45 protein-coding genes (1 of these 45 running past the window's edge) are annotated in these 57,671 nt (G+C 67.2%); 13 read left to right on the forward strand and 32 right to left on the reverse strand.

Features of this window, described 5'->3' with window-relative positions:
- Positions 1-427, reverse strand: partial view of an alkaline phosphatase gene (locus tag BZF59_RS02135; protein WP_086606587.1) — the beginning only. It extends 1,022 nt beyond the left edge of the window; the window shows 427 of its 1,449 coding nt (coding positions 1-427); it begins with the start codon at positions 425-427; the stop codon falls past the left edge of the window.
- Between the two features lie 107 nt (positions 428-534).
- Here BZF59_RS02135 and BZF59_RS02140 point away from each other — a divergent pair, with 107 nt between their 5' ends.
- Together BZF59_RS02140 and ribA are read left to right on the forward strand one after the other, a co-directional pair.
- Positions 535-1,335, forward strand: a complete 801-nt coding sequence (locus BZF59_RS02140) for an exodeoxyribonuclease III (protein WP_086606588.1) — start codon at positions 535-537, stop codon at positions 1,333-1,335.
- 35 nt (positions 1,336-1,370) lie between these two features.
- Positions 1,371-2,399: a GTP cyclohydrolase II gene (gene ribA, locus BZF59_RS02145; RefSeq protein WP_086606589.1), complete on the forward strand. Its 1,029-nt coding sequence runs from the start codon at positions 1,371-1,373 to the stop codon at positions 2,397-2,399.
- On the opposite strand, the gene BZF59_RS02150 is transcribed toward ribA, so the two are convergent.
- Complete coding sequence (locus BZF59_RS02150; RefSeq protein WP_086606590.1) at positions 2,396-3,640, reverse strand: hypothetical protein; 1,245 nt, start codon at positions 3,638-3,640, stop codon at positions 2,396-2,398. The two genes, ribA and BZF59_RS02150, sit on opposite strands and share 4 nt — an antisense overlap.
- A 38-nt stretch (positions 3,641-3,678) precedes the next feature.
- Complete coding sequence (locus tag BZF59_RS02155; protein ID WP_245805977.1) at positions 3,679-4,590, reverse strand: right-handed parallel beta-helix repeat-containing protein; 912 nt, start codon at positions 4,588-4,590, stop codon at positions 3,679-3,681.
- A 213-nt stretch (positions 4,591-4,803) separates the two neighbouring features.
- Here BZF59_RS02155 and BZF59_RS02160 point away from each other — a divergent pair, with 213 nt between their 5' ends.
- The 6 genes from BZF59_RS02160 to BZF59_RS02185 all read left to right on the forward strand — a co-directional run bounded on the left by BZF59_RS02160 (position 4,804) and on the right by BZF59_RS02185 (position 9,988).
- Positions 4,804-5,094 carry a hypothetical protein gene (locus BZF59_RS02160; protein WP_086606591.1) on the forward strand — a complete coding sequence of 97 codons (291 nt, stop codon included), beginning with the start codon at positions 4,804-4,806 and terminating at the stop codon, positions 5,092-5,094.
- Positions 5,095-5,106: 12 nt separating this feature from the next.
- Positions 5,107-5,358 carry a hypothetical protein gene (locus BZF59_RS02165; RefSeq protein WP_211277337.1) on the forward strand — a complete coding sequence of 84 codons (252 nt, stop codon included), beginning with the start codon at positions 5,107-5,109 and terminating at the stop codon, positions 5,356-5,358.
- Positions 5,359-5,389: 31 nt separating this feature from the next.
- On the forward strand, positions 5,390-6,592 hold the full coding sequence (locus tag BZF59_RS02170; protein WP_086606749.1) for an acyl-CoA dehydrogenase family protein: 1,203 nt from the start codon (positions 5,390-5,392) through the stop codon (positions 6,590-6,592).
- The gene (locus BZF59_RS02175) at positions 6,585-7,814 is read left to right on the forward strand and encodes a CoA transferase (RefSeq protein WP_086606592.1); all 1,230 of its coding nucleotides are present in this window, start codon (positions 6,585-6,587) and stop codon (positions 7,812-7,814) included. The genes BZF59_RS02170 and BZF59_RS02175 overlap by 8 nt, the downstream gene beginning before the upstream one ends.
- 93 nt (positions 7,815-7,907) lie before the next feature.
- Positions 7,908-9,134, forward strand: coding sequence for an acetyl-CoA C-acetyltransferase (locus BZF59_RS02180; RefSeq protein WP_086606593.1), 1,227 nt, complete (start codon positions 7,908-7,910; stop codon positions 9,132-9,134).
- On the forward strand, positions 9,131-9,988 hold the full coding sequence (locus BZF59_RS02185) for an HTD2 family dehydratase (protein WP_086606594.1): 858 nt from the start codon (positions 9,131-9,133) through the stop codon (positions 9,986-9,988). Before BZF59_RS02180 ends, BZF59_RS02185 begins: the two co-directional genes overlap by 4 nt.
- Here BZF59_RS02185 and ppk2 read toward each other — a convergent pair.
- On the reverse strand, positions 9,985-10,764 hold the full coding sequence (gene ppk2, locus BZF59_RS02190) for a polyphosphate kinase 2 (protein WP_425429543.1): 780 nt from the start codon (positions 10,762-10,764) through the stop codon (positions 9,985-9,987). The genes BZF59_RS02185 and ppk2 overlap by 4 nt on opposite strands.
- Before the next feature lie 103 nt (positions 10,765-10,867).
- Between ppk2 and phhA the strand changes: the two genes are divergently transcribed.
- Entirely contained in the window at positions 10,868-11,758 is an 891-nt protein-coding gene (gene phhA / locus BZF59_RS02195) for a phenylalanine 4-monooxygenase (protein ID WP_086606596.1), read from the forward strand.
- A gap of 79 nt (positions 11,759-11,837) precedes the next feature.
- Here the strand turns inward: phhA and BZF59_RS02200 are convergent, their stop codons facing one another.
- The 5 genes from BZF59_RS02200 to BZF59_RS02220 form a co-directional block, all read right to left on the reverse strand.
- A complete protein-coding gene (locus tag BZF59_RS02200) occupies positions 11,838-12,101 on the reverse strand; it encodes a hypothetical protein (protein WP_086606750.1) in 264 nt (87 codons plus the stop codon).
- 91 nt (positions 12,102-12,192) lie between these two features.
- A complete protein-coding gene (locus tag BZF59_RS02205; protein ID WP_086606597.1) occupies positions 12,193-12,456 on the reverse strand; it encodes a hypothetical protein in 264 nt (87 codons plus the stop codon).
- Between the two features lie 97 nt (positions 12,457-12,553).
- Positions 12,554-13,357, reverse strand: coding sequence for an undecaprenyl-diphosphate phosphatase (locus BZF59_RS02210; protein WP_086606598.1), 804 nt, complete (start codon positions 13,355-13,357; stop codon positions 12,554-12,556).
- A 204-nt stretch (positions 13,358-13,561) separates the two neighbouring features.
- Positions 13,562-15,730 (reverse strand): M13 family metallopeptidase, encoded by a 2,169-nt coding sequence (locus BZF59_RS02215; protein WP_086606599.1) that lies wholly within the window; start codon positions 15,728-15,730, stop codon positions 13,562-13,564.
- A gap of 110 nt (positions 15,731-15,840) precedes the next feature.
- Positions 15,841-17,715, reverse strand: a complete 1,875-nt coding sequence (locus BZF59_RS02220) for an ABC transporter transmembrane domain-containing protein (RefSeq protein WP_086606600.1) — start codon at positions 17,713-17,715, stop codon at positions 15,841-15,843.
- Between the two features lie 181 nt (positions 17,716-17,896).
- On the opposite strand from BZF59_RS02220, the gene BZF59_RS02225 reads away from it, so the two are divergent.
- Complete coding sequence (locus BZF59_RS02225) at positions 17,897-19,135, forward strand: polyhydroxyalkanoate depolymerase (RefSeq protein WP_086606601.1); 1,239 nt, start codon at positions 17,897-17,899, stop codon at positions 19,133-19,135.
- Positions 19,136-19,470: 335 nt separating this feature from the next.
- On the opposite strand, the gene BZF59_RS02230 is transcribed toward BZF59_RS02225, so the two are convergent.
- The 20 genes from BZF59_RS02230 to BZF59_RS02325 form a co-directional block, all read right to left on the reverse strand.
- Positions 19,471-22,380, reverse strand: a complete 2,910-nt coding sequence (locus BZF59_RS02230) for a DUF6519 domain-containing protein (RefSeq protein ID WP_086606602.1) — start codon at positions 22,378-22,380, stop codon at positions 19,471-19,473.
- A 10-nt stretch (positions 22,381-22,390) separates the two neighbouring features.
- Positions 22,391-24,472: a hypothetical protein gene (locus tag BZF59_RS02235; protein ID WP_086606603.1), complete on the reverse strand. Its 2,082-nt coding sequence runs from the start codon at positions 24,470-24,472 to the stop codon at positions 22,391-22,393.
- Entirely contained in the window at positions 24,469-27,036 is a 2,568-nt protein-coding gene (locus BZF59_RS02240) for a putative baseplate assembly protein (protein WP_086606604.1), read from the reverse strand. The genes BZF59_RS02235 and BZF59_RS02240 overlap by 4 nt, the downstream gene beginning before the upstream one ends.
- Positions 27,033-29,555, reverse strand: a complete 2,523-nt coding sequence (locus BZF59_RS02245) for a baseplate J/gp47 family protein (RefSeq protein ID WP_086606605.1) — start codon at positions 29,553-29,555, stop codon at positions 27,033-27,035. Before BZF59_RS02245 ends, BZF59_RS02240 begins: the two co-directional genes overlap by 4 nt.
- Entirely contained in the window at positions 29,552-29,911 is a 360-nt protein-coding gene (locus BZF59_RS02250; RefSeq protein ID WP_086606606.1) for a GPW/gp25 family protein, read from the reverse strand. Before BZF59_RS02250 ends, BZF59_RS02245 begins: the two co-directional genes overlap by 4 nt.
- Positions 29,908-30,216 (reverse strand): hypothetical protein, encoded by a 309-nt coding sequence (locus BZF59_RS02255; protein ID WP_143738067.1) that lies wholly within the window; start codon positions 30,214-30,216, stop codon positions 29,908-29,910. The genes BZF59_RS02250 and BZF59_RS02255 overlap by 4 nt, the downstream gene beginning before the upstream one ends.
- The gene (locus BZF59_RS16165; RefSeq protein ID WP_086606608.1) at positions 30,216-30,707 is read right to left on the reverse strand and encodes a phage baseplate assembly protein V; all 492 of its coding nucleotides are present in this window, start codon (positions 30,705-30,707) and stop codon (positions 30,216-30,218) included. Before BZF59_RS16165 ends, BZF59_RS02255 begins: the two co-directional genes overlap by 1 nt.
- The gene (locus BZF59_RS02265; protein ID WP_086606609.1) at positions 30,704-31,846 is read right to left on the reverse strand and encodes a hypothetical protein; all 1,143 of its coding nucleotides are present in this window, start codon (positions 31,844-31,846) and stop codon (positions 30,704-30,706) included. The genes BZF59_RS16165 and BZF59_RS02265 overlap by 4 nt, the downstream gene beginning before the upstream one ends.
- Positions 31,843-32,145, reverse strand: coding sequence for a hypothetical protein (locus BZF59_RS02270; RefSeq protein WP_086606610.1), 303 nt, complete (start codon positions 32,143-32,145; stop codon positions 31,843-31,845). Before BZF59_RS02270 ends, BZF59_RS02265 begins: the two co-directional genes overlap by 4 nt.
- 16 nt (positions 32,146-32,161) lie before the next feature.
- On the reverse strand, positions 32,162-32,812 hold the full coding sequence (locus tag BZF59_RS02275) for a hypothetical protein (RefSeq protein WP_086606611.1): 651 nt from the start codon (positions 32,810-32,812) through the stop codon (positions 32,162-32,164).
- Positions 32,809-37,611 carry an eCIS core domain-containing protein gene (locus BZF59_RS02280; protein ID WP_086606612.1) on the reverse strand — a complete coding sequence of 1,601 codons (4,803 nt, stop codon included), beginning with the start codon at positions 37,609-37,611 and terminating at the stop codon, positions 32,809-32,811. Before BZF59_RS02280 ends, BZF59_RS02275 begins: the two co-directional genes overlap by 4 nt.
- Positions 37,608-37,868, reverse strand: a complete 261-nt coding sequence (locus BZF59_RS02285) for a hypothetical protein (RefSeq protein ID WP_086606613.1) — start codon at positions 37,866-37,868, stop codon at positions 37,608-37,610. Before BZF59_RS02285 ends, BZF59_RS02280 begins: the two co-directional genes overlap by 4 nt.
- The gene (locus BZF59_RS02290; protein WP_086606614.1) at positions 37,865-39,757 is read right to left on the reverse strand and encodes an ATP-binding protein; all 1,893 of its coding nucleotides are present in this window, start codon (positions 39,755-39,757) and stop codon (positions 37,865-37,867) included. Before BZF59_RS02290 ends, BZF59_RS02285 begins: the two co-directional genes overlap by 4 nt.
- Positions 39,754-41,079, reverse strand: coding sequence for a Pvc16 family protein (locus BZF59_RS02295; protein WP_086606615.1), 1,326 nt, complete (start codon positions 41,077-41,079; stop codon positions 39,754-39,756). The genes BZF59_RS02290 and BZF59_RS02295 overlap by 4 nt, the downstream gene beginning before the upstream one ends.
- A 3-nt stretch (positions 41,080-41,082) precedes the next feature.
- Positions 41,083-41,841 (reverse strand): flagellar biosynthesis protein FlhF, encoded by a 759-nt coding sequence (locus BZF59_RS02300; protein WP_086606616.1) that lies wholly within the window; start codon positions 41,839-41,841, stop codon positions 41,083-41,085.
- On the reverse strand, positions 41,838-42,524 hold the full coding sequence (locus BZF59_RS02305) for a hypothetical protein (protein ID WP_086606617.1): 687 nt from the start codon (positions 42,522-42,524) through the stop codon (positions 41,838-41,840). The genes BZF59_RS02300 and BZF59_RS02305 overlap by 4 nt, the downstream gene beginning before the upstream one ends.
- 10 nt (positions 42,525-42,534) lie before the next feature.
- Positions 42,535-43,050 carry a phage tail protein gene (locus tag BZF59_RS02310; RefSeq protein WP_086606618.1) on the reverse strand — a complete coding sequence of 172 codons (516 nt, stop codon included), beginning with the start codon at positions 43,048-43,050 and terminating at the stop codon, positions 42,535-42,537.
- Positions 43,051-43,068: 18 nt separating this feature from the next.
- Positions 43,069-45,255, reverse strand: a complete 2,187-nt coding sequence (locus BZF59_RS02315) for a phage tail sheath family protein (protein WP_158094255.1) — start codon at positions 45,253-45,255, stop codon at positions 43,069-43,071.
- Between the two features lie 306 nt (positions 45,256-45,561).
- Positions 45,562-46,863, reverse strand: a complete 1,302-nt coding sequence (locus tag BZF59_RS02320) for a spinster family MFS transporter (RefSeq protein WP_086606620.1) — start codon at positions 46,861-46,863, stop codon at positions 45,562-45,564.
- Positions 46,835-47,614 (reverse strand): SDR family NAD(P)-dependent oxidoreductase, encoded by a 780-nt coding sequence (locus tag BZF59_RS02325; protein ID WP_086606621.1) that lies wholly within the window; start codon positions 47,612-47,614, stop codon positions 46,835-46,837. Before BZF59_RS02325 ends, BZF59_RS02320 begins: the two co-directional genes overlap by 29 nt.
- Before the next feature lie 289 nt (positions 47,615-47,903).
- On the opposite strand from BZF59_RS02325, the gene BZF59_RS02330 reads away from it, so the two are divergent.
- From BZF59_RS02330 to BZF59_RS02340, 3 genes are all read left to right on the forward strand, one after another.
- Positions 47,904-50,366 (forward strand): TonB-dependent receptor, encoded by a 2,463-nt coding sequence (locus tag BZF59_RS02330; RefSeq protein WP_086606622.1) that lies wholly within the window; start codon positions 47,904-47,906, stop codon positions 50,364-50,366.
- 159 nt (positions 50,367-50,525) lie between these two features.
- Positions 50,526-51,755, forward strand: coding sequence for an aromatic ring-hydroxylating oxygenase subunit alpha (locus tag BZF59_RS02335; RefSeq protein ID WP_158094256.1), 1,230 nt, complete (start codon positions 50,526-50,528; stop codon positions 51,753-51,755).
- 112 nt (positions 51,756-51,867) lie between these two features.
- A complete protein-coding gene (locus BZF59_RS02340; protein WP_086606624.1) occupies positions 51,868-52,650 on the forward strand; it encodes a polysaccharide lyase family 7 protein in 783 nt (260 codons plus the stop codon).
- A gap of 86 nt (positions 52,651-52,736) precedes the next feature.
- Here the strand turns inward: BZF59_RS02340 and BZF59_RS02345 are convergent, their stop codons facing one another.
- From BZF59_RS02345 to BZF59_RS02355, 3 genes are all read right to left on the reverse strand, one after another.
- A complete protein-coding gene (locus BZF59_RS02345) occupies positions 52,737-55,367 on the reverse strand; it encodes a TonB-dependent receptor (protein ID WP_158094257.1) in 2,631 nt (876 codons plus the stop codon).
- Positions 55,368-55,469: 102 nt separating this feature from the next.
- Positions 55,470-56,777 carry an MFS transporter gene (locus BZF59_RS02350; protein WP_086606626.1) on the reverse strand — a complete coding sequence of 436 codons (1,308 nt, stop codon included), beginning with the start codon at positions 56,775-56,777 and terminating at the stop codon, positions 55,470-55,472.
- The gene (locus BZF59_RS02355; protein WP_086606627.1) at positions 56,774-57,571 is read right to left on the reverse strand and encodes a 2-keto-4-pentenoate hydratase; all 798 of its coding nucleotides are present in this window, start codon (positions 57,569-57,571) and stop codon (positions 56,774-56,776) included. Before BZF59_RS02355 ends, BZF59_RS02350 begins: the two co-directional genes overlap by 4 nt.
- Between the last annotated feature and the right edge of the window lie 100 nt (positions 57,572-57,671).

Below are 57,671 nucleotides of genomic sequence, written 5' to 3' on the forward strand. Positions count from 1 at the left end.
GCAGGCTGTGTGCGAGCGCCTCGGAGCACACCCCGCGCGTCGCTTCCGGACCGATGCCGAGCACGCCGATGCGCGTCTTCACGCCCGTGTTCATCGCCGACGCCGTCCCCGCGCTGTCGGGCACCTGCGCGTTGGTGTTGTAGGTCTTGACCAGCGCCACATGCTCGAATTTCTCGAAACTGAGCTGGTTTTCCTCTCCCGTCTCCCCGCGCTTTTGCGCTTCGTAGATGCGCGCGGCGGTGATGGTGGAGATGCCCATGCCGTCACCGATGAACAGGATCACGTTCTTCGCCTGCTTCGGCGCGGGCGCTGAGGCGACCGGCGCGGCGCCGTATCCCGTCGCCCCGTTGGTTTTGGTGGTGGTCACACAGCCACCCAGCGGCAGGGCAGCCAAAGCGAGCGCAATCAGGGCACGGGTCGAGGTCATGGCGGGTCTCCTTGGCCGGTGCGCTATCGGCCTCGCGTGACGGCGTAAAGGCATGATCGGCACCCTCCGCGCTGGATTTTGGTGTCGCCCATGCCTAAGTCCGCCTCATGCTGACCCAAAAGCTCTCGGTTGCCACCTGGAACATCAATTCGGCCCGCCTGCGCGTGGGCCTCATCGAAAAGCTGCTCACCGAAGCCGCGCCCGACATCCTGTGCCTGCAGGAGATCAAGTGCGAGAGCCACCTGTTCCCGGCCGAGGCGCTCGCGGCGCTGGGCTACACCCATCAGGCGGTGAGCGGTCAGAAGGGCTACCACGGGGTCGCGACGGTGAGCCGCGTGCCGATCCGCGAGGTTACCCGCCACGACTGGCAGGACAATGGCGAGGCACGGCACATCGGGGTCGAGGTGCTGGGCCGCGATCTGCTGATCGAGAACGTCTATGTCCCCGCCGGCGGTGATGTGCCGGACCGCGAGGTGAACCCCAAGTTCGGCCAGAAGCTCGATTTTCTCGGGCGGATGACGCGCTGGGCGGACGCGCTCGACCGGCCCACGCTGATCGTCGGCGATTTCAACATCGCGCCGCTGGAAAGCGACGTGTGGAGCCACAAGCAGCTCTTGAAGGTCGTCAGCCACACGGCCGTAGAGGTCGAGACGCTTGGGCGTTTTCAGGACGCGCATGGCTGGGTCGATCTGGGCCGCCAGCATATCCCCGCGCCCGAGCGCTATTACTCGTGGTGGAGCTACCGCAATCCGGGCTGGAAGGAGAACGACAAGGGGCGGCGGCTCGACCATATGTGGGCCTCGCCCGAGGTGGCCAGGCAGGCCCGCGCGCACCGGGTGATCGAGGAGGCGCGCGCGTGGACGCAGCCGTCCGATCACGTGCCGCTGGTAACGGAGTTCGACCTCTGAGCATCGCTTCGCCTGAACGCCGGGCAGCACAGGCCGTGGACGCGCTGCGCCACGGCTGGGCGCTGGCGTTCGAGGGCGGGCCGGTGCTGCTGCCGGTCGAGACTGCCATCGCGCAAACCGCCAGTGCGCCTCGAATGCTGATCTCCGCCGCGCGCGCCGCGACATTGAAACTCGCCAATCAGCGCGAGGCCGCCGTGCCGCACGCGCCGGTGCTGATCGCAGGCGGCGAGGATTTCACCTTGCGCGAAGCTCTACCGATTGCCGATCCGGCGCTCGATCTCGGCAACCCGCTCAAGGGCCCGTTCAAGGCCGTGACGCTCGACTGGGCCGCGACCGCCGCGGCCGCACTGGAACTGGCGCGGATTGCGGGGATCCTGCCTGCCTTTCTGGTCGATCCCGAGGGTGCAGGCGAAGCTATGCCGGTCGCCGCGAGCGACCTTGCCGCCTACGCCGATGCAGGGGCGCTACGTATCGTCACCCGCGCGCGCCTGCCGGTGTCGGCCTGCGAGGACGCGGAGATCGTCGCTTTCCGCTCCAATGCCGACCTGCGCGAGCACGTCGCGCTGATCATCGGCAAGCAGTCGGGCGACAGTCAGCCGCTGGTGCGCCTCCATTCCGAGTGTCTGACGGGCGACATCCTCGGCAGCCTAAAATGCGACTGCGGCCCGCAATTGGACGCCGCGCTCCACGCGATGGCGCATGAGGCGGCGGACAATGGCGGGTGGGGCGTGCTGCTCTACATGCGGCAGGAGGGGCGCGGGATCGGCCTCATCAACAAGCTGCGCGCCTATCGCTTGCAGGATCAGGGCTTCGACACGGTCGAGGCCAACCAGCGCCTGGGCCTCCCCGACGAAGCGCGCGATTTTCCCGTGGCGGCGCGGATGCTGGAACTGCTCGGCGCGCGCACCATCCGGCTGCTGACCAACAACCCGGCCAAGGTAACCGCGCTCGAAGCCGCCGGGATCACCGTCAGCCAGCGCGTGCCGCACCAGCTCCCCGAAAACCCTCACAATGCGCGCTATCTGGCAACCAAGCGCGACCGCTCGGGGCATTTGCTGATCTAGTCGACCCCGAAATCAGCTTCGAGCGATTGCTGCCATGCCGCCATCGCCGCATCGTGTTCGGGCGTACCGGGGATACGTTCGGGGCGCTGAGGAATGGCGACGGCGGGGTCGAGCCATACGGCTCTGCCGCCCGTCGGGGCGAGCAAACGGGCGATGGCGGCAAACTGGGTCTCGGGCGCGGCGATGTAATAGGTCGCATTCTTCGCTGACCCCGGCTTCACTCGCTTCACGGCTTTGGCAAAGGCCTCGACCAGCCCGTCCGGATCACACGGCGAGGCAAATGCGGCATTGGTGGGCAAATCCCAGACGTCCGCCACCTCCTCGCGCAGCCACTTCACCGATTCCCGATGGCGGGGATGATCGCGCGGGAAGAGCACGGTTGTCGCTGTCGAAAGCTCGAACGGTGGCTCGTTACTGATTCGCGCATGAGCCTCGCGGAGATAGTCGTGCCACTCCCCCTCCACGCACCCCTGCGGTGGCATGAGCGGGGCCTTGCGTTCGGCGAGCCACCTTGCGTCCGCCTCGACCATCGCGGCCCGGACCCGCGCCGTGGCCGCCAGCGCCGCTTCCCACTGCGCCGCCGGGGGGAGGGTCACCGCGCCGTCCGCCAACGCGATGGAGAAGGGAACGGTTTCGACATCATCGCCCAGCCCGCCGCCATGTGGCACCACCACGGGGATGACTAGGCTGGCGCCGTCCTCCGAAAAGCTCTCGTCCTTGCTCCAATAGATCGAACTCACCGAGCGCGGCAGGGCCTCGATATATTCTTCCGGCACCAGATCGGTCAGGCCAAGCGAGCGCACCAGTGAGCCATCGGGGCCATAGATCACGATGACGTGTTCCCCGTGACCAACGCTGTGCCAGTTGTCGAAAGTGACGACGTGCCGCCCGTCGTCTGCCACCAGCACAGTGACCGGCGCGACCGGGTTGACGAGCGGCCCAGCCCATACGGGCGCCCATTTGCCATCGGTGCCGCGCCGTTCGAGCATGCCGAGCGGGGCCGGACGCTCCACCGGCTCGCCGCTTTTTTCGGCTGCCACTTCCTCGCGGAAATAATCGAGCTGACTGCCGATTTCGCTCGGCGTGACGGTGAAACGGAACTGGCCGTTCGCCGACGGTGTGGTCTGTGTTTCCGGTAACGCCCAGCTATCGGCGCGGGCCGGGCCGGCCAGCCACAGCGCCAGCACCGCCAGGCACAGCGCGGCGAGCGACAAGAGGTTGATCGGGCGCGGCTTCGTCATGCGCCGGAGCTTACGCCGCCCCGGGCAAAGCGCAAGCCTCAGCGCTGCTCGTAAGGCTTGATCCCCGCCGCGATCCGGTTGCCGCGCATGGCCACCTGCGATGCCGTCCAGTCGGCGAGGAACACGGAGTTGCGTGACAGGCCGGGGACGAAGCGCGCTTCGTTGCCTTCGACTGCGAGGCCATCGGAGGAATGCAGCAGATCCTCCGCCCCCAGCGCGATGAAGGCTGAGTAATTCTCCTTGTCGCGGCCCTGCACGAACCAGTTGTCCGCGATCCGCCCGATGCTGCCGGCGGGCAGATCAATCATGTAGTTGGTGCCCTTGCCGTTCGCGTCGTCGAAGCTGTTGTTCTCGATGACGACTTCGGCGCTGCGGGCCTTGACGTAGTGGCCGCCCATCCCGCGCTCGAACCGGCTTTCGCGCACGGTCAGCGAGCCATAATTGCCGATATAGATCGAATGCGCGCAGCCCGCCGAGTTCTCGCAGGTGCCCAGCCCGCTGAAGGTCGAGCGGGTGATGTAGATGCGGCTCTGCGGATCGTCGGCGGTGAGGATGCCCTGCTCGCTGTTCTGGAAGCGCGCATGGGCGACGTTCAATGCGCCCTTCTCGAGCCGGATCGCGGCGCCGTTGCCATCGGGCACCTTGATGTTGCTGAAGGTGATGCCGCGGACTTCTGCCCCGATGCCGCGCAGCACGAACGCCGCCTTGCCCTCGCAGGCGCGGGCCATGAAGGTGACACTGCCGGGCTCGGGCGCTTCGTAGACGACGACGCCGCCTTCCTGCACGGCGCATTGCCGGTAGGTGCCCGGCTGGATGCGAATAGTGCCGCGCCCGTTGCCGATCGCGTTTACTGCGTCCTGCAGATTGGCGAAGCGCTGGCCGCTTTCCACGACGGTGAAGGCGTCGGGCACCGGCTGGGCGCTGGCGGCGAACAGGGGCAGCGCGCTCACCGCGAGGAGGGCGGGTGCGCGCAGGGGCGATGCAAGGGCAATCTGGGTCATGGGGGAGACAATATCACCTGCCGCGCCCGGCTCGCTACCGCTCACGCAAGGGGTGTGCCCATTTGGCACTTGGCGTTTACGGCCAGGCTTGGCTAAACCCTCGTCAACCGGGCGGCGCGAAACGCGCTCTGCCCGCCCCATTCGAGAGGAGAGACCCTAACCATGCGCAAGCTTCTTGCCCCCGCCGTCCTTACCGCCGCCACGCTGGCGCTCACCGCCTGTGGCAGCGCCGACGATGCCTCGACCGAGGCGAGTGCCGATACGGTCGAAATGCCCGCCGACACCGCGCTCGCGCCGGTGAGCGACGAGCCGGTCGCCGATCCCACTGCCACCGCCACCGACGCGCCCGATGCGATGCCGAGCGCCGATGCGACCGCGGCAGGCAATGCCGGGGCCGCCGTCGCCGCCGAAGCGGCCGCCGCTGCCGAGGGCGACACCGCCCCCGGCGAGTAAGGCCCGCTGGCCGTGCCGCGCCTGCCGATCATCGCCGCGCCGCTGCTCCTGCTGGCGCTCGCCGCCTGCGGGGGCGAGCGGGCGAGCGCGCCCGGCGGGGTCAGTCCGGGCGAGGCCAAGGCGCTGGAGGATGCCGCATCGATGCTCGACGCGCGCCAGCTGCCGCCCGAGGCCCTGCCCACCGATGTGCCGCCGCCCTCGGCACCCGCAACCGCGGCCCCCGCTGCCGAATTGACAGGCGACGCCGCGGCCGCGCGCCCGTAACAGCGCCTTTCCTGCAAGGACGATGGTCACCATGAACGCCCCCGCCAATCTCTCCGCCCCCGTGAAAACCGGCATGGACGAGGACACCTTCGAACAGTTCGCCGAACAGCTCACCCGCTATGTCCGCGAACGTCTGATCCCCGCCGAAGCGCAGGTGATCGCCGAAGACCGCGTGCCCGAGGAGATCGTGAACGAGATGCGCGAGATGGGCCTGTTCGGCCTCTCGGTGCCCGAGGAATATGGCGGCGCGGGGCTCAACATGACGCAATATGCGCGCGTCGTGAACATCATGGCCTATGCCGCGCCCGCCTATCGCTCGATCTTCTCGATCAATGTCGGGATGTTCTCGAGCGCGCTCAAGAACGGCGCCACGGAAGCCCAGAAGGCCGAATGGTATCCCAGGATCGCCGAGGGCAAGATCGCCTGCTTCGGCCTGACCGAGCCGGGCTCGGGCAGCGACAGCGCGGCAATGGCGACCACCGCCGTCCCCGACCCTGACGGTAACGGCTGGATCCTCAACGGCACCAAGCGCTACATCACCAACGCGCCCTATGCCGATGTCGCGCTGATCATGGCGCGCACCAACAAGGAGGCGCTGCCCAAGAACGCGCACGTCTCCGCCTTCCTCGTGCCGATGGACTCGGCCGGAATCTCGCGCGGCAGCCCGGACAAGAAGATGGGGCAGGCAGGCTCGCATATCTGCGACATCATGCTCGACGATGTGCGCGTGCCGGGTGACGCGCTGCTGGGCGGCGAGACCGGCAAGGGCTTCGTCTTCGCGATGAAGAGCCTCGACAACGGGCGTATCAGCGTGGGCGCGGCGGCGACCGGCTATGCGCGGCGGGCTCTGGACAGCGCCCTGCGCTACGCCAATGAGCGCAAGGCGTTTGGCGAGCCGATCGCCAATTTCCAGCTGATCCAGCAGATGCTCGCCGACAGCGAGATCGAAATTTACGCCGCCGAAGCGATGATGAAGGATGTCACCGCCCGTGCCGACCGGGGCGAGAACATCTTGGTGAAAGCCGCTGCCTTCAAGGTCTTCGCCAGCGAGATGTGCGGCCGCGTGGTCGACCGCGTGGTGCAGGTCTACGGCGGCGCAGGCTACCTCGCCGAATACGATGCCGAACGCTTCTTCCGCGATGCGCGCATCTACCGCATCTACGAAGGCACGACGCAGATCCTGCAGCTCCAGATCGCCAAGCACATGCTGCGCGAGTGGAGAGAGAATGTATAACCTTCTCGATGACCTTTCGATCGTCGAAGTCTCAAGCTTCGTCGCTTCGCCCACCGCGGGGCTCTATTGCGCGCAGCTGGGAGCCGAGGTGATCCGCGTCGACCACAAGGCGGGCGGGCTCGATTACAACCGCTACATGCTGACGCGCGAGGGGCGCTCGCTTTCGTGGGAGAACCTGAACCGCGCCAAGAAATCGGTCGCGCTCGACCTGCAATCGGGCGAAGGGCGCGAGCTGCTGGTGGAGCTGGCGGCCAAGGTCGGCCAGTGCATCACCAACCTGCCCGAACAGAGCTTCCTCAGCCACGCCGCGATGGCCGCCAAGCGCGCGGATATGATCTCCCTGCGCGTGATGGGCTGGCATGATGGACGGCAGGCGATGGACTTCACGGTCAACGCCGCCGCCGGCTATCCCCTCATGTGCGGCCCCGAGGACTGGGACCCGGCCACCGCCCCGCCGGTCAATCAGGTGCTACCCGCGTGGGACTTCATTACCGGGGCCTATGGCGCCTTCGCCATGCTCGCCGCGCTGCGCCACCGTGACCGCACGGGCGAGGGCAGCGAGGTGCGCCTGCCGCTGGGCGATGTCGCGATCGGCACCATGGCCAATGCCGGATTGCTCGCCGAAGTGCTCTACCGCGGCGGCGACCGCGAGCGGCTCGGCAATGCCATCTGGGGCGCGTTCGGGCGGGATTTCCGCGCGCGGGACGGCGTGCGCTTCATGGTCGCCGCGCTCACGCCCAAGCAGTGGAGCGGTCTGGTCAAGGCCTTCGGGGTCGAGAGCGGGATCGCCGTGCTGGAGGCCGAATACGGCGTGCATTTCGCCGATGGCGACACCCCGCGCTTCACCCACCGCGCCGAGCTCTTCGCGCTGTTCCAGAACGCGGCGGAGACGATGGATTATGCGACGCTCGAAGCGCGCATGGCGGCGGAAGGCTGCACCTTCGAGCGCTACCGCACCGCCTACGAGGCGGCGAGGGATCCGGTGCTGGTCGCAAACAACCCGCTGTTCGGCCCCGCCCCCGCTAACCCCTCCGGCTTCGATTACCCCGCCACCCGCAGCTTCGCCAACCTGCCGGGGCGCGCGGCGGGCAATCCCGCCCCCGCGCCCTATCTCGGCGAGCATTCCGAGCAGGTGCTGGCGGAAAAATTGGGACTCTCGTCCGGCACGATCGGCAAGCTGGTTGACGCGGGGACCGTGGCTTTATCCGATCAGAACCGCTGACCTATCCCCGTTCGTGTCGAGCGAAGTCGAGACACAGCAGAACGGCCTCTCGACTTCGCTCGAGGCGAACGGAATTCTTGGAGAATTGATACCATGACCAGACGCGCCGCCATCTGCACCCCCCTGCGCACCCCGGTGGGCAAGTTCCTCGGCGGGCTTTCCAGCCTCAACGCCGGACAACTCGGCGCGGTGATCCTCAAGGCGCTGATGGAGCGCAGCGGCATCGATCCCGTGCGGGTGGACGACGTGGTCTTCTCGCAAGGCTACGGCAATGGCGAGGCGCCCGCGATCGGCCACTGGAGCTGGCTTGCGGCGGGTCTGCCCATCGAAGTCCCCGGCTTCCAGCTTGACCGCCGCTGCGGTTCGGGCGTGCAGGCGGTGGCGACCGCGGCGATGATGATCGAGACCGGGATGGCCGACGTGGTCGTCGCGGGCGGCGTGGAGTCCATGTCGAATGTCGAGCACTACACCACCGACCTGCGCGGCGGGGTGCGGATGGGCGACATGACACTTCACGACCGCCTCAGCCGGGGCCGGGTAATGAGCCAGCCGGTCGAGCGTTTCGGGGTCATCACCGGGATGATCGAGACCGCGGAGAACCTCGCCAAGGATTACGGCATCACCCGCGAGGAGGCCGATGCCTTTGCGGTCCGCTCGCACCAGAATGCAGCCCGAGCCTGGGCCGAGGGCAAGTTCGCCGAGCAGCTGGTGCCGGTCACCATCCCGCAGCGGCGCGGCGATCCCGTGGTGTTCGATCATGACGAAGGCTACCGCTCCGACGCCAGCATGGAGACACTCGGCAAGCTCGCCCCCATCGACCTGCGCCGCGATCCGGACGCCATCGTGACGGCGGGCAACGCCAGCCAGCAGAACGATGCCGCTGCCGCCTGTCTGGTGGTTGCCGAAGACAAGCTCGAGGAACTGGGCCTCACCCCGATGCTGTGGTTCGGCGGCTGGGCAGCGGCGGGCTGCGACCCCTCGCGCATGGGGATCGGCCCGGTGCCCGCGGTCGAGCGCCTGTTCGCACGGCGCGGCTACAGCTGGGACGATATCGGCCTCGTCGAACTCAACGAGGCCTTCGCCCCGCAGGTGCTCGCGGTGCTCAAGGGCTGGGGCTGGAGCGCCGACGACAGCCGACGCGACATCCTCAACGTCAACGGCTCGGGCATCAGCCTCGGCCACCCCATCGGCGCGACCGGTGGGCGTATCCTTGCCGACATGGCACACGAGATGCACCGGAGGGGGGTGCGCTATGGGCTCGAGACCATGTGCATCGGCGGCGGCCAAGGCATCGCGGCGGTGTTCGAGCGCGCGGCGTGACCGACTTCAGCGCATGGATCGGGCGCGAACAGCGCGCGACCGACCGGCTCGACGAGGGGCTGGCGGCGCGCTGGCTCGCCACCTTCGACCGCGCCAACCGTCACCCTCCGCTGATGCCGCAAGGCATCCATTTCGCGCTTTGCACACCAGACACCCAAACCCGTGAGTTGGGCGAGGACGGCCACCCGCAGCGCGATGACAGCAAGCGCAGCTTCCTCCCGCCTTTCCCGATGCCGCGCCGCATGTGGGCCTCGTCATCAATAAAGTTTCACGCCCCTCTTCTTTTGGGAGCCTCGATTGAGCGCGTCAGTCGGATCGCTTCAATCAAAGAGAAGGAAGGAAACAGCGGCCCGCTTGCCTTCGTCGATGTCGAGCACGAAACCTTCGCCGACGGTAACCTTGCGGTGCGCGAAACACAGACCTTAGTCTATCGCGAGGCCGCTGATCCGCAGTCACCGCTCAGTCCGCCTGAACTTGGAGACGGCGCATTCGACGCAGAAGACTGGGACTATGATTGGACTCTCGTCCCGGACGAAAGACTGCTGTTCCGCTTTTCTGCCCTCACCTTCAACACGCACCGCATTCACTATGATGCACCCTATGCTCGCGACGTAGAGCGCTACCGCGGGCTCGTTGTTCATGGTCCGCTTCTGGCCAGCCTCCTGCTCCATTTCGCTTCGCGCGAGCTGTCGGGCATCAGCAACGATGCAAAGCACTTTTCCTTTCGCGGCATGTCGCCCGCAATCGCCGGAGAGCCGTTGCATCTGGCTGGAAGGCTTGATGGTATTGAGTACGAGCTCGGTGCGTTTGCTGACGACGGGCGGCAGGTTATGGCAGCTCGCATAGGCACTTAGCCGCCCCCCTCCCAATCGGGAATCGGCTTCAGCACCTTGAACTTCTCCTTCGCGGGCTTCCTGCCCAGATCGGGGAAGTCGATCGCCTCGGGCTCCGCGTGGGAATCGGGGATGCGTGAGAGCAGATCGCGCACCAGAGTCAGCCGGCCGCGCCGCTGGTCGTTGAAGTCTACCAGCGTCCACGGCGCGTGTTCGGTGTGGGTCGCCTTGAGCATCGCCTCGCGCGCCTTGGTGTAATCGTCGTATTTCTCGCGCGCGGCGAGGTCGATGGGGGAGAGCTTCCAGCGCTTCAAGGGATCGTCGAGCCGTTCGCGCAGGCGTTCCTCCTGCTTCTCCTGATCAGCGGCGAGCCAATATTTGAACAGCAGGATTCCGTCATCGACGAGCAACTTCTCGAAGGCGGGCACGGCCTTGAGGAACGCCTCGACCTGTTCGGGCGAGGCATAGCCCATGACCCGCTCCACCCCTGCGCGGTTGTACCAGCTGCGGTCGAACAGGACGATCTCGCCCGCGGTCGGCAGGTGGGCGACATAGCGCTGGAAGTACCACTGGCCCATCTCCGCCTCGGTCGGCTTGGTCAGGGCGACGGTGCGACACTGGCGCGGGTTGAGTTCTGCGCGCACCGCGCTGATCGCCCCGCCCTTGCCTGCGGTGTCGCGCCCCTCGAACAGCACCACCACGCGCGCGCCGGTGGCCTTGACCCAGCGCGCCATGCTGACCAGTTCGAGCGTCAGCGGCGCGAGCGCCGCCTCGTAATCCTTGCGCTTCATCCCCACAGACGCCTCTCCCCATTTGTCCTGACGCGGCTAAGGTAGTATCATCTGCAACGATATGGCCACGCTTACAGACACCCAGCCCGATTTCACCACTCTGCCAGAGATGTCAGCCGATGTCTTTACCGCCCCACTCGCCCGCCCGGCGCATGTCGGGGAGGACTGGCTGGAGCCCGCGCAGACCGCCTACACCGCCGAAGATCACGGCGTGTGGGACGATCTCTTCGCCCGCCAGATGGAGGTGCTCCCGGGACGGGCGTGCAGCGCCTTCCTGGCGGGGCTCGAGAAGCTTGATCTCGGGCGCGGGGGCATTCCTGAATTCGGCGCACTGTCCGAGGAACTCGGCGCGCTGACCGGATGGAGCGTGGTGCCGGTGCCGATGCTGATCCCCGATCACGTATTCTTCTGGCACCTCGCCAACCGCCGTTTCCCGGCGGGCAATTTCATCCGCACGCGCGAAACCTTCGATTACATTCAGGAACCCGACGTCTTCCACGACGTGTTCGGCCACGTGCCGATGCTCACCGATCCGGTCTATGCCGACTACATGCAGGAATATGGCCGCGCCGGGTGGAAGGCGATGCGCTACAACCGCTTGAAGGCGCTGGGCGCGCTCTATTGGTACACGGTCGAATTCGGGCTGATCGAGGAGGCGGACGGCGTGCGCGCCTATGGTGCGGGAATCCTCTCCGGCCCGACCGAGGCGCGGTTTGCCGTCGAGGCGGAAAGCCCCAACCGCATCATGCTCAACGTCGACCGGGTGATGCGTACCGATTACGTCATCAGCGATCTGCAACCGACCTATTTCGTGATCCCAAGCTTCGCCGATCTCTACCGCCAGACGGTGGAGCGCGATTTCGACCGGCTCTATCGCAGCCTCCCGGCGGGGTTCACCTATGCCAATTCGGCAGTGATCGATGTCGACAACGTGATGCATCGGGGCACGCAGGAATACCACCTGCGCGGCGGGCGCGGCAGCGGGGCGGTCCCGGTCTAGAAACAGGAAAGCGGCCCGGAACCGAAGTCCCGGGCCGCCTGATCGCGCTTTGACCGTTACTGGCCAGGAAGCGTCGCGATTACTGGCCGGTGGCCTCGTCCATGGCTTCGCCCTGCTTTTCCATGGCGTCGGCCTTGTCTTCGGCCTTTTCGACCATCGCATCTTCCTGCGCGTCGGTGATCTGGCCGGCATCTTCCATCGCATCGGCCTTGTCGTCGACGGCTTCGGCGTTCTGCTCGCCGGCGTCTTCCATGGCGTTCTCGTTCGGGCCCTCGCAGGCGGCGAGCGACAGGCCGAGGGCGGCGGCGAGGATAGTGGCGGTATGCTTGGCTGTGAACTTCATGACGCTCTCCATTAACGGCGCAGCAGGCGCGTGCCTGCCAGACCGCATCAAAGAGCGTGCGCGCGGCAATGTTCCATCGCCCTGCGGAATTTTACGTGCCGGACGGAACCTTGCGCCGAACGAGGGCATGATAAAGCACCAACGCAGCCGATGTTGCGGCCAGCGCGATGCCGAGGCTGAGGAAGGACAGGCTGCCGATCATCGTGCCGTCATTGGCGATCTCACCCGCGATCACCGAGACCACCATGCCCAGCAGCACCTGACGCAGAATCACGCCCGGCGCTTCCGTGCGCGCGAGGATCGAGGCCAGCCAGCCCAGAGTAGCCCCCAACACGATCAGCACCAGCAACGCCATTTTGTCTGCAATCTCCGTGAAACCGCCGGCACGTCGCAATGTGCGCGGGTTCACCTCCCAAACCAGCAGACACGCGGTCGGTTCCAAAGAGTTGCGGTTATCGCAGCGTCAGCCACGCAAGGCCGACTGTCCCCGCCACGATCCGGTACCACGCGAAGGGGGCAAAACCGATGCGGGTGATGATCGCGACGAACAGCTTCACCACCACCAGCGCAGTCACGAAGCCGACCACCGAGCCGATCCCGATCAGCTCCATGTCGCGCGAGGTCAGGTCAGCGCCGTATTTTGCCAGCTGATAGATGGTCGCGCCGCTGAGCGTCGGGACGGCGAGGAAGAAGCTGAATTCGGCCGCCGTCTTGCGGTCCACGCCGAAGGCCATTGCCCCGAGGATGGTCGCGCCCGAGCGGCTGACGCCAGGGATCATCGCGAGGCACTGGACGAGGCCGATCAGCACCGCGGTGCGCAGCGGCACGCCCGAGACGCCCGGGCCTTCCGCCGGCGGATTGGCCCAGCGCTCGATAGCGAGGATCGCAATGCCGCCGATGATCAGCGACCAGCAGACCAGCACCGCATTGCCGAGCATGGTCTCGATCATGTCGCCAAACGCCAGCCCCAGCAGCACCGCGGGAAAGAACGCGATCAGCAGATTGCGCACGAAAGCGACCGCGCCTTTCTCGAACCCCAGCAGGCCCTTGGCCACGTCCCAGAAGGTGCGCCAGTAAAGCACCACGATGGCAAGGATCGCGGCGGGCTGGATGGCGATGTTGAACACCTCCCACTCGCTCTGGTCGAAGCCCAGCAGTTCGGTGGCGAGGATGAGGTGCCCGGTCGAGGACACGGGGAGAAACTCGGTCAGTCCTTCAAGGATGCCGAGCAGGATGGCAGCGAGCGTGTCGGTCATGGCGGCAGGGCTTTGACGAGCAGGGCGGGCAAGTCAAACCAAAAGGCCCGCCCGGATGATCCGGCGGGCCAATGGGATCCATCTCACTCGGCCCGCCATAGGACGGGCCGCGAGCGCAAGCGCGCGAGCCGCAGGCGCCCGGAGCGTAGCGGAGGAACAGCGCCGAGGATGTGCCCGCGGATGCGGGCACACCAACGAGAACGCTTACCAGATGCGCACGCGCTCTTCGGGCGGGATGTACATCGCGTCGCCCGGCTTGACGTCGAAGGCCGCGTACCATTCGTCGAGGTTCCGCACGACGCCGTTGACGCGGTATTCTTCGGGGCTGTGGCTATCGGTGACCAGGCGATTGCGGTAATTCGCCTCACGCTGGGTGGAGCGCCACACCTGCGCCCAGGCGAGGAAGAAGCGCTGGTCGCCGGTCAGCCCGTCGATCACCGGCACGTCCTTGCCCTTGGTCGCCAGCTTGTAGGCGCGGTAGGCCATCGAGAGCCCGCCGACATCGCCGATGTTCTCGCCCAGCGTCAAACGCCCGTTGACGCAGGTAGCGCCTGCATCGAGCGGGCAGAAGGCGTTGTACTGCGCCACCAGCCGGTTGCCGAGCGTATCGAAGGCGGCGCGGTCTTCGTCGGTCCACCAGTTGCGCAGCGCGCCCGAGGCATCGGACTTCGAACCCTGATCGTCGAAACCGTGGCCGATCTCGTGCCCGATCACACCGCCGATCGCGCCGTAATTGACGGCGATATCGTTGGTCAGCGCGAAGAACGGCTGCTGGAGAATGCCGGCGGGGAAGACGATCTCGTTCTTCACCGAGTTGTAATAGGCGTTCACCGTCTGCGGCAGCATGCCCCACTCGGTGCGGTCAATCGGCTCGCCCAGCTTGGCGACATTGTCCGCCTGCCGCCACTTCGCCGATGCCATGCGGTTGGCGATCGGATCGCCGGGGGTGATGGCGAGGCCCTCATAGGTTTCGAGATTGGGACGGTAGCCGATCTTGGGATCGAAGCTGTCGAGCTTGGCGAGCGCCTGAGTCTTGGTCGCCTCACCCATCCAGTCGATCTCGGCAATCGATTCGCGCAGCGCCAGACGCAGGTTTGCCACCAGCTCGTCCATCGCGGCCTTGTTCTCGGGCGGGAAATAGCGCGCGACATATTCCTTGCCGATCAGCTCGCCGAGCAGGCCCTCGGATTCGCCGATGGCGCGCTTCCAGCGGGGGCGCTGTTCGGGGGTGCCGCGCAGGGTCTTGCCGTAGAATTCGAAGCTCGCCGCATCGAAACGCGCGGGCAGCACCGCGGCGTGATCCGACAGGAACTCCTTCGCCATCCACGCCTGCAAGGTCGCGACTGGCGTCTCGCCCAGCAGTTTGAGCATCCCCGGCAGGCCGGTGCCGATCTTGGCGAGGGTTTTCTCGTCGAGCTTGTACTGCGCGATTTCCTCCGCCGTGGGCGGCATCAGGCTGACGACGAAGCCGGGGCTCTGCGCGATCCCGATTTTCTCGATCATCGCCGCGACCGGCACCTTGCCGCTGATTGCGGCGAGTTCATCGGCGCTCAGGAGGTTGTAGGTGAGATCGCGGTTGCGGCGCACCGCACGATCCCACGCCACTTCGCGGGCGATCCGGTCCTCGAAGGCATAGACCGCCTCGGCCGCCGCCGCAGGATCGGCATAGCCCGCCTCGCCCAGCAGGAAGGCGAGATATTCCTTGTAGCTGGCCTGGATCGCCTGACCCTTCTCGCTGGTATCGAGATAGTAATCGCGATCCGGCATCCCCAGCCCGCCAAAGCCGACATTGGCGATGTGGCGATCGGGCTGCTTGGCATCGATCCCCACGCCTGCGCCGATCGGGCTGGCAAAGCCGGGCTCGGCCCAGAGCATCGCCAGATCATCGAGGCTCCCCGCGCCGAAGATGCGCGCAAGGTATGGCTGCGCCGGGGCTAGGCCTGCCGCTTCGATCGCTTCGGTGTCGAGATAGGTGCGATAGGCATCGAGGATGCGGCGCTCGTCGTCCGAGAGGCTGGCGGCGTCCTTGGCGGCCAGATCGTCCATCAGCGCCTTGACGTCATAGGTGCTCTTCTCGCCCAGCAGTGTGAAGGCGCCGATCCGGCTGAATTCGGGCGGGAGCGGGTTGGCATCGATCCACGTCTTGTTGGCATAGGCGTTGAAATCGTCGCCCGGCTTGATGTCCTCGGCAAGATATTCGGGATCGAAGCCCCAGGTGCCGAAGCTCATGGTCGGCAGCGCGGCAGCGGCGGCATCGGTGCCGGCCTGCAGCAGATCGTTGTGCTCCGCGTGGTCGTGCGCCTCGTCGGCGAAGGCGGGTGCGGCGAGCGCAAGCAGGCTTGCGCCGATCAAGGCGGCGGTTCTGGTGATCATGGTGCGATAGTCCCCGAAAAGCGTGCAGCAGTTGGTCTGCGATGCGTCACACTAACGCGGCACACGCCAAAGGGTTGCGCTTCGTCAGCCGGAAAAAGCTTTTCGTCGATTTACGCAGCCGCGCCCGTGAATTGCAGGCTGGCAAGGCGCGCGTAGAGCCCGCCGGCCTTGCTCAGCGCGTCATGCGTGCCCTGTTCAACGATCCGGCCGTCTTCCAACACCACGATCCGGTCAGCCGCGCGCACCGTGGCGAGGCGGTGGGCGATCACCAGCGTGGTGCGGTTTGCCATCAACCCGTCGAGCGCCTGCTGGACCAGCTGCTCGCTCTCGGCATCCAGCGCGCTGGTCGCCTCATCGAGCAGCAGGATCGGCGCATCACGCAGCAGCGCGCGGGCGATCGCGACGCGCTGTTGCTGCCCGCCCGACAATTGCGTGCCGCCTTCGCCAAGATAGGTGTCGAGGCCCTGCGGCAGAGCGCGCAGAAAAGTCTCGGCATTGGCAGCGCGGGCGGCCTGCCAGATGTCCTCGTCGGTGGCATCCCACTTCCCGTAGCGCAGATTGTCGCGCGCATTGGCGCTGAACAGCACCCCGTCCTGCGGCACCAGTGCCAGCCGGGCGCGGATATCGGCAGGATCGGCACTGGTCAGCGGCACGCCGTCCATGCGGATGGTGCCGCCCTGCGGATCGTAGAACCGCTCGACCAGCTGGAAGATCGTCGATTTGCCCGCGCCCGAAGGCCCGACGATGGCAACCGTCTCCCCCGGCTCGATCTCGAGCGTGAAGTCCTTGAGCGCCGCAGTCTCGGGGCGGGCGGGATAGCGGAAGGTGACATTGCGGAACGACAGGCTGCCGCGCGCCGGTTCGGGCAGGCGTTCGGGCCGGGCCGGAGCGGCGATTTCGGGGCGGGCTTCGAGCAGTTCGGCCAGCCGGCTCGCCGCGCCCGCGCCGCGCAGCAGATCGCCATAGACTTCTGTGAGCGAGCCAAGCGCGCCGGCCACCAGCCCGCCGGTGATGACGAAGCCGGTGATCGTGCCGCCGCTGATTTCCCCCGTAGTCACCGCAATCGCGCCGCGCCACATCACCAGCGTCACGCCGCCGAAAACCAGCAGAATCACCACCGATGTCATGGCCGCGCGCAGCAAAATGCGCCGCCGCGCGGTATCGAAGGTCGCCTCGACCACGCTGGCGAAGCGTTCGCCCTCACGCTGCTGCTGGCCGAAGCTCTGGACGATCTTCATCGCCGAGAGCACCTCGGTCACATAGGCGCCCACGTCGGCAATGCGGTCCTGACTGGAGCGCGAGACATTGCGGATCTTGCGCCCGAAGAAGACGATCGGCGCGATCACCAGCGGAATGCCGATCAAGAGGCCCAGCGTCAGCGAAGGCGCAAGAAAGATCAGCAACCCGATCCCGCCGATTGCGGTGAGCGAATTGCGCAAGGCCACCGAAACCGTGGTGCCGACCACGTTTTCGATGACCGCGGTATCGCTCGTCATCCGGCTGGAGATTTCCTTGGGGCTGTTGACCTCATAGAACCCGGGCGAAAGACGCAGCAAGTTGTTCTGCACCTTCAGACGGATATCGGCCACCACCCGCTCGCCCAGCCAGCTGACGTAATAAAAGCGCAGCGCCGTGCCGATGCCGAGAATCACGACGATCATCAGCAGGTATTGGAAGGCATGGGCGATATCGTCGGTCGATGCACCGCTGGTGAAGGCCTCGTCCACGATCACCTTGAAGCGCCAGGGGATCGCCAGCGTGGCGGCCGAGGTGATCACCAGTGCGAGCAGCGCGAAGCCGATCTGCCGCGGATATTGCAGCGCTGCGCCGAACACCATCCGCAAGGGCGCGAGCGAGCGCGCCTTGGCCGGTTGTTCGCCGGGTTCGCTATCCTCTGGCAGCACCGCGGCCACCGCATCGCCCGCTGCTTCGGGCAGGCTCTCAGGGGTGTCGGACAGCTCGCGCTCGGGGGGTTCGCCATGCATGATCGCAGCGCTCTAGCCGTGTGGCGCGCGAATTTCACGTGCAAAAAGCGGCAAGCCGATCCGCCTGCGCAATGGCTCCGCATACAATTGTGCGTTGCACAATAGCGGGTGAAGGCGCATCTGTAAGGGCAAGGTGCCGCCGGGATAAGGCGCCAAACCGTTCGTCGCTTGAGGTAAATCCATGCTTTATCACGCTTATGAGCTTCAGCGCAGCTGGATGAACAGCGCTAGCGCGCTCGCTTCGATCAGCGCCAATGTGCTCGCCAACCCCGCCAATCCGCTCGCCGCTTTCGGCATGGGGCCGATGGCGGCCAGCGCGCTAGATGTCTTTGCCCATGCCACCGCGCATTACGGCAAGCCCGAATTCGGGATCGACAGCGTCACCATCGACGGCAAGCCTCACGCGGTGGTGCAATCGACCGTGATGAAACGCCCCTTCGGCGATCTTCTGCGCTTCCGGATCGAAGGCGCACCCGCAGATCGCCCGCGCCTGCTGATCGTCGCTCCGATGAGTGGCCACTATGCCACCCTGCTGCGCGGCACGGTGGAGCGTATGGTGGAAAGCTGCGAGGTGTTCATCACCGACTGGGCCGATGCGCGGATGGTGCCGCAATCGGCGGGCAAGTTCGATCTCGACGACTATATCGATTACCTCATCGACTTCGCCGAACACGTCCACGCAGACGCGAACGGCCAGCGCATCCACATGATGGCGGTGTGCCAGCCGAGCGTTCCCGCCTTCGCCGCCACGGCGCTGATGAACCTCCACAAGTCGCCCGCGACGCCCGCGACGCTCACCATGATGGGCGGGCCGATCGACACGCGCGAATGCCCCACGGTCGTCAACAACATGGCGATGCAGCGCCCGATCGAATGGTTCCGCCAGTCGGTGATCGCCACCGTGCCGATGAAGTATCCGGGCGCGGGCCGCCGGGTCTATCCGGGCTTCATGCAGCTTTCCGCCTTCATGAGCATGAACCTCTCGAGCCACATGATGAGCCATTACGAGATGTTCAAACACCTCACCATCGGCGACGAGGCGAGCGCGCAGGCGACCAAGACCTTCTACGACGAATATCGCGCGGTCTGCGACATGACGGCGGAGTTCTATCTGCAGACAGTGGAGGAGGTGTTCCAGAACCACTCGATCCCCAAGGGCGAGTTCCGCCACAAGGGCGAGCTGGTCGACATCACGCAGATCACCGACACCGCGCTGCTGGCGATCGAAGGGGAGCGGGACGATATCTCCGGCCTCGGCCAGACCCGCGCGGCGCTGAAGCTGACGCCGAACCTCGCCGACGACAAGAAGCGCTACTACATGGCCGAGGGTGCCGGGCATTACGGCATCTTCAACGGCAGCCGCTGGCGCACCAAGGTCGCGCCGGTGGTCGAGGAATGGATCGCCGCACACGGCGGCTGATGCGCCGGGAAGAGTGACGGACCGAGCCCTGTCACCCCCGGTCTTCCGGCCAATTCAATTGCTGGTGGGGAACTGGCGGTCCGGTCTACCGCGTGGGCCATGAGCGAGCGCGCCGTCGCCACATCCGCCCGTCACAACCCGAAAACAAGGCGCCCTGAAAGCACGTGGGCGACAGCCTTGATGACTGCCGCCCGATGCACTTGGGTTTCGACCCTATGACCTAAAGCAAAGTAGAACTGGCACAAATGGACAGACACTCAACCCAATCATTGAACCGTTTGCTAGTGCCCGACGATGTTCCGTCAAAGACGAGCTCAAGTCAAGATTAAACCGCTTCATCCGCTCAAGTTGTCGCGATTCTTGCAACGTCCGTCGAGGACATAAGGCTCGCGCGCTCCGATCACGGCATTGTCGGCGACAATCCACTGCTTGGTGGCCGTCGTACCGGTGACAGCGACCGTATCCACCCGCACCCCGACTCGGCACTCGCGCATGCTGTTGCCGCGCACGGTGAACATCCGTCCGATGGCACCCGCCAGCCGTATGCCGTCGGTTTCGATCAGGTGGAAATTGCCGTTGCGCACCTGCGTGATGCGCGCCTGATCGGCATTGGGGTCGGCGGTTTCGAGCAGGATGTCGTTGTCGGTCACCCAGACGCGTTCGGGGTTGGCGATCTGCACCCCGCAGCGCTGCATGTCGAACGGGACGGCGGCCATCACGATGCGATTGTCGCTTACCCAGGCCGATGGCGCGGGCATTCGCTCGTTCCCCGCCCCGCCCCTGATGCTGCGCGCGATGCGGATGCCGGTCGCGACGCCCGACAGGCTGTTGCCGCTCACCCGGATCGCAGCCACCCGCGACCCGCTGCCCTGCGGCGCGGTGCGCGATCCGGCGACGATAATGCCCACTTCGATGGTGGGCGTCACAGTCCTGAGCACGAAGTTGTAGAGGTTGCGGAACATCGTCGACGGGCTCCCCGCCACCACATCGCCATTATTGGTCCACAGGCGCTGCACCGTGCGCGTCATCAGCAGGCGCCAGCGGGCATTGTTGACGCGCGGATTGGCCCGGTCGAAATTGGCGATGAGGGTCGCCCAGTTCGCAGCCGTGACGGAGGTCGCGGTGTAGAAGCGGATGCGCGTGCCCGACACCGTGTGGCTGACCTGCCGGAACAGCTGCTCGTTCACTCTGCGTGCGGGCCGGGTGGCGTCATCGCCCTCGGGCAGGGCATGGCTGAAGGCGAGGCGCGAAAGCAGCGCAGTGATCCGCTTGTCGCCCATCCACCGGGCGGTGGTCCGCGCCGAGGGCTCGGTGCGCGGGCGGATGCGGTTGCCTGCGATGCGGACATCGGCGCCATCGAGGATCAGGATGCCAGACGTCAGATCGCCCGCGACGATGTCGTTGTCCTCGATGATGCAATCGCCGCTGCCGGGCAGGGTGCCGCTCTGGATCCGCAGGCACACCGCCTCGCGCGAGCGCGGCGCGCTCACCAGCAGAACGGTGCGCTCAACCCTGACGGGGCCACAATTGCTGCAATCGAGCGCCCCGGTGATGCGCTGCCCTACGCCGGTGCCTTTCCTTTCGGCAAAGTTCTGCTCGGCAGCGATGCTCATGTCGCTGATCTCGACCGAGGCGCAATTCTCGAAATGGAGCGCCTGCGCGCGGCCATGGCACCAGATCTTGGTGCCGGGCCCTGCGCCGACCAGCTTCAAATGCCCCTTGCCCGCGATCCGCACCGGGGCGGCGAGCGGATAGTTGCCGGGCGCGAAGCAGATCTTGCCGTTCTGGTTGGCGCCGATCTCATCGAACACCCGTTCCCACCCTTCGCCCGGCAGCGCGTGCCAGGTGCAGCAGGCCGCATCGCGGATCGCCAGCGCATCAATCGCCTGCTGCACATTGGCAGCATCGAGCTGGGCGATGGTGTCATCGAAGCGGATATCGACCGCGCGCTGATCGGTCAGCGGCGAGAAAACATCGCGCAGATCGTCGGTCACGGTGAGAACGCCGTTCCCGGCGCGGCGGATCAGCGCGAGCGGCGCGTGGCGGCGGCGGCCTTCGCTGGGCGCGTAGAAGCCGACCGAGGCGGAACCGATCGTCACGGTGCGGTCGGCGGGCTGATAGGGCGGCCACATGATGTCGCCCAGCACGGTGCGCGCCGGGATCGTCCAGGCGCTGCCGCGGGCATAGTGGCCCGCGCAGAAGCGCACCTTCACGCCCTTGGACAAGAGCGCCCAGGCATTGCCCGCAGGAATGGTCACCGGCATGCTCGCCCAGCGCCGGACGCGCACCCGCTCGCTCAGCGCCGAAGCGGGGACGCCATCGATCACCAGCGGCTGGCCCACGGCACTGGTGATGCGTCCCATCGGCCCGGGCTCGCCAGCACGCTCGCGTGCATCGTCGACGATCTCGACGATCGCATCGACCGGAAACCACGCCCCGGCCCGCTCGATCGGCAGGTCGATGGCAAAGCCCGCACCTGACGTGCGCAGCCCCGCCTCGATTCCGGCATCCTCGGCCCATTTGAAGGTCGCGGCGCCGGGCGCGCCGGATGCGTGCACCTCCACCCGGTAGAGACGGTTCACCTGATCGAGATAGCCTGCCGTCGGCGGCAGTTCGCAGGGGCCGGGATCGGTGGTCTCGGCCTCGGTCTGGACATCGGCATCGAGCCCGCCGGTGGTGGCGCGCCATTGCGGAATCGCGGGCCACTGGTTCGTGGCGAACGCCGTGCGCAACTGCTCGGCTGTGAAGCCGGTATCGGTGAGGCGCACCACCCGGATCGCCCAGTCCGCCTCCTCGCGCACCACAGGATCGATACCACCCAGCGCCGGGTCGGAGAGGAAGGGCTGCACCCCCGCGCTCGACGGGCGGAGCACCGCTTCGGCATAGACGAAGCCGATGGCGTTGTTGGGGAGAATGCTGGTCAGCGCCGGGAAGCTGGCAGCAGGCTGCTGCGCGGCGTAATCGAGCGGCGCGGGATTGTGGAGCGCCAGCCCCTCGGCATAGAGGTGCCCTGCTCCCACGGTGAGAGCGCCGCTGGCGACGCTGACGGCAAAGCCCGCCTCCTCGCGCGGGGCGCCGTGCTGGCCGATGACATGGCGGGCCAGCAGCTCCGCGCGGTCGGCGGTGATCCCGGCCTGCTCGTTCCAGTCGGCATCGACCAGCGGACGGCCCTGTTGCAGCAACACGGATCGCACCCCGGCCCTGCGGGCCCGTTCGCGCGTGTCGCGGGTAAAATCTCCGCGCATCCTGCTTCTCCTATCCGTTCATCAAGAGTGTTGCGGTGGTCATGCCGAAGGGCACCCATTCGGGCACTTCCCGATCGAGCGCCTGCTTGCGTCTGTGCCAGCTGAGGACGTTCATCACGCCCATCTCGCCGCCATTCTGCGCGCCAAGGGTGATGCCCTGCGGATTGGCGGCGATCAGCGTGGCATAGGCCGGATCGCCATAGGTGAGCGAGGCGAAGACCGGCGCCATCGGGGCCGGATCGCCATGCGCGGGATAGCAGCGATAGCGCCGCGGCGTGCGCGACCCGCGCGGCAGGGCGCTGAAGCGCAGGCAACCCGACTGGGTGCGCGTCACATCGACCGGCGCGCCGGTATTGCTGCGGCCGGGCCGCACGGCGAACAGGCAGTCGCTCACCTCGCCGATGCCGAGCAGGCGGACATCGCCGAAGAACGTCGAGCGCTCGGCGGAGAGCGTGCCCGCCTGCGTGCCGTCCGCCGCAGCCAGCGCAGGCGCGTCGGGTTCGTTGCTGTCGATCACGCTGTCGATGATCTCGATCACCGTGCCCGCCGCCACCCGCAGGCGGCCCATGATCGAGCGTTCGATCCGCATCCGGCAGCCGGGGTCGCGGATTTCGATCACGGTGGTCTGAGGATCGAAGGTGCAATCGGCGATCAGCAGGCTGTCGACGCCTGTGGCCGCGATCGTGAGCGTGCCGCCGAACAGCCGCAGCCCCCGCAGTTCAAGGCTAGCGCCCGTGCCGCCGCTGATAGTCCACCCGCCTGCGAGGTCGAGGGTCGGCCAGATCCCCTCTCCCGACCAAAGCTGCGCCTGCACACCCGCCGCAATCGCGCCCGCCGCCGGCAGGTCGAGCGTTCCGCCAAAGCGGATGCTGACACGCGGCCGGGCGGTCAGATTGCCGAGCGCGGTGGCGAGCGCCGTGCTGGCCGCCGCGCCGTTCTGGTTCTGGGCGATGATCGCAGGCGACGGGAAGGGAAGGTCGACCGGCGCGGTGAAGTCGCCTCCGCCAAACGGCACCGCCTGCCCATAGGCATAGCGCACCCGGATCGTCGCGGGATCGATGCCCGCACCGCCGCCCGGCAACAGCATCCGCCCGCGCTGCGGGTCGATCAGCAGGCAGGTGGGATGCGCCAACATCCCGCGCCGGTTCCACTCGGTGCCGGCGGCGTCGCGGTCGGCTAGGTCGCAGAAGCAGATGTCCGCCAGCGCGCGGCGCGTTCCGGCGATGAGGACCTCGACGCTGTTGCCGGAACCGTAATAGTCCCCCGGATTGCGGTGCGCGTCCGACAGGGGGATCGGCCCCCACATCGCGCCGGGGGGCAGGCGGCTCTGATCAGGATCGTCGGCGTCCGGCGTGCGCCACAGCGCGATTTCGCGCCCCAGCGGCGAGAAGCGCAGCCGCCCCGCCTGCCCGCCTGCGACCGCCACCGGCACCACCTCCCAATGCGGGCGCGACGGTGTGGTCCAGACTCGCACGCCGGCATTGCCATAGGCGAAGCGCCCGCCTTCGCGCATGTCGCGCACTTCCCAGCTGTGCTGGTCGTGATGATCGGGCAGCAGCCGCGCGCGCCCGGCCTCGCCATTGATCACCGCGCTGACAGTGGAGACCGGCCGGGGGAAATCGAGGTTATAGGCTGTCGCGACAAACTCGCGATATTCGATCGCCTCGGCAGGGGCGGCGGCGATTGCACCCGCCAGCCTCGCGAGCGCGAGCGCGGTGCCCTTGGCGCGGCGGTTGGCGATGGTCTCGGCCACCTGCCGCCGGGCCGAGCGGACATCGCCGATATCGATGATCCGCGCGCCGACCAGCGCACCGATATAGGGCACGACCCAATCGGCGCAGGTCTCGATGAACTGGTCCTCGTAGAGCGCATCGACCTCGGCCTCCAGCGCATCGAACTGCGCGCCAAGGATGGCGAGGAAGCTGGTGAGCGGCCCCTGCGGCGGATCGCTGATGGGGTCGGGGATCGGCAGGCCCAGCGCCGCTGCGAGCGCCGCCGCCTGATCGGCATCGCGCATCCGGAACAGCGCCGGGAGCAGCGCCAGCAGCCGCTCTGCGGCGGGCAGCAGCCGCGGATCGACCGGGGCGCTCATGGCAGCACCCTCAGGTCAGCGCCGCCCGGGTAGAGCGTCAGCATCTCCGCTGCGAGCAGCCCGGTGCTCCCGCGGTGGCCCGAACGCGGCAGCGCTGCCGCCAGCATCACCGCATTGCCGCTGCCCTCGCTGCGGTGGAATTCATCGAGATCGAGCCAGTCGACACCGGGCACGCTCTGAATCACCGCGATCACTTCCGAACGCGCGACCGGCTGGCCGAGATCGCGGGCGGCAAAGCCGAAGGCCGCGGCAAGCCGGGCCTGAGCCTCGGCCAGCACCATGTCGCTCTGATGAGTCGGCAGCACCTTGATCGAGGCGGTCAGGCGGAAGGTTGCAGGGCGATGGTTGGCGACCGTGACGGCGATCGCACGGTCGGACACATCGGCGATGGCGCCCCGGAGGTTGTCGATATCGCGCGCTTCCAGCGGCGCGCCATTGGTGCCCGCAACGGTCAGCAGCACCCCGCGCTGGGTGCCGGTCCAGCTCCAGATCGCATGGGCCTTGGCCACGCCGATGAAAGCGCGGGCGAAATCGGCATAGTCGGCGAGCGTGACGATCCGGCCCAGCGTCATCACCGACAGCGGCGCGTTGCGCCGCGCGTCGTCGATCGTCTCGCCATCAGCCGCGCCGGTCGCAGGCAGCGGGTTGACCGCCGATTTGACCCCCTGCGGGGCGCCCGCCAGCAGGGTGAGCTGGCCTGCGCGCACCATCCCGGTCTGGCCCAGCCCCTTGCGCCAGGTGGCGATCACATTGTTGATGCCGGTCGGCAGACGGCGGCCATTGGTGCCATCGCCAAATTGCACCAGCGTGCTGCCGTCCTCCTGATGCTTCAGGGCATAGACGGCATCGCGCGGCCCGGCATCCCGCAGCGAGGGAATCTCGCGCCACAACAGCCCGTCGACGCGGATCTCCAGCGCTGCTGCAACCCCGGTGGGCGAGGGCGAGCCGACATGGGTGAGCGGCTTGACCGGGAGCACGAAGGCCTGCCCGCCGAGCGACGCATTGCCGTGCCCGATCGCGCGCGCCTCGGTCTCGCCATGGGTTGCCAGCGCGACATTGGCGTTGATCCGCACCGTGCCGCGCTTGAACGGGCCGACGACCGCGCTTTCGAGCTCCAGCACGGTGTGCGCATCGACCAGCGAGACCGACTGGATCACGTGCAGTTCGCTTTCGACCACGCCCTCCAGATCCTCTCGCTCGCCGGTGACGAACACCGGGCGGCCAGGTTCGAGGCCGGGGTAATAGGTGTCGAGCGGCAGGGTCGATCCCGCCACGGCCTCGGTTACGGGGAGCGGCGCGAGCGGCAGTTCGACACTGTCGATCAGCACCGCGATTTCGGTCGTGGACAGGGCGGTGAGTTCGGGTGGCGGATCGGCATCGAGCGTGATCCGGGTGGTGCGCGCGGTCAGCTTGCCGTGGCGATGGGTGGCGGTCTTCACGGCCACGACGCGGGTGATGAAGGGCTCGCCCTGAGTCGGGTAGAAGGCCACCCAGCCGCCTTCGCGCAGGTCCGGCAGATCGACGTCGAGCGGCACCGAACGACCGCTCAGCATGGCACGGAAGGTGGGCGGATCGCCCAGCGCCACCGGTTCAGGACGGATTGCCACGGGGACATTGTGGCCAAAGATCCCGGCCCGCGCGCGGAAGCGGAACAGGCCGGTGTCGGGCGGCAAGGGCGGATTGTAATTCGCCACCTGCAAGTGCAGCGCGAGCTGCATGACATTCAGCCCGCTCCCCGCAGCGCTCGCCTCGAACGCCGTCTGGCTCCAGCTGTTGGCGATCAGGTTCGTCTGAACCATCGTATTCTGCAAGGTCCCGGCGGGGAAGATCTGCGCCTGCTGGATGACGTAGAAGATCGGAAACGCAACGTTGGAGGACTCCGGCGGGATCAGCGTCATGTCGATCCGGGTGCGGTTGGCGGGCGCATCGGTGGTGACGCGCGCCACCCGGTGCAGCGTCGGCGTGACGCCCGCATCCGCGGCGAGCAGCAGCCAGTCGCCGCGCCGCGCATCGTTCAGCACGCCTTCGCACAGGGCGCTCTGTGCGGCGGTGATGTCGGTGAAGGTCTGCGGACGGGTGAGGCGCGGCAGCATCGCGTTCAGATGCGGGCGCGCGATGATCGCCTCGATCGTTTCGAAGGTGGCGATGGTCTCGCCGGGGCCCGGCATACTCTTGATCCGCACCCCGACCGGGATCGGCACCTCCATCGGCGCGCCCGCCGCTGTCTCCAGCGTGAAGGCGATCCACGCTTCGGCGGCCTTGCCGGGGCGCAGCTCGTAATCGATCAGCCGCGCCAGCGAGCGGAGCGAACGCCGCTCAACTGCGGTGGGCAGATAACTCTCGTTGACGATGCGTTCGGCATAGAAGCTCAGCACATCCCCGGTGATCGCCCAGGCATCGATCAGCGCGATGCTGGGATCGGCCGGATCGCGGGTGTTGAGATCGCGCAGCCAGTCGCGGTTGCGCGACAGCGCATCGAGCATCTCGGCCCGCGCGCTGCCGTAGCGCACCGAGCGGTAGGCCACGCTCGTCAGGCCGGGCGCATTGTCTACGGGCACGCTCATCGTCCGCCCTCCATGGTGAAGGTAACCGTCCCGCGATCCGGGAAATTGGGATCATTCGCGAGCAGCGGAATCTCGTAATCGCCGACCAGCAGCTGCCCGGTCTCGAGCGCCGCATCGCTCGCGCCCGCGATGCCCTGCCGCCGCAGCCGCGTGACATCGACATGGCGCACCCCGTCAACCGCCTGCGCCGCGGCATAGAGGCGTGAGAGCAGCAGCGGCGAGCCGAAGCTGAAGCTGTCGGGATGGAACAGGCCGGTGCTGCCATCGGCGAAACGCCCGCTCGAAAAGACCTGAAGCAGCCGCTCGTGCACCTTGTCGCGCAGCGCCTGCGGCTTGACGCAGACGCGCATCGCCAGCTCCAGCGGGACCATCACCGGCGTGCGGAATTCCAGCACGTGTCCCGCCAGCCGGTAGGGTTCGAGCAGCCGCCTTAGCCGCGCCTCGACCGCATCGGTCAGCGCCGCACCGTCGGCGAGGTCGACCAGCAGCACGATCGCCCGCTCCGCCCCGGTCCAGCGCTCGATGCCGTGGGCATTGGTCACATCGGGATCGTCGAGCAGGCGCGTGGCGTAATCCTGCGGGGTCACCGCGCGGCGGGGATCGCGGAAGTCGAGCGGCGCGCGCAGCCGGGCCTCGGCGATGCTCTCGGGATCGCGGCCGCCGGTGGCGGGCAGGGGATTGCGGATCGCGGCGATATTGGCGGCCTGACCGGAAAAGCCCGTCACCAGCGCGCCATCAAGCCCGAGATGGGCGTCGGTCAGCAGGTGGCTGATGCTTTCCGCCCCGACATTGCCGATCGTCCCGCCGCCGATGCGGTAGCGCAGGTCGAAATCGGTGTCGGGTTCGGGGATGCGCCCGCTGATCCCGTCGCCGGTGCGCAGCACGCCCCGGCCAAGATCATCGACGTCGAGCGCCAGCACCCGGCTGTCGGCGCGGGCGTCGAACATCTCGGGCACCAGCTCCCACACCGGATCGCCGCCCGCGCCGACATCCTGCCGCGCTGCGATGCGCGCGGCGGCGCGCGCCGGGTCGGCGGCCAGCATGGCCCGCGCGGATTCACCGGGGCGCGGCGTGGGCACGGCGAAGGCGACGGGAGTCTGGGAAAGGGTCATGAACACCCGCCGCCGGCCCGGCGCGCGCAGCGGCTTGATCTTGTCGTAGCCGCGCCCTTCGCCATGATCGACCAGCACCATATTGCCGCGCGCGACGGCGGTCGGCTGCACGCTCCCGATCGCCAGCCCCTCGATCGAATCAAGCGCCGCGACCCGCGCCAGCGGCAGCGCGAAGGGCAGCGCGTCAGCAGGCGACCAGGCGACATGGAGCAGCTGCAGCGGCACCGGATTGCCCCCGCCATCGACCGCGCCGACCGGATCGCTGCCCGCCTGCCGCTGCGTGATCCGCACCACGTGCCGCCGCTCTGGATCGGGGCTGGCATTGCCGTTGGCATCGAGCACTTCCTCGATCAGCAGCAGATCGCCCACCGCCAGCGTCAGCGCGCCGTCCGGATCGGCCAGCGCCATCCCGGTGCTGCCGCGCGGCAGTTCGGCAAGGCCCCCCGCATAGTCGTGGATCAGGATGCGGTTGTGCGCCGAGGTCAGCGCGGCAGGCAGCACCGCCTCGAACACCTGCGCGCCGCCAACACGCGCCTCGCCCGCGTGTCGCGCATCGGGGCCTGCGGGGGGCAGTGTCGGCCAGGCGGTCAGGAACCGCGCGCCCGGATTGATCCCGGCGATATTGGCGGGCCGCCCCGGCCCCGGCGGCGTCATCCGCACATGCACGAAGGCACGCGCATTGCAGCCGTCGCTCATGTGGTAATCGACCAGCCGCGCATGGCGCTTGGCCGAGATCCGCATCCGCGCGGTGTCGAGCGTCGCCTCGGTCGCGACACTGTCCTGCGCATAGGCGAGCCGGTCGGCTAGATGCGCGAGCATCTCGATCAGCGTGACCTCTGCCGAGGCCGGGCCCGGATCGCGCCAGCCGGGGCTGAGCGCGGCGAAGCGGTCGAGCATAAGGCGGCGGAAGCCCGCGTAATCGCGCGCCAGATAGTCAATCGCCGCCTGCGCCAGCGGCGCCTCGTCGGCGGGATCGGGGGTCTCGCAGTCGAAATTCTGCGCGCATTGCAGCCGGAACCCGACCGGGATCGCCGAAAGCAACGGATCGAACCCCGGCAGCGGCACGCCGCCGCGCACCAGCCGCAAGGTGTAGAGCGAAAAGTCCCCGCGCCGCGGCACCCGCACCGTCAGCACCCGGCCCGACGCGGTCACCCCGCCCTCCGCCACCGCCACCGTCGGGCGGCGCTGGCCGCCGGTGATGGAAATATCGGTGTCCCGCACCCGCGAAGGCCCGCTGGTCGCGGCATCGAACACCAGTTCGAGCCTGAGGTCGACCGCCTCGCCCCCCGCCTCGACCACCTCGACGGCGATGATGCCGTTGGCCGGGGTCGCCCCCGGCACGGCGGCGGCGGCGCGCAGCAGATCGGCGCGGGCCTGACGGCGCGGATCGCCCGACGGCCAGCTCATGACACCGGCCTCGACAGGCTGATCTGCTGGCTTTCGCCGGTGCTCTTGAGCCGGTAGGTCAGGTCGATCACCAGCGTCGCATCCTCGCTGCGCACGGTCAGTTCCTCGAGCGTCATTACTTCCGAAAGCCAGCGCTGCACCGCGCCGCGCACCGTCATGTCGACCGACAGCGCCAGATCGGGCGAATTGCCGAGGAACAGCAACTGGTTGAGCCCGCAGCCGAAATCGGGGCGATTGACGCGCTCACCGGGGACAGTGAACAGCACCTGTTCCAGCATGTCGCGGACATGGCCCGCATCATCGCTCAACGCGGTGCGGCCGAGCTCGGCGCGGTAGGGGTGGGCTATCCAGTTCATGTCGCCATCACCCGCACCTGTCCGGCGACCACCACGCCGGGGCCGATCCCCATCGGCACGCTGGTCTGGACGAGGACCGGCACCCCGCCCGCCTTGACCCGCACCGCGGGCACGCTCCACGTCAGCGTGGTGCAGGGCGTCGAGGGCACCGATGTAAGCGCGCAACCGGCAACAACGTGCTGGTCGGACGCGACCGCCACGGGCGCGCTGCTGATGCGCACGCGCATGTTGGTGGGCACATGGGTTGCGCTGCCCGCATGGCCGCACATCACCGTGGTCTGGCTGGTTATCACGGGCATTCCCATCAGATCACCTCCAGTGCGCCGTTGTTGACGCTGACCTGCGGCCCGGTCATCGCGATTTTCGCGCCCATGCCGTTGTCGATTTCGATCCCCGTCGGCCCCATCGTGATCTTCGCGCCGGTCGCGGTCTTGATCTCGAGCATCGCCGCGCCGGGCAGATCGGTGATCGTCGCGGTCAGCCCGTCGCACTGGAACACCCGCATGGTCGGCACGGCGGGGCTGGCGGGCGGCATCGAGGTGCTGCTCCAGAACCCGCCCATCCACACCGGATCGCTGCTGTTGCCGCCTTCGAACATGATCCACACGTCGGCCCCGATCGGCGGGAGCGAGAACCCGCCAACCCCGCTTCCGGCATAGGGCACGCAGGGCAGCGCCCAAGACAGCTCCGAGGCCCCCGGCACCCCCGGCACCGAAACCGCCAGCCGCCCCAGCATCAGCGGGTCGATATTGTTCTGCACCTTGCCGCGGTACAGGCCGGGATAGGCGCCGCTCATGGCATCACCACCGGGGTCGTGGTGCCGGTGCCCTCGCGGCTCAATTTGAACTGCTGCTTGTATTCGCCGCGCATGATCACGTGCTTGACCTCCTCGACGAAGAAGAAGCCGCTATGCGCCCGCCCCGCGCCGCGCACGCCGACCAGCTGGCGCGGCTGAAGCACCTTGCCGTAGCGGCTGCCGTCAAGCTCGCCCTCGGCGGTCAGCACCTGCGCCGAAGCCTCGGACGCCGCCTGCGCCTCGGCCAGCGCCGCCGCTGCGGTGCGTGCGCCGTCCGGACGATAGGAGCGCACGCCGGCGACCTCGGGGTTGAGGATCGCGGGTTCGGTCGCCAGCGGCACCGTCAGCGGCGGCACGGATTCGACTGGGACACTGGTGCCCGTCGTCCGGTCCTGCACCGCGCCGCTCACCCGGTGCGCGTCGCTGGCATTGTTCTGGAAATTGATCGAGGCCAGATTGCTGTCCGGCCCCATGTTGAGCGTCAGCGCCGCCTGCGGCAGGCCAAGCCGCGGCTGCGGGCCGAAATAGGCGGTGTTGGTGCCCGGCACCGGCCCCGGCGTCATCGTGAAGATGCACCCGTTCTCGCTCGCCAGCCGATTGAGGAAGCCGAGATCGGTTTCGTGCTGGGTGACGATCCGGTCGATCGGCAGGGGGATGTCGGTCGGCACCGGTGGCACGATCATCGGGATCACGCCATATCGGGCATATTTGGCGAGCACGAGCGGCACGATCGCCGCAACCGGCAGGCCGGGATATTCGGTCGAGACCTCCTCGCGATCCATCGCCTGACGGATGTCGAGCGCGGTTACCGCCAGCGTCCCGTCGCCCTGCCCCTGCCCCGGGTTCAGCTGCACCTGCGTGATCAGCCCGTCGAACAGCACGTTGGGCAGCACGCCCAATGTCAGCACGATGATGATCCGCGATCCGGCCATCAGCCCCGGCAGGTTCATCAGCGGATAGTCCATCACCTCGGCCAGCGCCGCGCCCCGGCCCGCCTTGAACTGGATCTGCAAGGCCGAAGGATCGCGCGTCACCGAGGCCACCTCCAGCTTGTCGAGCGCATTGAGCGCCATCTCGGGCAGCGGCAGCGGCACGCCGGGTCCGGCGAGGATCGTCAGATGGGTGCCGAACAGGCTCATGATCCGCTCTCCGGCATGGCGATGATCAGCCGCTGGCCCTCGGGCTGCTCCATCGCTTCGGGATGGATCACGCGGTTCGCATCGGCGATGCGCCACCACGCGGTCGGCACGCCGATCGTGCGCGCGGCGAACAGGTCGATCCGGTCCCCCGCCTGCATCGGCACCACCGCCGCCACGGTCATGCGCTCGGGCTCAGGCACGAAGCGGCGCGCGAGATGCACCACGATCCGCCCGTCGGGAAGGGTGTGAAAGCGCTGCTCGCTTTTGGCGTAGCGGCCGTCGGGATCGTTGATCGACATGGCTTTGCCCCTCCCCTCAGATGATCCGCTGCCCGCTGCCGAGCACGGCATCGAGCGAGCCTACGTTGGCGATCTTGGCGAGCACCTCCTTGCTGACCTGATGCGCAAGGCTGAGGTGATGGCCGGGATGCGTGAACTGCAGGTCCGAATAGGTCAGCACCTTAAGCCCGAGCGAGACCTTGGCGCGGATCGGCGTCAGATCGGGGCCGAACTCGTCCTCGCTGACGCCGAATTCGGCGATCCGCACCGGCACCACCCGGTTGCGCCCGAACACCAGCACGGTGAAGGGGGCCTGCGGCGGAATGATCTCGATCGTGCCGATCTGGGTGAGGATCGTGTTGGCGATGACCAGCGCGCTCGACGGCGCGATCAGCATTTCGAGCGCGGCAAGCTGCGCCGCGACGCCGCCGGGCTGGGCCGTGTCGCTGCCGCCCATGCCGGCGGTGTCGTCGAACTCGATCTCGAGCTTGATCGTCTCGTTTGGCGCCCCGGCGATGCGGAAGGCTTCCTCCCCCGCCCCCTCGCCCCCGCCCGAGGTCCGCGCCTCGAGCGTGCGCGACAGGCTGGCGGGATTGTACTGGAAGACGATGACGCTGGGCATGGGATCGGGCAGCTTGAAGCTGACAATCGCCCCGCGCAGGGTCTTGGGGGTGAAGGGGGCGGTCATCGGCCTGCCCTCGCAATGATGCCGCGCGCCATCTCGAAGTCGGTCTGAAGCGTGCCGACTGAGCGCCTCGCGTTTCTGATCAGGTTCACAACACCGATATGAGTGCGTCTATCACCCTGATAATATTCATTGAAACCGATGATTGCCGCCCGGTTGTCGCCCTTCCAAACCGTTCGGTCCGAATAAGCCTGAATCCGGTTCACAACCTCAACCACCGCGGCGCGCGTATTGTTTTCGTAGGTCTTGTACCGGTCAAAGATCGCGCGCAGATCGTTGTGCCAGGCTTCTTGGCCGACCGTCTGTTGTTGTGGCTGGGCAGTCATCGTTCCACTATCGTCGGCCTTGGCATAAACCGCTCCCGAATGGCCCTGCGGCACGATCATGGTTGCGCCGCCGACATTGACGCGGCGTTCCCACGGCGTGGTTGCCGGGTCGTAGATGATCAGATCGGTCGGCGTGCGCCATTCGTTCTGGAGTTTCACCCACATCGCGGCGGCAATCATTCCCTCCTCTTCCCGCGCGGTTCGCGCCCGGGCGAGGACCTCGGGGATGTAGTTGGTCGGGATCCATTCGTGCGCCCCGCTTGACCAGCGGAAGCGGGAGGCAATGAATTCCTTATTGGCCCCGCCGGGCGCTTCCCACAATTCGTCAAACCGGGCAGGTGTGATAGTGCCCAGAGTAACCCCGGCACCCATGGCGAGCAGGAAGAAATCAAGCCCTCGCCGTTCAACCTGCGCCCGAAGATCGGGATCAACCTCGCTTGAACTGGCAAGTTCGGTCGCAGCCTTTCGCGCCGCAGCGATCAACTCGTCATTCGCGCTGCCAAGAGCATTTCGCAATATTGCCTCATGCAGCGCGCGCTTCAGCGATGTGTATTCGCTCGCCGAGTCATTATCGCGCACCTTTTGCCGAACCATCGTCACAACGCGTTGCGCAAGCCCGGCGTGTTCGGTCGGAATTGCCGCTGTCAGGGCATCGCGTGCGACACCTCCGAAGCTGCGGGAGGAATCGAGGGGATCGCTGAACAAGCCCTCAGTCGTCTTCAGCCGGTCGCCTACCTGCTCCCATGTGGATAGCGTATGCCAGGTCGCGGCATTAGCGCGCAGCAGGCTTCCGATCATCGCCTGTGCCTGCGGGTGCGCCGCGCGGATATTCTCGCGGAAGCGGTCGGCGAAGGCGGCATTTGCGCCCGAGAGATTGTCGAAAATGATCTTGAGGATCGGGCCCATCCGCTCCTCGATGCGCGTGATCTCTTCGGCCGATCGAGGAGCAGCGGTGCGCGCGGGCCCGGCAGCTCCGGCGCCGCTGCCTGATGCCGTACCCGTCGTCGGAGCAGGCGCCGTCGCTACCGCATCGACCAGCGGATCGAGCGTGTTGAGCAACGTCCGCGCTTCGCCAATCTTGTCCAGAGCGGTCTGCTTTTTGGTCGCATCGGTTTCCCTGTTCGCGGTTGCCGTCAGCGTATCCAGCCACGACCCCAGCGGCCGCGGGTCGCTGCGGAGCATCACCGTGGCGCCGCCCGGGCCAGTGCGGTCGATGCTGAGGGTGTGATCCTCGCCCTCGGCCACGTCGACGCGGACCGGGTGGCCGATCTGTCCGGCTCCCGCCGCCCCCGCACCCGCAGCACCTGCCGCCCCCGCCCCGCCAGCGGCGCCGCGGCGCAGGCCGAGCGTGGTCAGCACGCGCTCCAGCATCCGGTCGACCGCATCGGCGATCCGCTGGCGCAGGTCGGTGATGATCTGCCGCACCCGCGCCGCCACGCCGGTCACACCCAGCAGGCTCATCAACAGGTCGATCACCACCGGCACGAGGTTGCCCAGCACCTCCTCCACCCGCTGCTTGGCCGGGTCGAGCACCCCGTGGGCGATGTTGGAGATCGAGGCGACCACCGCCTGCGCAATGCCCATGAGCCGCTGCAACTGGGCGCTGACGAACTGGTAAATGTTCCAGATCGTCATCACCAGCTTGACCAGCGCGCCGACCGGATTGAACAGGCTGGCGAGCCAGCTGATCGAGGCCATCACCACCCGCTGGATCAGGAAATTGCGGATCGATTCGAGCACGCTGTCACGCAACGAGGCGAGCGATTCCTGAATGCGGGTCCACAGCCCCTGCCAGCCTTCGGTGATCAGCGTGCCGATCCAGCTCGCCATCATCTCCAGCCGCGCGACATTTTCCGGCCCGATCAGCCGCGCCGCGCGCTCGCGCACGAAGTCCCATGTCAGCCCCATGATCTGGCGCACCAGATCGAGCACGGTCCACAGGTTCCACTCGTCGGGGATCTGGATGTCGCCGAGCGCGCCGGTCAGCCAACCGATCACCCCGCGCCGCAAGTGCGTGCCGAAATTGTCGGCAAAACGCTCGACCCCGCCGACCAGCGCGGAGATCATGTTGCCCACGAAAGCGCCCGGATCGTTGACGATGATGTCGATCGCCTCGCTCGCCTGCGCGATCAGGGCGTGGAAGGCGGCCGGATCGATCCCCAGCACCCGCAGCACCGCATCGAGCACCTGCCGCAGCAAGGCGCCCCAATCGCCGCTGATCGCCGCCTGCAGGATCGCCGCCGCCGCGTTGAAGGCTGCCTGATAGGCGTCGAGGATGGCGTTGACCGCGCTGGTCAGCGCGGCGGCAATCGCATTCACCCCGTCGATCAGCGCGTTGGCGACCGCATCGATCGCGCTGTTGACCAAGGCCACCGCGCTGTCGATCGCGGCGGTCAGGCGGGCGGCGAGTTCGGGGAAGATTTCGCCGATCAGCCCGTCGATCAGGCCCTTCAGCAATTCGCCGAGCGCAGTGACCAAGGCCTGCAAGGCGCGCGAGGCCAAGTCGATCAGCGCGGTGACGGCTGTGCGCGCGAGTTCGATCAGCCCGGTGATCGCCGAGCGCACCAGATCGAAGATGCCGTTCACCAGCGAGACCAGCGCTTCGAAGGCATCGGCGATCCAGCTCGCCGCGCGTTCCCACCAGCTCTGGTTCTCGGCTTCGCGGCGCTTGCGCTCGCGCTCGGCTTCTGCCTTGCGCTCGCCCTCGGCGACCTTGGCGCGGGCTTCGGTCTCGGCCTCGTCGTAGCGCGCGTCGATTGCGGTTTCGGCGTTGCGGACCTCGGTTTCGGCCTCGGCCCGCTTGGAATCGCGCGCCTGTGCGGCCTGCCCGTTGACTTCGGCCATTGCGGTGTTCTGGTCGTCGACCGTGCGCTGGCGTTCGTCCTGAATGACCTGGCGCTGCTCGGTGATGGCGTCGCGCTGCTGCTGGTCGGCCTGCTGTTCGGCGGCGGCGCGATCGGTCTCGGCTTGCGCGACGGCGGTGTCGTGCGCGGCCTGCCGCTCGGTCTCCGCCGTCTGCATCTGGTCGCGGGCGGCGGCGGTGCTGGCGGCCATGTCGGCTCCGGTGGCGGCATCGAAATCGGCGACCACGGCTTCGGGCAGCGCGAGGGTCTGCAACTGCTCGGCTTCGGGTGCGGGGGTGATCGGCGCGGTGGATGCCGCCGCCATCTCGGGCGCGGGGGCTTCGGCGGCGAGCGCGCGCGGCATGATCGCCTCGGGCCCCGGCCCGTTGACGACCGCAGCGGCGGCTTCTTGCCGCTGGGTGGACGCCGCATCGCGCTGCTGCGTCTGCGCGTCATCGAGCCGTTCGGGATCGTTGGCCCCGTCGCGCGGCACGCCAGCCCGGTCGGTGACGGCGGTCTGGATGCCCGGATTGCCGGTCCCCACCGCGTCGATCTGGTCGTCGACCCGCTCGGGGGTGGCGCTTTCAGTGAAACGCCGCTCCATTTCGTGATTGAAGGTGGGCGGCACCGCCAGAGTAGGCTGTTCGGGCGCGGCTGGGACTTCGACGGTCGGTGCGGCGGCATCGGCAGGCGTGATGTCAGGCGCGTCGGTGGGGACGGTGATCGGCGGCGGCAGCGGCAGGGCTGTGTCCTCGCCCCCGGTTTCCACCGTGATCGCCGGAGTGGCCTCGGCAAGCTTGCCGTGTGCGGTGGCGTTGCTCGCTTCGAGCTGGCCTTGCAGACCGCCCATCGCCGCCGCTTTCTGCGAGGGCGCCATGGTCGCATAGGCATCCATCACCCCCGCCGGGCTTTCGGCATTCGCCATCGCCTCCTGCGCCGCCGCGGCTTCCGCCGCGCGCTGTGCCGCGAGGGCGGGGTCGATGGTGGGCTCGACGAATTCGGGCGGGGTGAAGGTGGGGGCGATGTCGGTGTCGGCGGCAGCGGGGGCGGCGGCTTCGGGCGATGCGGTTCCCGCGCTACCGGAGGCGGCGGAGGTGTCGCTGCGGGCCGGTTCCTCGCTGCGGGTTGGCACTGGCGGTTCGGCGCTGGTCGCCTCGCCCTCGGGCACGGTGCGTCGCAGCGCGGCAACGCCGGGAGCAACCGGCGTGGCTGTCAGATCGACCGGCCCCGCACCCTCGGCGGCCTGATCGGCGGCGGCTTCGGCGCGGCTGTGCTCGGGCAGCACCGGCGCATGGGCGAGCCGCTCCAGCAGCGCGGCGGGCGGCGCATCGCCCAGTCCAGTCTCTCTGAGGCCCGCCTCGGGCTGCTGCATGGCGTGAGCCAGCTCATGCGCGACGAGATCGCTGCCGACCCGTTCGTGCGGCAGGAAGATGACCCCGTCGATCGCCGCCCCCTGCGCTTGCTTGCGCCGCAGCGATTGTGCCACCGCCGGGCCGATGAACACCGGGACATGCGCAGCACGGCGACCGAAGCGGGCAATCATCAGCGCGCGGTGCGGCACCTCCGCCCGCCGCACCGCGCGGGTGGCGGCGACATCGGCCGTGCCGGAGCGGAGGCGCGCGCGCAGCTTCATGCCCCTTGCTCCGGCGTGACGAAATGCGCGCGGATCGCGGCGGCCATGGCGACGGTGTCGATCCCGCCATCGGGGCGGGAATCGAGCGTGAGGTCAACCGCATGATCGGGTTGCCGCCACACCAGCCCTTGCGCCAGATCCGCCATCTCCAGCGCGGCGAGGTGCCCGTGGAGATCAGCCGCCACCTGCTCCGCCGCGCGGGAATCCAGCCCCGGCAGAACCAGCGTTTCGATCGCGAGGGAGGTGGGCTGTCTCATCCCCAGCTCCTCTGATCGATGTCGCTCAGCGGGCGGCCCAGCTTGACCAGCTCGGCCCGCGCCGCATCGAGGATATGCGCCATGCCCACCGGCGCGCCCGCTGCCGCCGCACGCAGGCTGGCGCCGATCGCGATGTTGCGGATGTTCCCCCCGGTCAGCGACAGGCGGCCGAGCGCGGCGTGGTCGATCCCCTCGGTCGGGGTCGCGGCGGGGAAAATGCCCTCCCAGATCCGCTGCCGCTCGGCCTGCCCCGGCAGCGGGAACTGCACCATGAAGCGCAGCCGCCGCATGAAGGCCGTGTCCAGCCCGTCGTCGATATTGGTGGTGAGGATGGTGATGCCGGAATAGCTCTCCATCAGCTGGAGCAGATAGCCGACCTCCATATTGGCATAGCGGTCATGCGCGTCCTTGACCTCGCTGCGCTTGCCGAACAGCGTGTCGGCCTCGTCGAACAGCAGCACCCCGCCGCCAGCTTCCGCCGCGGCGAAGACCCGGCGCAGGTTCTTCTCGGTCTCGCCGATATACTTGCTGACCACCGCCGAAACCTCGACCCGGTAGAGATCGAGCGCCAGCGCCTGCGCAATCGCTTCGGCGGCCATGGTCTTTCCGGTGCCGCTTTCCCCCGCGAACAGCGCGGTAATCCCGAGCCCGCGCACGCCGGTGTCGCCGAAGCCCCATTCGCCCACCACCCGGTGATGCGCGCGGCCTGCGCCGATGATCGTGGCGATGGTGGCGGCGGCCTCGTCGGGCAGGACGAGCTGCGAGGCGCGGGCGACGGGCGCGATCCGGTCGACGAAGCCGATATCGCGCGGACAGGCCGCGTCCCGTGCTGCCGCCCACAGCGCTTCGGGCGCAGCGTCGCCGTGGCTCTGCGCGAGTTCGGCGACCACCTGCGCGGGGAGATGGAAACTGTGCGACAGCCGGTCGATCATATCGGGCGAGGCCGCCGCGCCCGCTTCGCCCAGCGCCGTCTGCCATGCCGCGCGCTGCTGCGCCCGGTCGTGGCCGATGGTGAAGCGGCGGCGCGGGGTCAGCTCCAGTCGCGGGGTGTCGGTGACCAGCGCGACCGGCCCGGCCCAGCCGCCGACCAGCGGATCGAGCGCGGCGGTGCCCGGCGCATCGTCGACCAGCACCAGCGCGAGATTGTAGAGCAGCGCATCGCGCAGCCACAGGTCGCGCAGCCGCACCAGCGCCTCGGGCTCGGCCGGCAGGCGCGAGAGCGGAACGACGAGGCAGCCATGCCCCGCCGCCCGCAGCCCCGCCAGCGCATGAGCCACCCCGTCACCGCGCGCGCTGGCGACCAGCTCGATCACTGGCAGGTCGAGCGCCTTGCCCCCGGCACCCTCGCACTGACACGCAATCGCCTCCACCAGCGCCGCATCGGTGGCGAGCTGCGCCCCGGCGGGCAGCGGCTGACTGACCGCGATCAGCTCGGGCGCGATCTGCATGCAGCCGTTGAGGAACAGGAGGACATTGTCGTCGAGGCGGAAGGGCCGCTCGCTGAGGCCGCTGCCCGGCACATCGGCCAGCGCGATCAGCCGCGCGCGGCGCAGCGCGGCATCGGGGCGCAGCGCGGCCCAGTCGAGCCCCTCGCACACCCGCATCGCCAGCCCCAGTGTCGGCGGCCCGCTGCCGATCCGGGCGACCAGCGCGGCGGTCTGCCCGCAGCATTCGCTCGCCGCAGCGAAGAGCACCGCCGCCCGCTCGCCCGGCGAGAGGCCGAAGCGCAGCGCCAGCATGTCGAGCGCCCAGGGCGGCGCTTCCTCGGGCGCGACCGGCTCGGGCTCGGCGCAACCGGCGATCTCGGCGAGCCGCAGGTTGATCGCGTCGAGTTCGGGCGCGAGACGCGGCGGGGCGGCGCCGAGGAAGGGGTGGACGGTCGCGCTCATGCCGGCACCGTCGCGATCGGGCCGTCATAGCCTGCCGCGCCGCTGGTGAGGGCGCTCTCCGCCCCGTCGATGATGACCCGCGCCAGATAGGGCCCCGGCGTCACCCCGGCGATGGTGAAAGTGCGGCTGGTGACGGCGGCATCGGCGGTGCCGGGGGCCGGGTCGGGGGCCTGAAAGACATAGGCCGGGAAGCGGCCATTGGCGTCGGCATTGACCGCATTGAGCAGCAACTCCGCACGCTGAAGCCGCCCCACCGCCACGGCAAAATGCACGGTGACGGTGAAGCGGACGACCCCGTCGTCGACCGCCCGCCCGCTGGACACGAAAGGATTGGCGGCGCGCAGCACCGGGCGGATGGCGATGGCGACCAGATTGGACTGTTCGACCGGAATCGTCCCCGCGCCCGGCGGCGGCAGGGTGCCGACCGGCTTGGGGGTGAGGTGGCGCAAGCGCAGCTGCGACAGGCCGGGGCGCAGATCGGCCGGAACCGCCGCCTCCATCGCATCCGCGGCCATGGTGGTGACGGTCAGCGTCCGGTCGCCGATCCACACCTCGGTGACATCCCCCGCAAGTCCGCTGCCCACCAGCCGCAGCCGTTCTCCCGGCGCGGCGAGCGCGCGTTCGGCGAAGGGCTGCGCCGGGTCGGCAGGCGCGACCAGCAGCCGGGCGATGAAGGGCGCGCGCAGCAGGGTGAGGCCCAGCCGCCCCTCGCGCACCGGCGGCGCGGAGGCCCGCCGCCGCTGCCGTTCGAGCAGCAGGGTGCTGACCTGATAGGTCATGCCGACCCTGAGGCCGCTGTTCATCATCGACCACAACTGCGAGAGGCCCTCCAGCTCCAGCGGAGTGGTCGATAGCTTGATCGGCGCGTCCTGATCGGCAAGCTGCTGCACCGCCTGCGGCAAGGGCGAATTGCCCGGCAGCGCCGAATCCGCCGCCGCCGCTTCGAGCAGGGCCGCGGTCAGCTGCGGCGTTTCATGCAGCGCCAGCATCCCGAGGCCGAGCGCCAGATCGGGCAGCCCCGCATTGGGCGAATAGGCGGCGAGCAGATAGTGCACGTCGAGCGCCAGCAGCGGATCGGCCTGCCGTTCACCTGCAGCATTGTAGGGTGCGCCGCGGCTGCTCTGCCACCCCGCGTTGGGAACGATGCGATAGGGGTAGAGCACCAATGTGGCGCGGGTGATTGCCGGCGTGCCCATTTGCTCCGGCGCGCGGGTGACCACGTCGATCTGGCCGATGGCGGCGCTGTCCTCCTCGGCGATCACCTGCCGCAGCCGGAACCGCAGCGCGTGCGACAGAGCGGCGATGGCAAGACCCCCCGGCATGGCTCAGCGCCCCCGCCGCCGGTATTCGTCGAGCGACTGGCGCGGCTGCGCGCGCGGGATGATGGTGGCGCGGTAGCTCGCCTGCGATGTCGGCGGCGGCGGTGCGGGCGGTGGCGGCCGCACCTCGATCCGCCCGATGCTGAGGCTGCGCTGGCCGCGCCCGCGCTGAACGGCAGGCTCGTGCGTATCCGGAGCGAGGGGACGGTTCGCGGCATCAGGCTCCGCGCGGGGATCGCCCACCAGCGGCAGCAAGGGCGGAGGAGCGGAATCGTCGGGCAGTCGGCGCGCGGGCGCAGAGGCGTCCTTATCATCGCGGGAGGCGTGCCGCGGCTCGGCTTCGCCCTCCCTTTCGGCGCGCGGCAGCAGCGGCGCGGCAGTCGTCGCGGCCTTCCCGGTTCTCTCTGACGGCTCGGCCCGCGATGCGCGGCGGCGAGGCTGGTCGGAATCTTGCGGCCCAAGATCGGAGCGATCTGCCGCATCAGCCCTGCCTTCGCCCGGAGCGGCGGCGACCGGGGCGCGCGGCATCAGTGGCTCTGGCGGCGGTGCCATCTCGTCGTCACGCCCGGCCCGCCGCCCCTGCCGAGGGCGCGGCGCTGGCCGGCGGGGTTGCTCTTCGTCCGTTTCGTCGGAGACCGCCCGCTCTTCCACCGCAATTTCGGGCAGCGCCCCGGCCTCGGGCTCGAACCGCCCGCGTGGGCGGGCCCGCAGGGCTTCCGCATCGCCGTGGGCCGCGGCGGCCAGCGTGGCGAACAGCCCGCTCATTGCAGCGCCATTTCGCAATAGCGCCGCCGCCGCAGCGGGCTGAGCGCGAAGATCTCCGCCTCGCTCCAGCCATAGGCGCGCGCGAGGCAATCGACGCTCGCCAGTGCCGCCTTGGCCTTGGCGGTTACCAGCGCCCAGAGCAGCGGCACCGGATCAAGCCGCCGCGCGAACTCGGTGGAGCAGGCGTCGCATTGCATGGCGATCTGGATGTTGAGTAGCGGGAAGGCCTCTTCCAGCGCTGCCTCGATCACTTGCGCGGCGGCCGGATCGGACGGCGCAGCGTCGAAGTCGCAGCAGCGCAGGGCGAGCGCGCTCGGATCGCCACTGGTGATGGCCTCGGCCAGATCGCGGCTCGACGGCGGACGCAAATCCGTGCTGTGCTGCCCGATGGTCACCTGCGGAGGCGGACCGTCGCGCGCTTCCAGCAGCGGCGCGAGCGCCACGTCGGCTTCGTGCAGCGTGCCGCAGTCGGGACAGGGGGCGACCACTGGCGCGCTGTCTCCGCCCATCCGCCACAGCGCCTCCAGCAGCAGGCGGTCGCGCACCGGGAGCGGCAGGTCACCGGCGGCATTGATGCTGATCCCCGCCAGCGCCGCCGCCATCTGCACCGCACGGTCGAGCATGCTCAGCCGCTCGCCGTCTTCCCACAGTGCCAGCGCGTCGGTGTCATCGAGAAAGGGCATGATCTGCCCCTCAGACCACCAACGGTTCGGTCGGCTCGGGCACATCGACGTCGCGCACGAAGCCTTCGTGCTGCAGGATCAGCGACTGGATCGCGACCGCGTTGGCGTTGGCGTCCAGTTCCGGCAGGGCGTTGTATTCCGACACCCAGGCACGGAAGATCTTGTAGACGATCGCGATCTGCCCGGCCTCGTTGTGCAGTTCGAGCAGGATGTTGCGCCGGAACCCCGCGAGCGCCAACTGGCTGCCGCGCTCGTTGTTGATCCGCCACACCTGCGAGGCCCAGTCCTCGAACTCGGTGTCGTGCGTGACTCCGCGTTCGAGCGTGATCGGCTCGAACTTGGTGTTGCCGGGCGATTTGCGCATCGTGGTCGGGTCTCCGCCGTCGCGGTGCTCAACCACTTCGGTGGTGCGCTTGAGCGCGCTGACCTTCGATACCCCCGCGATGTAGCGCCCCTCCCACTTCAGGCGGAACCGGAAGTTCTTGTAGGGGTCGAAGCGGTTGGCGTTGACGGTGAAAATGGCCATGTCCTGATCTCCTCCCGCTCAGGCCGCCAGCCGGCCGGCCAGCTGCGTCAGCCGCACGACGACGAATTCGGCCGGCTTCAGCGGCGCGAAACCGACCAGAATGTTGACGACGCCGCTATTGACGTCCTGCTGCGAGGTGGTCTCGCCGTCGCACTTGACCAGATAGGCCTCGCGCGGGCTCGATCCCTGGAACGCGCCCTGCACGAACAGCGACTGCATGAAGGCGCCGATATTGAGCCGGATCTGCGCCCACAGGCTCTCGTCATTGGGCTCGAACACCACCCAAGGCAACGAGTCCTTGAGCGTGCGCTCGATCATCAGCGCGGTGCGGCGCACGGGGACATACTTCCACTCGCTGGCGAGCGCATCGGCCCCTGCCAGCGTGCGCGCGCCCCAGTTGACCGAGCCCGCGAAAGGCTTGACCCGGATCACGTTGAGTCCGCGCTTGTTAAGCTGCGCCTGCTGGCGATCGGTCATCGGCACCGAGGGGCGCACCCCGGCGAGCGAGGCATCGAGCCCGGCGGGCGCTTTCCACACCCCACGCTGCGCATCGGTGCGCGCCATCAGCCCGGCGATGCTGCCGCTGGCCGAAAGCGTGCGCTCGCCGCCCAGCGGGTCGCTCTTGACCACCTTGGGGAAGCACAACGCCGACCCGCGCGCCAGATCAGTGCCCAGAGTCTGCGCGATCGGCCAGGCAGTGATGCCGGTCACAGAATCCGCAGTGATCGGATGGTCGACCAGCAGGAAGGCCAGCTGATCGCGGCAATAGGCCCCCGCCGCCGCATAGACCCCGTTGCCGCCATCGGCCATGTAGGGCGCTTCGGGGATCGCCATCAGCGTGAAATAGTCGGGGTCGAGATGGTTGAAGGTGAACAGGCCGGTGCGGGCGGTCTCGTTGCCGAGGAACGCTGCCGCCGCGCTCGCCGCCCAGGCCGGATCGCCCGGCAAGGTGCCGTCCGCCCCGCCGGCCAGCGCATAGAGCACATCGGGCGCAAGGTTTTCGATATCGACCGCCGCGGTCGAAGAGGCGCGCGGCAGCACCATCGTGCCGCTCACCCGCACCAGTTCCGACTGGCGCGCGATCACGGTGACGACATTGTTCGGGTCGTTCGGGATAACGTTGAGATTGCGGAACAATTCGCCGCGCACCCGCTCTGTGCCGCGATATTCCGCGATCGACATGTCGAACCCGCCGGACACAGTGGGCATGATCCCGATCCGCAGCCCGTTGCCCCAGCTTCCCGGGTTGACCGCGGTGACCGTGATCGAATTGCCGCCGCCCACCGCACGCGGCAGGGTGAAGCTGGCAGACGGGACAGGCTCACCGCCGCCGGAGAACGAGGCCGCCGCCGCAACCGCCGGGGTACGCAGCGGATGCTGTCCCTGCACCACCGCGACCACGCCGGTCGCGGCCACCCGCGCGACGACGAAATCGGTCGAGGTCGGATTGAGTGACAGGTTGTCGAGATCATGCGTCGGATTGGCGAAGGTCAGCCGGAAGGTGCCGGCGGCGGAGCCTGCTGCGACGGCAACCGTCGTCGAGTTGCTCGCTCCGGCCAGCGCCTGAAGCGTGATTGCGGGCAGCGGCACAGAGGTCATCGTCGCGCTGGCAGCCACACCCGCCGCGCCCCCTGCGAGCACCGTTGAGGTCGTGCCGGTCGCGGCCGGGAGATGGGCGATGTTCTCCAGCAGGATCAGTGGCGATCCGCCCGCCGCTTCAGCGGCATTGACGATCAGTCCGGCGAAGCGGTGCGAGAGAGGATCAGTGCTGAGATCGGCATATTCGGTAAAAGTCCCCGAATTGCCGTTGCGCACCAGCAGGTTGAAGTTGCCGTTGTTGGTGTGGTTGATCCGCACCTCGATGCCATTGCCGCCCGTGCCGGTGGCGCGTGCCCGCACGGTCATCGCGGTTTCGGTGGTGTTGAGGACAATCCCCGGCTGCTGAAACGCAATGCGCGCAACCCAGGCCTGCGTCCCACCCTGAAGGAAGAATTCCTGCAAGGCGTAGGCCGCCTCGTAACGCCGGTCGATGCCGCCGAAATGCCGTTCGACATCGCCCCAGCTCGTCACCCGCACGGGCCGATCAATGGGGCCGCGCGGGAAATGCCCGACGATGGCCAGAATGGCCGTGGAAGCCCCGGTGATCGTTCTGATCCCCGAAGGCACTTCCTGAATGTAGACTCCGGGATATCCTTCCAGCAGCATGACAGTCCTCCCCGAACCGCAAGTGCCTCGACAGGCACAGTGCATTAGTTTCGTAAGTTGACTTGAACAACTCACGAAATAAAACAGGAGCAGACGCGCAATCTGTAAAGATCGGCGTGTAATCCCTGAAGGTGCGACTCTGTGCTTATGTGGCGCGGAACATGAACCTGCTTCGCGAAACGGTCAAGACTATATAGCCGAACTTATTCTGGAATGAATTCGGTAACCATTAGAAGTGCTTGCACCAAGATGTCTGGGCGGCTTGCGCATCGGCAGAAAAACCGATGCCGCGCGGACTCGCAGGGATCAGGCCCCGCGCATCCGTGCAAGATAGCCGCTCGGCCCCATCTGCGCGGCGGTCCAGATGAAGATCGCGAGGCTGACGATCCCTGCGGCGAGGCACACCGCAAACATGGCGATGGCCAGCGCACCGCTGCCATATGCGGGGCTAAGCGCATCGCTCGCCGCGCCGATCACGAACAGGCTCAGCGCCTGGCCGATGAGGTTGTTGAAGAACAGCGCGATCGCCACGGCAAAGCCGCGACTGGCCGGTTCGGCCGCCGCCTGAATGCCCGACATGATCCCGGCCTGAGAGGCGACATAGATCGCATAGGCGATCCCGAACCAGCCGAGAAACGCGCTGAAGCTGTCCGAGGTCAGGCTCATGGCGAGCGGGACGACGCAGCCGAGGCTCACCACGCCGGGCAGCCACGCGCGCCAGCGCTCGTCCCGGAGCGTCAGCCATTGGGTGACATAGCCGCCGAGGATAGGCCCCGGGATGCCGCCCAGAAAGAAGGTGAGCCCGAGATAGAGGCCGACGCTGCCGGTCGAGATGCCGAATTCGCGCAGCATCACCGGCGCCATCCAGAAGGCGAGCGCATAGCCGATCATGATCTGCACCGCCCAGCCCAGCGCCAGCCCCATGAACACGCGGTTGGCGGTAAGGGTTCGGATCGTCTCACCCAGCGGGCGCTGCGCCATGTCGGTGCCCGCCGGGGCGTAGCGCCCGCGCTGCGGTTCGCGCAGGGTCAGGTAGATGATCGCGCCCAGCACCAGCCCCGGCAGGCCCATCAACACGAAGGCCCAGCGCCAGTCGAAGATTACCGCCAGCTGCCCGCCGATCAGCAGACCCCCGGCGGTTCCCATGCTCGCCCCGATAGTGAGGAACCCCATCGCCTTGGCCAATTCTCCCCGCGCGAAGTAATCGGCGACGAGGCTTTGCGAGGACGGGCCCGAACAGCCCTCCCCCACGCCCACCCCGGTGCGTGCGAGAAACAGCGTCCAGAAGCCGGTGGCCAGCCCGCAGACGGCGGTCATCAGGCTCCAGAAGGCGATTGCGGCGGCGACGATGTTTTTCCTTACTGACCGGTCGGCCAGCCGCGCCGCCGGAAAGCCCGCGAGCACGTATACTACTGAGAATGCCGCCCCGCCGATCAGACCTAGCTCAGTGTCGGAGAGGCTGAAGGCAGCCTTGATGTCCTCCAGCAGAATCGAGAACACCAGCCGGTCGGCGACGCTGAAGGCGCTCGTCAGCGTGAGCAGGCCGAGCACATACCATCGATATGCGCCGGGCCGCTCGTCAGTGGTGGGGTCTGGCGTCGAGGCCATTGTCCACCGGGATCGTCAGGCCGTTGAGAAAGCGCGCGTCGTCGGACGCAAGGAACAGCACGCAGCCCGCCACGTCCTTGGGCGCCCCGAGCGCATCGGCGGGAAGCGGGCCGTCGGGTATTTCCATCGGCGTCTGGCCCGCGCGGCCCGAAACGCCCATCACCATAGGCGTCTCGATCCCGCCGGGCGCGAGCGCGTTGACGCGGATGCCATAGCCCTTGTCCTGAAAATCGACCGCGAGACTGCGGGTCATGCCCGCGATCGCCGCCTTGGACGCTGTGTATGCGGGGATGTTGCCGTATCCCATCAGCGCGGCGGTCGAGGCCATGTTGATGATCGACGAGCCACCGCCGCCCACTGTCTGGTGGCGGTGCTTCATCAGCGACACCGCATATTTGCACCCAAGGAAGGTGCCGACCACGTGGATATCGAGATGCAGCTTGAAGTGCGCGAGGCTGCACTCCTCGATGCTCTCGAAGATCACGTTGCCTGCGTTGTTGACGAGGATGTCGAGCCCGCCGTGGCGCTCCTGAACGGCGCGCATCACCTCGATCCACTGATCTTCGTCGGTCACGTCGAGCGCCAGCGCATCGCCGCCGATTTCGGCCGCGACCTGATGGGCGAGCTCGACCTCGCGGTCGGTGACGATCACCTTCGCACCCTCGCGCGCGAGCATCTCGCAATCGGCCTTGCCCAGCCCCATTGCCCCGCCCGTCACGAGCGCCACCTTGCCCGCCACCCGTCCCGCCATGATCGCTCTCTCCCGCAAGCGTGTTGTTTGCAGCCAGCCTATCGGGCGGGCAGGCGCAGGCCACTGTCGAAAGCGCGAGGCCGCCAAATGACGCTACGGCACAGCCAATCTCGCGCGCATGTGGCCGATTTGTCGCAGATTGGCGCGGTCACTATCGCTTTTGCGAATGGTGCACTTTCCGCACTCCCATACACCTGCACGCCATACCCAAAGGCGTGAGGAGACACGCTGCGGGATGGGGAAGAACAGGGCACGCGGGGTAGCTGCGGCCTGATGGGGAGAGAGGACCATGAACACACGTCGTGCCCGAATTGCATCCGGCGTCCGTCCGTCCGGCCTGCGCCGCGCCTTGCTGTGCGGCGCCGCGCTGAGTGGCCTCGCCGCGATGCCGCAGGCGGCCTTCGCACAGGACAACGCGGACGAGGCCGAAACGCCCGAGGAAGAGCGCGTGATCGTGGTTCAGGCCCGCCGCCAGAACGAAAGCCTGCAGGAAGTGCCCGTCACCGTCACCGCGATCGGCGGCGAGACGCTCCAGCGCTACAATATCGATCAGGTTGCCGACGTCACCAGCCGCGTGCCGACACTGAACGTGCAGGTCGGCGGTTCGGGCTCCGGCGGGCAGCTCTCCTTGCGCGGGGTCGGCTCGTCGAACATCTCGGCGGCGTTCGATTCGGCGGTGGCCTTCGAATATGACGGCGTCGTCGTCTCGACCATGCGCATGGTGCAGGCCGGGTTCTTCGATGTCGAGCAGGTCGACGTGCTGCGCGGCCCGCAATCGCTGTTCTTCGGCAAGTCGGCGACCGCAGGCGTGCTGTCGCTGCGGTCGGCCAACCCGACCTCCAGCTGGGAAGTCGGGATGCGCGGCTCCTATGAATTCGAGGAAAAGGGCTACCTGCTGAGCGGGTATATCTCCGGCCCCGTCACCGATACGCTCGGCATCCGCCTTGCCGCGCAGTTCAACGATATCGACGAATTCCAGCTGCTTCAGGCGAACACCCCCGCAGTCAACCAGAAGCGCGGGCTGACCGACTTCATCGGGCGCCTGACGCTCGACTGGCAGCCGGCCGACCGGTTCCGGGCCAACTTCAAGCTGCAATACACCAAGAACGAAAACGACGGCGCGATCGGGACGGCCGAGATCGGTTGCGGCGCCAATGGCACTCCCGATCCGGTGGTGCTGCTGGGCGGGTTGCTCTCGATCCCGGCGGGGTATGACTGCAACATCTTCGACCAGCGCTACTACCTCAGCGATGCCGCCTTGCCGCTGGCGCCGGGCGTGCCGACCCCGTCCAAGGCCGCAGGCCGCAACGGGGTGCCTTTCGGCGAGACCGAGATCTGGTTCGGCCGGTTGCAATTCGATCTCGACCTGTCCGATGCGCTCAAGCTGACCTCGGTTACGGGCCTCCTCAACATGGATGCGGTCGATTTCGATTGCTACGCCTATGGCGGCTTCCTGACGGCTCCGGGCAGCACCACCCGCCTGCCCGGCGCGGCAGGCTGTTCGGACCCGATCAACTCGCTTGAGCAATTGACGCAGGAGCTGCGCCTCGCGTCGGATTTCGACGGGCCGCTCAACTTCATGCTCGGCGCCTTCTACGAAGACCGCACGATCATCTTCGATACCGCCCAGCAGGGGGTGAACATCTCGTTCCTCGCCCCGGACCCGGTGACCGGCTTCACCTATGACTGGGACAAGACCCACACCACCAAGACCGAGGCGCTTTCGCTGTTCGGCAGCGTGATGTTCGACATCACCGATCAACTGGAGCTGTCGGGCGGGATCCGCTGGACTGACGAGCAGAAGGTGCAGACCATCGCGGTGCCTTACCTCCACACCTTCCTGCAAGGACCAGGCTTCGTGGCTCCGGGCTTCTTCTCGGGCCCGATCAACTTTGCCGACGACAATTTCTCGCCCGAAGTCACGCTGCGCTACAAGGCGACCGACGACATCAACGTCTTCGCCTCATTCAAGACCGGCTTCAAATCGGGCGGGATCGACAACTCCGCCCTGCCATCCAACAGCCTCAGCCAGGCGGCGCTGTCGGGTGACTTCAGCTCGCTGATCTTCCAGTCGGAAAAGGCCAAGGGCGGTGAAGTGGGCTTCAAGTCGCAATGGGCAAACCGCGACATCACCTTCAACGCCACCGCCTATTACTACGTGTTCGACGATCTGCAGGTGCAGAACTTCAACGCCGTGACGATCCAGTTCGTCACGAGCAACGCGGGCGAACTGACCACCAAGGGCGTCGATATCGAAACCGGCTGGCGCACCCCGATCGACGGGCTGAACCTCACCGCCAACCTGTCCTATCTCGACGCGCAATATACCGACGATTTCGAACAGCCCGGCGGCGACCAGCTCAACGGACGCCGCGCCAGCCAGTCGCCCGAATGGTCCGGTAACATCGCCGCCGACTGGACGGTGCCGCTGTCCGACAATCTCGAGCTGTTCCTGTCGGGGAACGCCGCCTACAACGATGGCTACATCACCGACGAATTCACGCTCAACGACTATGTCCAGCCGAGCTTCTGGCTGCTCGATGCCAACGTCTCGATCGGCCATCCCGACGGCAAGTGGAAGCTGTCGCTGGTGGCGCAGAACCTCACCGACAAGATCTTCGTCATCACCAGCGGCGGGCGTCCGTTCCTGCCCGCGGGGAACGATGCCAACGGGAGACCGCTGGGCGACGATGTGGTGCTGACCCAGAACCGCGGGCGGCAGGTCTTCGCCGAGGTCAGCTTCCGCTTCTGACCGGCGTCAAGCAGGGGGCCCAGCAGGGGGACAGCAGGGGGCGGGCCAGCGATGGTCCGCCCCTTCGCTTTGCACGGGCGCTTTGCCAAAAGTGAGCATTGCCGCTGCAGGGGCGAAGGCGGATGCTGCTCGGCAAGAGGTGCCTTGGGAGGAACGGCAATGTCACGCGAAACGCTGGTCGCCATGACCCGCAATCTGGTCGCGCACGGCGCGGCGGACACGATGGAATATGCCGACGACATCGTGCGCATTCCCGCCAGCGCCTACACCGATCCCGACCTGTTCGAGGAGGAAAAGCGCAAGATCTTCCGCCGCCTGCCGCTGATGGTCGCGCCCTCGTGCGAATTGCCCAACCCCGGCGACTTCAAGGCGATGGACATCTGCGGCGTGCCGCTGCTGCTCTCGCGCCAGAAGGATGGCAGTATGGGCGCCTTCCTCAACATGTGCACCCACCGCGGCAACCCGCTCGCGGCCGGCTGCGGGAATGCCAGCCGCTTTACCTGCGGCTATCACGGCTGGACCTTCAAGGCGGATGGCGATCTGATCGGCGTCGCCTCCCCGCAGGACTTCGGCAAGATCGACAAGAGCCAGCATTGCCTCACCAAGTTTCCGGTCTACGAGAGTGCCGGGCTGATCTGGGTGACGCTCGACCCCCATTCCAGGCTTTCGATCGCTGACTACCTGTGCGGCTATGACGAGTTGCTGAGGGCCTTCGAGTTCGACGGTTGGACGCTGTTCGCGCAGCGCACGCTCGCCGGACCGAACTGGAAGACGGCCTATGACGGCTATCTCGATTTCTACCACCTGCCGGTGCTCCACAAGGACACCTTCGGGGCGGATTTCTACAACCGCGCCAATTACTTCGCCTTCGGCCCGCACCAGCGGCTCTCGACCCCGTCGCAATTCGCGATCAAGGTTTCGGGCGAGGACGATCAGCAGATGGATCTCGCCGCAATGGCCGACGACGATCTGCCGCAGGATGTGCTGGTGCAGGGCGTGTGGACGATCTTCCCGCACATCTCGATCGCCAGCTTCTACGGCGGCGGGCAGCGCGGGGCGATGATCAGCCAGCTCTTCCCGGGCGACAAGGTAGGCGAGAGCTATACCACCCAGTTCTACGTCATGGAAAACCAGCCCGAGACCCCGGAGCAGGTTCAGGCCGCGCACGACCAGTTCAACTTCCTCGAAATCGTGGTGCGCGACGAGGACTACGCCACCGGCAAGCGCCAGCAGCAGGCGCTCGCGTCGGGCCTGATGAAGGAGGTGCAGTTCGGCCGCAATGAGAAGGGTGGACAGGTCTTCCATAAGTGGGTGGAGCGCCTCACCAAGGCGAGCGACGACGATCTGGTCGTGATCTTCGCCGCCGAGCAGCGGCAGGCCGCGGAGTAGCGATCCACACCACCGCAGCTGGCCGGTTCCGATCAAACACGGCGCCGGAGCAATATTGACACCGGTATCATTAATTGCGAGCATCCGTGCCGGTTTCATTCGGGAGAGAGCCATGCTTGCAATGAGAGGCACCCTGCGCGCTGTGGCGCTGGGCGCGGGTATGATGTTGGCCTCGGCCGCGCAGGCGGGCCCGCTGGCCTGCAACGTCGCCACCGATGATCCCGCGCTGGCACCCGGCTCTCAACCCAAGTTTGCCAATGTCCTCAAGGGCAGCCGCTATCTTCAGATCGACACCGACGGCGAATCCTCGGGCGTTCCCGCCTGCATCGACAAGGACGCGATGCTGGACGGTCACTATGTTCCGGACAACTGGCACCTCGTCGATCGCAACATGCATTTCAGCTTCACCGGCGGACAATCATCCTACCGCGTCGAGCTTCGGGGGGAGAGCTTTGCCGGCGATCAGCCCCGCCAGTTCCTGTCCAAGGTCAAGCTCGTCCGAAGCGCAAAGATGGCGAGCAGCTACACCATCGCGCAGGTCTTCAGCGAGACCGAGCGCAAACCGATTCTGCGCGTCGCGGTGATCGCGTCGCGCAAGCACGAGGGCAAGACCTACGCCAACTACGTCTGGGCGATCTACCGCTTCGGGGTGGGCGATGGCCAATCGCGCTTCGTGCCGCTGGGGCCCGCTTCCAAGACCTTCGAAGCGCTCGATATCACCTATAACGAGGCCAATCAGGTTCGCGTGTCCTATGGGACGGCCAGCGCCACCTTCGATCAGGATTTCGGATTCTGGAGCGATGCGGGCAAACAGGTCTACTTCAAAGCCGGATGCTATCTGCAAGCCAGCGGCGATTGCAGCGTGACCTTTTCGAGCCTCAAATTCGGCGGGTAAGCCGCCTGCAAACTTCTCTCATACAATCAGCCGGGAGGCGCGGGGCGACGGGTTTTTGTCCGCCGCCCCGCTGATCCCTTCAGCGGTCAGAACTTCGCCCGCACGCCGATCGACAGGCGACGCTCCGACAGGGCATAGCTGTTGAGGGCGATGGGATTGAAGTTGCTGATCTCGACCGTCGCCGATTCGCGCGGCAGCAGGTTCTGGCCGAGGAGTTGCAGGGTCACCCCCTTCATCAGGTCGAAGCCGATCTGCGCATCGAGCTGCGAATTGGCGGCGATCACGTCGGGCCGTCCCTGCGTGAATTCGAACACCGCATCATCGCGCCAGTTATAGGCGACACGGGCCGACAGCGGGCCCTTCTCATACAGCGCGACGAGGTTGTAGCTGTGCCGCGATGTCGCCACCAGCGGGAAGCCCGAGCTGTCCTCGCTATCGGCAAAGGTGTAGTTTGCGATCACACCCAGCCCATCGAGCGGCGAGGGCAGGAAATCGAGGAATTGGGTCACCCCGACTTCGAAGCCCTTCACCTTGGCACTGGCGATGTTGAACGGGCGCGAAGTCTGCACCGTCAGCGGCGCCCCTTCGAAGGTAATATCTTCCTGGATCGTGCCGACCGAAATCGCATCCTTCACATCCTTGTAGAACACCGCTGCCGCGATCAGGTTCGATCCGCCGGTGTAATATTCGAACGAGATGTCGAAGTTGGTCGAGATCGGCGGAGTCAGATCGGCATTGCCCCCGCCCGAGGTGAGGTTGGTGGGGTTGATGAAGGTGCTGGGCGCCAGATCGGCAAGCCCGGCGCGCTGCATCGTCTGCGAACCCGCGATGCGGACCAGAAAGTCATCAGTGACATTGACGACAAGGTTGGCGCTGGGCAGCACGTTGGTGAAGCTGTTGGTATCGCGCGTCGGCACCAGCAGATTGCCCGGCAGCAGCGTCAGGGTGTTGGCCTCGAAATCGGTGAGGCTCACCCGCACCCCGGCATTGAACTTGGCGGGCCTGCCAAACAGATCGAATTCGGCATTGCCCATGACATAACCGGTATAGGTCTGCTCCCTGAGATCGAAATCGCGCGGTGCATTGCGCGCGAAGCCCATCGGGCCATCGCCCGGCTCGCTCGTCAGCACGCGGTCCAGCAGGAAATCGCGATCGGGGAAGAAGGTCGCGAATTCGCGCGGGAAATCGCCCGGAATGCTGCCGAGGAAATTGGGATCGCCCGGCACCAGAAACGGCGTCAGTTCGGCACGGGTGGCAAGACCGCGGCTGCGGAACGAAGTCTGGTCGGCCCGCAGATCGACATAGCGCACCCCGGTGGTGATCTTGAAGCCATCGGTGACATCGAACCCGAAATCGACCCGCGCGGCATATTCTTCGAGATTGCCGGGCAGCTGGTTGGCGCGCAGCGTCAGGTTGCCCGAGGTCGGATAGTTGTAGACGCCGGGATCGTTCAGGTTGAACGGCGTGCCCGCCGGACGCGCAAGGCTGAGGCTCGGCACCGTGCCACCGCGGAAATCGAAGGTGCCGATGACGTTGCTCGGCGTATCGAGCACCACGACCTCGATTTCCTGCCGCAGCGTGCCGCGCGAATAATAGGCATCGACATCGATGGTGATGCCGGCATCGCTTTCATAAGCCGCATTGAAGCCCACGAGCAGGTTGTCGGTCGGATCGCTGCGGTGCTGGTTCTGCACGCGGACCCGCCCGGTGGCCTCGGCCGCGACGATGTACTGGAACCCGTCGAATTCCTGATACACGGGATTGCGGAAGTTGAGGTTCTGGTTGGTCGGCAGAACGAAGGTCACCGCCTGGTTGAAACGCTCGTTGGCCACGCGCGAATAGAGCGCATCGGCGGTCAGCGTCAGATTGTCGGTCGGCTTCCATTGGAACGCCCCGCTCAAGCCCCAGCGGGTGCGGTCGATCAGCACGTTTTCATATTGCAGCTGCAGCGGCGCGAGGCGGTTGGTCGCGGTCGCATCGCCGTTGTTGCGCTGGAGGAAGTTGTTGCGTTCGAACAATTGCAGCCGCGAGGTCCGCTTCTGATATTCGCCCGACAGCAGGATGCCGAACTGATCGTCGGCGCCGAAGGTGGTGGTGAAGAGGCCCTGGAAGGCCGGTTCGAACTCCTCCGATTCGTCGGAATAGGTGCCGCGCGCGCTCAGCGAGATCGTCGGCTTGCGGAAATCGAACGGCTTGGGGGTCTTGAGGTTCACCGTCCCGCCAAGGCCGCCCTCCACCTGGCTGGCGATCGAGGACTTGGCGACCTCGAGCCGGCCGAACAGCGAGGATGGCACGGCATCGAGACCCGAAGAGCGCCCGAGGTTGTCGTTCTCCGGCGGCGAGACCCGGCCCGACCAGCCCAGCAGCGTGCGTCCGTCGACTTCGACGCGCACCTGTTGCAGGCCGCGGATATTGACCGCCTGACCTTCGCCGAACACGCGGGTGATCTGCACCCCGGTGACCCGCTGGAGCGCTTCGGCGACGTTGTCGTCGGGCAGTTTGCCGACATCTTCGGCGGTGATCACATCGAGCACCTGATCGGCATCGCGCTTGACCTGCGCGGCCTTGCGCAGCGAATCGCGAATGCCCGAGACGATGATGTCGTTGCTGTTGGTCTCGTCCCCTTCGGCGTCGACCTCAGCCGGATCGCTCGTTTGCTGGGACTGAGCCTGAGCCGGAGCCGCGAGCATGACCGCGAGGCAAGCGACCGAGCTCATCAGTCTGATTGAGTTGCGCATTTCACTCTCCCTGTTTTGATACCGGTGTCATCACCGTGTTATGCTAATGATCAAGGTGCGTAGTTGATGGTCTTCGAAGCGTTACATTGTGGCGCGAGCAAGCTTTGGTGACAGAATGTGGATTGCCAGAACGGCGATGAAATAAACCGTGGTGCAGATCGCGAAGATGATCGAGTAATCGCCGCCGGTGGCATCCAGCACCAGCCCGGTCGACTTGGCCATGATCATCCCGCCGATCCCGCCCATGAACCCTCCAAGCCCGATGACGGAGCCGACTGCGCGCTTGGGGAACATGTCGGGCGGCAGCGACAAAAGGTTGGTCGAAAAGGCCTGATGCCCGGCCAGCGCCAGCCCGATCAGCAACACCGCCAGCCACATGTTCTCCAGGCCCGAGACGAACAGCAGCGGGATCACGCAGGCACCGGCGCACATCATGGTGAACTTGCGCGCGAAATTGACCGACCGGCCCCGCTGTATCAACCGCGAGGACAGCCATCCCCCGGCGATGCTGCCGACATCCGACAAAAGATACATCGCGATCATCGGCAGCAGCACCACCTTGAGATCGACATTGTAGGTCGAGCTGAAATAGCTCGGCAGCCAGAACAGCATCAGGAACCAGACCGGATCGGTGAGGAACTTGCCCAGCGCAAAGGCCCAGGCCTCGCGCTTGCCGATCAGGGCGCCCCAGCCGATCTGCTCGATCGATTCGGGCGGATCGTGTTCGATCCATGCAAGCTCAGCCTCGCTCACCTTGCCGCTCTGGCGCGGGGCGGAATAGACCCACCACCAGATCGTCGCGAGAATTACGCCGAACAGCCCGGTGTAGATGAAGGTTTCGCGCCAGCCCCAGCCCAGCACTTCCATGCACAGCCACAAGGTCGGCGCGGTCAGGATCACGCCGATGGTGGTCGCCGAATTGACCCAGCCGATCGCGTAGGCCCGCTCCTTTTGCGGGAACCATTCGCTGCTCGCCCTGACCACCGAGGGGAAGTGGCCCGCCTCGCCCACGCCCAGCACCACGCGCGCCGACATGAAGGCGATGATCGAACTGGCAAATCCGTGCGCGGCATGGCCGACCGTCCAGATGGCGATGGCGATGGCATAGCCGATGCGCGGGCCGACCTTGTCGATCAGCCAGCCCATGAACAGGAACCCGAAGGCATAGGCGAACTGGAAGGCGGTGACGATGTTGCCGTAATCGTCCTCGGTCCAGCCCAGCTCACGCGACAGCTCGGGCTTGAGCAGGCCGAGCATGGTGCGGTCGATGTAATTGACCGTGGTGGCCAGAAACAGCAGCGCCACGATGAGCCAGCGATACCGCCCCGCAGCCGCCTGCACGCCGCGCAGCCCGGCTGTCGCGGAAGCACCAAGTTCGGCGGCGGTCATTGCGCACCCTCGGGCAGGAGAGCGGGGGTGGTGGTGCATTCGATGGCGATGTCATCGCCGAAAGTCGCGCGCACGTGCTGGCCCTGCCGCACTGGATGGACGCCGGTGATCGCCCCGCTCGAAATCCACTGCCCCGCCTCGAGCGGCATTCCGCGCTCTGCCATCAGCCGCGCGAGGAAAGCGAGCGAGCCGAACGGCCCGTCAAGCATGTCGGCGACAAGCCCCTCGCCGATCGTGACCCCGTCGATCGCGAGCGCCACGGGGCGATCCAGCCCGCCCGGCGCCTTGGCATCGGGGATAAGCGGCCCGACAACCAGTCCGAAATTGTTGCCGAAGTCCGAAACGGTCACCGCCGGCCCGTTCTGGTTGATCCCGACGAAGGGCGAGGACGCGATCTCGATCCCGAAACGGACCTGATCGACGAAGTCGCGCGCGCCCTCGACCGAGATGTCGGGCGGCGGCGCGGCTGACAGGCGCAGGAGAATTTCGGCCTCAACCGCGGCGAAGCCGGTCAACACCTGCATCGCGACCGGCTCGGCGCTGTCCGGAAAGGAGATCGCATCGCTGAAAATCGGCCCGGCGAGGCGCTCCGCCCCGAACACGCCCGCTTCAGGCCAGCGGATCCGGCCGAGCTTCCAGCCACCCACGGCGCGGCCCGCATAGGCGATCGCTTCGGCCTGAATCTGGTAGGCTTCGGCCAGCGATTGCGGCAACGGCCCGGGATAGGCGCGCAGCACGGCATCGCGCAGCCGCGCATCGACAAATGTCCGCGCAATGCCCCCGTGATGGCTCATTGGACCCCTCAACTCCCTCTCCGACACGCAGCATGAAGAAAAATGCCACCGGTGTCAATTGCTCTGGCCTTGCCCCTCTTTTGGGGTTCGGCCCGTGTGT

The sequence above is a fragment of the Erythrobacter donghaensis genome (assembly GCF_002155425.1).
Taxonomy (GTDB): Bacteria; Pseudomonadota; Alphaproteobacteria; order Sphingomonadales; family Sphingomonadaceae; genus Erythrobacter; species Erythrobacter donghaensis.

Excerpts from the sequence above, each read along its gene's own strand:
- BZF59_RS02265 (WP_086606609.1), bottom strand. The coding sequence starts at position 31,846 with ATGAGCCTGTTCGGCACCCATCTGACGATCCTCGCCGGACCCGGCGTG.
- BZF59_RS02150 (WP_086606590.1), bottom strand. The coding sequence starts at position 3,640 with ATGACGAAGCCGCGCCCGATCAACCTCTTGTCGCTCGCCGCGCTGTGC.
- BZF59_RS02275 (WP_086606611.1), bottom strand. The coding sequence starts at position 32,812 with ATGACCGCCCCCTTCACCCCCAAGACCCTGCGCGGGGCGATTGTCAGC.
- BZF59_RS02250 (WP_086606606.1), bottom strand. The coding sequence starts at position 29,911 with ATGAACTGGATAGCCCACCCCTACCGCGCCGAGCTCGGCCGCACCGCG.
- BZF59_RS02220 (WP_086606600.1), bottom strand. The coding sequence starts at position 17,715 with ATGCATGGCGAACCCCCCGAGCGCGAGCTGTCCGACACCCCTGAGAGC.
- phhA (WP_086606596.1), top strand. The coding sequence starts at position 10,868 with ATGTCAGCCGATGTCTTTACCGCCCCACTCGCCCGCCCGGCGCATGTC.
- BZF59_RS02160 (WP_086606591.1), top strand. The coding sequence starts at position 4,804 with ATGCGCAAGCTTCTTGCCCCCGCCGTCCTTACCGCCGCCACGCTGGCG.
- BZF59_RS02270 (WP_086606610.1), bottom strand. The coding sequence starts at position 32,145 with ATGTCGATCAACGATCCCGACGGCCGCTACGCCAAAAGCGAGCAGCGC.
- BZF59_RS02345 (WP_158094257.1), bottom strand. The coding sequence starts at position 55,367 with ATGAGCTCGGTCGCTTGCCTCGCGGTCATGCTCGCGGCTCCGGCTCAG.
- BZF59_RS02340 (WP_086606624.1), top strand. The coding sequence starts at position 51,868 with ATGCTTGCAATGAGAGGCACCCTGCGCGCTGTGGCGCTGGGCGCGGGT.
- BZF59_RS02325 (WP_086606621.1), bottom strand. The coding sequence starts at position 47,614 with ATGGCGGGACGGGTGGCGGGCAAGGTGGCGCTCGTGACGGGCGGGGCA.
- BZF59_RS02210 (WP_086606598.1), bottom strand. The coding sequence starts at position 13,357 with ATGACCGACACGCTCGCTGCCATCCTGCTCGGCATCCTTGAAGGACTG.
- BZF59_RS02300 (WP_086606616.1), bottom strand. The coding sequence starts at position 41,841 with ATGAGCGGGCTGTTCGCCACGCTGGCCGCCGCGGCCCACGGCGATGCG.
- BZF59_RS02330 (WP_086606622.1), top strand. The coding sequence starts at position 47,904 with ATGAACACACGTCGTGCCCGAATTGCATCCGGCGTCCGTCCGTCCGGC.
- BZF59_RS02170 (WP_086606749.1), top strand. The coding sequence starts at position 5,390 with ATGAACGCCCCCGCCAATCTCTCCGCCCCCGTGAAAACCGGCATGGAC.
- BZF59_RS02285 (WP_086606613.1), bottom strand. The coding sequence starts at position 37,868 with ATGAGACAGCCCACCTCCCTCGCGATCGAAACGCTGGTTCTGCCGGGG.
- BZF59_RS02215 (WP_086606599.1), bottom strand. The coding sequence starts at position 15,730 with ATGATCACCAGAACCGCCGCCTTGATCGGCGCAAGCCTGCTTGCGCTC.
- BZF59_RS16165 (WP_086606608.1), bottom strand. The coding sequence starts at position 30,707 with ATGAGCGGCGCCTATCCCGGCCTGTACCGCGGCAAGGTGCAGAACAAT.
- BZF59_RS02315 (WP_158094255.1), bottom strand. The coding sequence starts at position 45,255 with ATGCTGCTGGAAGGATATCCCGGAGTCTACATTCAGGAAGTGCCTTCG.
- BZF59_RS02290 (WP_086606614.1), bottom strand. The coding sequence starts at position 39,757 with ATGAGCGCGACCGTCCACCCCTTCCTCGGCGCCGCCCCGCCGCGTCTC.
- BZF59_RS02240 (WP_086606604.1), bottom strand. The coding sequence starts at position 27,036 with ATGAGCGTGCCCGTAGACAATGCGCCCGGCCTGACGAGCGTGGCCTAC.
- BZF59_RS02305 (WP_086606617.1), bottom strand. The coding sequence starts at position 42,524 with ATGCCCTTTCTCGATGACACCGACGCGCTGGCACTGTGGGAAGACGGC.
- BZF59_RS02280 (WP_086606612.1), bottom strand. The coding sequence starts at position 37,611 with ATGAAGCTGCGCGCGCGCCTCCGCTCCGGCACGGCCGATGTCGCCGCC.
- BZF59_RS02295 (WP_086606615.1), bottom strand. The coding sequence starts at position 41,079 with ATGCCGGGGGGTCTTGCCATCGCCGCTCTGTCGCACGCGCTGCGGTTC.
- BZF59_RS02200 (WP_086606750.1), bottom strand. The coding sequence starts at position 12,101 with ATGAAGTTCACAGCCAAGCATACCGCCACTATCCTCGCCGCCGCCCTC.
- BZF59_RS02310 (WP_086606618.1), bottom strand. The coding sequence starts at position 43,050 with ATGGCCATTTTCACCGTCAACGCCAACCGCTTCGACCCCTACAAGAAC.
- BZF59_RS02245 (WP_086606605.1), bottom strand. The coding sequence starts at position 29,555 with ATGAGCTGGCCGTCGGGCGATCCGCGCCGTCAGGCCCGCGCCGATCTG.
- BZF59_RS02355 (WP_086606627.1), bottom strand. The coding sequence starts at position 57,571 with ATGAGCCATCACGGGGGCATTGCGCGGACATTTGTCGATGCGCGGCTG.
- BZF59_RS02175 (WP_086606592.1), top strand. The coding sequence starts at position 6,585 with ATGTATAACCTTCTCGATGACCTTTCGATCGTCGAAGTCTCAAGCTTC.
- BZF59_RS02320 (WP_086606620.1), bottom strand. The coding sequence starts at position 46,863 with ATGGCCTCGACGCCAGACCCCACCACTGACGAGCGGCCCGGCGCATAT.
- BZF59_RS02140 (WP_086606588.1), top strand. The coding sequence starts at position 535 with ATGCTGACCCAAAAGCTCTCGGTTGCCACCTGGAACATCAATTCGGCC.
- BZF59_RS02230 (WP_086606602.1), bottom strand. The coding sequence starts at position 22,380 with ATGCGCGGAGATTTTACCCGCGACACGCGCGAACGGGCCCGCAGGGCC.
- BZF59_RS02205 (WP_086606597.1), bottom strand. The coding sequence starts at position 12,456 with ATGGCGTTGCTGGTGCTGATCGTGTTGGGGGCTACTCTGGGCTGGCTG.
- BZF59_RS02225 (WP_086606601.1), top strand. The coding sequence starts at position 17,897 with ATGCTTTATCACGCTTATGAGCTTCAGCGCAGCTGGATGAACAGCGCT.
- BZF59_RS02335 (WP_158094256.1), top strand. The coding sequence starts at position 50,526 with ATGTCACGCGAAACGCTGGTCGCCATGACCCGCAATCTGGTCGCGCAC.
- BZF59_RS02235 (WP_086606603.1), bottom strand. The coding sequence starts at position 24,472 with ATGAGCGCCCCGGTCGATCCGCGGCTGCTGCCCGCCGCAGAGCGGCTG.
- BZF59_RS02180 (WP_086606593.1), top strand. The coding sequence starts at position 7,908 with ATGACCAGACGCGCCGCCATCTGCACCCCCCTGCGCACCCCGGTGGGC.
- BZF59_RS02350 (WP_086606626.1), bottom strand. The coding sequence starts at position 56,777 with ATGACCGCCGCCGAACTTGGTGCTTCCGCGACAGCCGGGCTGCGCGGC.
- BZF59_RS02255 (WP_143738067.1), bottom strand. The coding sequence starts at position 30,216 with ATGGGAATGCCCGTGATAACCAGCCAGACCACGGTGATGTGCGGCCAT.